This window comes from Nocardia mikamii NBRC 108933 (genome assembly GCF_001613505.1).
Lineage (GTDB): Bacteria > Actinomycetota > Actinomycetes > Mycobacteriales > Mycobacteriaceae > Nocardia > Nocardia mikamii.
In genome coordinates this window covers 57672-104173 of record NZ_BDCM01000027.1, presented here as the reverse complement: position 1 = coordinate 104173, position 46502 = coordinate 57672, and the positions used below count along the sequence as shown (strand labels likewise).

At 63.3% G+C, this 46502-nt stretch carries 47 protein-coding genes and 2 pseudogenes (1 of these 49 only partly in view); 32 read left to right on the top strand and 17 right to left on the bottom strand.

The features are described from left to right. A pseudogene (locus NMI01S_RS32665) lies at positions 1-267 on the bottom strand (divalent metal cation transporter); the annotation flags it as partial. Positions 268-763: 496 nt separating this feature from the next. On the opposite strand from NMI01S_RS32665, the gene NMI01S_RS32660 reads away from it, so the two are divergent. From NMI01S_RS32660 to NMI01S_RS32630, 7 genes are all read left to right on the top strand, one after another. Then, entirely contained in the window at positions 764-2926 is a 2163-nt protein-coding gene (locus tag NMI01S_RS32660; RefSeq protein ID WP_157126488.1) for a sensor histidine kinase, read from the top strand. After that, positions 2926-3312 carry a roadblock/LC7 domain-containing protein gene (locus tag NMI01S_RS32655; protein WP_063002601.1) on the top strand — a complete coding sequence of 129 codons (387 nt, stop codon included), beginning with the start codon at positions 2926-2928 and terminating at the stop codon, positions 3310-3312. Before NMI01S_RS32660 ends, NMI01S_RS32655 begins: the two co-directional genes overlap by 1 nt. A gap of 346 nt (positions 3313-3658) precedes the next feature. After that, a complete protein-coding gene (locus NMI01S_RS32650; protein WP_063002600.1) occupies positions 3659-5962 on the top strand; it encodes an FdhF/YdeP family oxidoreductase in 2304 nt (767 codons plus the stop codon). 1 nt (position 5963) lies between these two features. Further along, complete coding sequence (gene fdhD, locus NMI01S_RS32645; RefSeq protein ID WP_084513456.1) at positions 5964-6857, top strand: formate dehydrogenase accessory sulfurtransferase FdhD; 894 nt, start codon at positions 5964-5966, stop codon at positions 6855-6857. A gap of 654 nt (positions 6858-7511) precedes the next feature. Then, a complete protein-coding gene (locus tag NMI01S_RS32640; RefSeq protein WP_063002599.1) occupies positions 7512-8546 on the top strand; it encodes a porin PorA family protein in 1035 nt (344 codons plus the stop codon). Between the two features lie 116 nt (positions 8547-8662). Continuing rightward, positions 8663-8857 carry a ferredoxin gene (locus NMI01S_RS32635; protein WP_063002598.1) on the top strand — a complete coding sequence of 65 codons (195 nt, stop codon included), beginning with the start codon at positions 8663-8665 and terminating at the stop codon, positions 8855-8857. 71 nt (positions 8858-8928) lie between these two features. Further along, a complete protein-coding gene (locus NMI01S_RS32630; protein ID WP_063002597.1) occupies positions 8929-9339 on the top strand; it encodes an SCP2 sterol-binding domain-containing protein in 411 nt (136 codons plus the stop codon). Positions 9340-9580: 241 nt separating this feature from the next. Here the strand turns inward: NMI01S_RS32630 and NMI01S_RS32625 are convergent, their stop codons facing one another. The 3 genes from NMI01S_RS32625 to NMI01S_RS32615 all read right to left on the bottom strand — a co-directional run bounded on the left by NMI01S_RS32625 (position 9581) and on the right by NMI01S_RS32615 (position 13201). Then, positions 9581-11050 carry an aldehyde dehydrogenase gene (locus tag NMI01S_RS32625; RefSeq protein WP_063002596.1) on the bottom strand — a complete coding sequence of 490 codons (1470 nt, stop codon included), beginning with the start codon at positions 11048-11050 and terminating at the stop codon, positions 9581-9583. Positions 11051-11288: 238 nt separating this feature from the next. Continuing rightward, positions 11289-12326, bottom strand: coding sequence for a 4-hydroxy-2-oxovalerate aldolase (dmpG, locus tag NMI01S_RS32620; RefSeq protein ID WP_063002595.1), 1038 nt, complete (start codon positions 12324-12326; stop codon positions 11289-11291). Then, entirely contained in the window at positions 12323-13201 is an 879-nt protein-coding gene (locus NMI01S_RS32615) for an acetaldehyde dehydrogenase (acetylating) (protein ID WP_063002594.1), read from the bottom strand. Before NMI01S_RS32615 ends, dmpG begins: the two co-directional genes overlap by 4 nt. Before the next feature lie 496 nt (positions 13202-13697). On the opposite strand from NMI01S_RS32615, the gene NMI01S_RS32610 reads away from it, so the two are divergent. The 5 genes from NMI01S_RS32610 to NMI01S_RS32590 all read left to right on the top strand — a co-directional run bounded on the left by NMI01S_RS32610 (position 13698) and on the right by NMI01S_RS32590 (position 18570). Further along, entirely contained in the window at positions 13698-14789 is a 1092-nt protein-coding gene (locus NMI01S_RS32610) for a VOC family protein (protein ID WP_063002593.1), read from the top strand. A gap of 285 nt (positions 14790-15074) precedes the next feature. Beyond that, on the top strand, positions 15075-15893 hold the full coding sequence (locus NMI01S_RS32605; protein ID WP_063002592.1) for an alpha/beta hydrolase: 819 nt from the start codon (positions 15075-15077) through the stop codon (positions 15891-15893). A 42-nt stretch (positions 15894-15935) separates the two neighbouring features. Further along, positions 15936-17159, top strand: a complete 1224-nt coding sequence (locus NMI01S_RS32600) for a cytochrome P450 (RefSeq protein ID WP_063002591.1) — start codon at positions 15936-15938, stop codon at positions 17157-17159. Between the two features lie 49 nt (positions 17160-17208). Then, positions 17209-17403, top strand: a complete 195-nt coding sequence (locus tag NMI01S_RS32595; protein WP_063002590.1) for a ferredoxin — start codon at positions 17209-17211, stop codon at positions 17401-17403. A 3-nt stretch (positions 17404-17406) separates the two neighbouring features. After that, positions 17407-18570, top strand: a complete 1164-nt coding sequence (locus NMI01S_RS32590; RefSeq protein WP_063002589.1) for an NAD(P)/FAD-dependent oxidoreductase — start codon at positions 17407-17409, stop codon at positions 18568-18570. Positions 18571-18634: 64 nt separating this feature from the next. Here the strand turns inward: NMI01S_RS32590 and NMI01S_RS32585 are convergent, their stop codons facing one another. The 5 genes from NMI01S_RS32585 to NMI01S_RS32565 all read right to left on the bottom strand — a co-directional run bounded on the left by NMI01S_RS32585 (position 18635) and on the right by NMI01S_RS32565 (position 23002). Beyond that, complete coding sequence (locus NMI01S_RS32585; RefSeq protein ID WP_063002588.1) at positions 18635-19627, bottom strand: AraC-like ligand-binding domain-containing protein; 993 nt, start codon at positions 19625-19627, stop codon at positions 18635-18637. A gap of 186 nt (positions 19628-19813) precedes the next feature. Further along, positions 19814-21082, bottom strand: coding sequence for an acyl-CoA dehydrogenase family protein (locus NMI01S_RS32580; protein WP_063002587.1), 1269 nt, complete (start codon positions 21080-21082; stop codon positions 19814-19816). A gap of 117 nt (positions 21083-21199) precedes the next feature. Next, entirely contained in the window at positions 21200-21397 is a 198-nt protein-coding gene (locus NMI01S_RS32575) for a tautomerase family protein (RefSeq protein ID WP_063002586.1), read from the bottom strand. Between the two features lie 4 nt (positions 21398-21401). Beyond that, the gene (locus NMI01S_RS32570) at positions 21402-22208 is read right to left on the bottom strand and encodes a 2-keto-4-pentenoate hydratase (protein ID WP_063002585.1); all 807 of its coding nucleotides are present in this window, start codon (positions 22206-22208) and stop codon (positions 21402-21404) included. Beyond that, entirely contained in the window at positions 22205-23002 is a 798-nt protein-coding gene (locus tag NMI01S_RS32565) for a 2-keto-4-pentenoate hydratase (RefSeq protein ID WP_063002584.1), read from the bottom strand. Before NMI01S_RS32565 ends, NMI01S_RS32570 begins: the two co-directional genes overlap by 4 nt. A 102-nt stretch (positions 23003-23104) precedes the next feature. Here NMI01S_RS32565 and NMI01S_RS32560 point away from each other — a divergent pair, with 102 nt between their 5' ends. Continuing rightward, a complete protein-coding gene (locus tag NMI01S_RS32560; RefSeq protein ID WP_084513455.1) occupies positions 23105-23899 on the top strand; it encodes an IclR family transcriptional regulator in 795 nt (264 codons plus the stop codon). Positions 23900-23903: 4 nt separating this feature from the next. On the opposite strand, the gene NMI01S_RS32555 is transcribed toward NMI01S_RS32560, so the two are convergent. Then, a complete protein-coding gene (locus NMI01S_RS32555; RefSeq protein WP_063002582.1) occupies positions 23904-24710 on the bottom strand; it encodes an IclR family transcriptional regulator in 807 nt (268 codons plus the stop codon). 343 nt (positions 24711-25053) lie between these two features. Then, positions 25054-25296 (bottom strand): annotated as a pseudogene (locus NMI01S_RS36135) (transposase); the annotation flags it as partial. 132 nt (positions 25297-25428) lie between these two features. On the opposite strand from NMI01S_RS36135, the gene NMI01S_RS35500 reads away from it, so the two are divergent. The 3 genes from NMI01S_RS35500 (at position 25429) to NMI01S_RS32540 (ending at position 28808) form a co-directional block, all read left to right on the top strand. After that, positions 25429-25695, top strand: a complete 267-nt coding sequence (locus NMI01S_RS35500; protein ID WP_167669978.1) for a hypothetical protein — start codon at positions 25429-25431, stop codon at positions 25693-25695. A gap of 354 nt (positions 25696-26049) precedes the next feature. After that, the gene (locus NMI01S_RS32545) at positions 26050-27360 is read left to right on the top strand and encodes a DUF4365 domain-containing protein (RefSeq protein WP_063002581.1); all 1311 of its coding nucleotides are present in this window, start codon (positions 26050-26052) and stop codon (positions 27358-27360) included. Continuing rightward, positions 27357-28808: an argonaute/piwi family protein gene (locus NMI01S_RS32540; RefSeq protein WP_063002580.1), complete on the top strand. Its 1452-nt coding sequence runs from the start codon at positions 27357-27359 to the stop codon at positions 28806-28808. The genes NMI01S_RS32545 and NMI01S_RS32540 overlap by 4 nt, the downstream gene beginning before the upstream one ends. Before the next feature lie 155 nt (positions 28809-28963). Here the strand turns inward: NMI01S_RS32540 and NMI01S_RS32535 are convergent, their stop codons facing one another. Next, a complete protein-coding gene (locus tag NMI01S_RS32535) occupies positions 28964-29299 on the bottom strand; it encodes a histone-like nucleoid-structuring protein Lsr2 (RefSeq protein WP_063002579.1) in 336 nt (111 codons plus the stop codon). A 268-nt stretch (positions 29300-29567) separates the two neighbouring features. On the opposite strand from NMI01S_RS32535, the gene NMI01S_RS32530 reads away from it, so the two are divergent. Then, complete coding sequence (locus NMI01S_RS32530) at positions 29568-29912, top strand: hypothetical protein (protein ID WP_063002578.1); 345 nt, start codon at positions 29568-29570, stop codon at positions 29910-29912. Between the two features lie 86 nt (positions 29913-29998). Here NMI01S_RS32530 and NMI01S_RS32525 read toward each other — a convergent pair whose 3' ends face one another. Together NMI01S_RS32525 and NMI01S_RS32520 are read right to left on the bottom strand one after the other, a co-directional pair. Continuing rightward, positions 29999-30379: a DUF397 domain-containing protein gene (locus tag NMI01S_RS32525; protein WP_281186787.1), complete on the bottom strand. Its 381-nt coding sequence runs from the start codon at positions 30377-30379 to the stop codon at positions 29999-30001. Positions 30380-30398: 19 nt separating this feature from the next. Then, positions 30399-31379 (bottom strand): helix-turn-helix domain-containing protein, encoded by a 981-nt coding sequence (locus tag NMI01S_RS32520; protein ID WP_218021191.1) that lies wholly within the window; start codon positions 31377-31379, stop codon positions 30399-30401. A gap of 318 nt (positions 31380-31697) precedes the next feature. Here NMI01S_RS32520 and NMI01S_RS32515 point away from each other — a divergent pair, with 318 nt between their 5' ends. The 8 genes from NMI01S_RS32515 (at position 31698) to NMI01S_RS32490 (ending at position 36732) form a co-directional block, all read left to right on the top strand. Next, the gene (locus NMI01S_RS32515; protein WP_063002576.1) at positions 31698-32012 is read left to right on the top strand and encodes a hypothetical protein; all 315 of its coding nucleotides are present in this window, start codon (positions 31698-31700) and stop codon (positions 32010-32012) included. Between the two features lie 157 nt (positions 32013-32169). Next, positions 32170-32997 (top strand): hypothetical protein, encoded by an 828-nt coding sequence (locus NMI01S_RS32510; protein WP_104363979.1) that lies wholly within the window; start codon positions 32170-32172, stop codon positions 32995-32997. A 760-nt stretch (positions 32998-33757) separates the two neighbouring features. Beyond that, the gene (locus NMI01S_RS34535) at positions 33758-34018 is read left to right on the top strand and encodes a cold shock domain-containing protein (RefSeq protein WP_146102208.1); all 261 of its coding nucleotides are present in this window, start codon (positions 33758-33760) and stop codon (positions 34016-34018) included. Continuing rightward, positions 34011-34199: a hypothetical protein gene (locus tag NMI01S_RS35220; RefSeq protein ID WP_063002574.1), complete on the top strand. Its 189-nt coding sequence runs from the start codon at positions 34011-34013 to the stop codon at positions 34197-34199. The genes NMI01S_RS34535 and NMI01S_RS35220 overlap by 8 nt, the downstream gene beginning before the upstream one ends. Then, on the top strand, positions 34192-34704 hold the full coding sequence (locus NMI01S_RS35215) for a hypothetical protein (RefSeq protein WP_146102206.1): 513 nt from the start codon (positions 34192-34194) through the stop codon (positions 34702-34704). The genes NMI01S_RS35220 and NMI01S_RS35215 overlap by 8 nt, the downstream gene beginning before the upstream one ends. A gap of 299 nt (positions 34705-35003) precedes the next feature. Then, positions 35004-35246 carry a hypothetical protein gene (locus NMI01S_RS32500; RefSeq protein WP_146102205.1) on the top strand — a complete coding sequence of 81 codons (243 nt, stop codon included), beginning with the start codon at positions 35004-35006 and terminating at the stop codon, positions 35244-35246. 59 nt (positions 35247-35305) lie between these two features. After that, entirely contained in the window at positions 35306-35497 is a 192-nt protein-coding gene (locus tag NMI01S_RS32495) for a hypothetical protein (RefSeq protein WP_063002572.1), read from the top strand. A gap of 278 nt (positions 35498-35775) precedes the next feature. Beyond that, positions 35776-36732, top strand: a complete 957-nt coding sequence (locus NMI01S_RS32490) for an ATP-dependent DNA ligase (RefSeq protein WP_063002571.1) — start codon at positions 35776-35778, stop codon at positions 36730-36732. Between the two features lie 638 nt (positions 36733-37370). Here the strand turns inward: NMI01S_RS32490 and NMI01S_RS32485 are convergent. The 3 genes from NMI01S_RS32485 to NMI01S_RS32475 all read right to left on the bottom strand — a co-directional run bounded on the left by NMI01S_RS32485 (position 37371) and on the right by NMI01S_RS32475 (position 40395). Continuing rightward, a complete protein-coding gene (locus tag NMI01S_RS32485) occupies positions 37371-38339 on the bottom strand; it encodes a hypothetical protein (RefSeq protein WP_157126485.1) in 969 nt (322 codons plus the stop codon). Between the two features lie 311 nt (positions 38340-38650). Further along, positions 38651-39379, bottom strand: coding sequence for a hypothetical protein (locus NMI01S_RS32480; protein WP_063002569.1), 729 nt, complete (start codon positions 39377-39379; stop codon positions 38651-38653). Positions 39380-39498: 119 nt separating this feature from the next. Next, a complete protein-coding gene (locus NMI01S_RS32475) occupies positions 39499-40395 on the bottom strand; it encodes a hypothetical protein (protein ID WP_104363970.1) in 897 nt (298 codons plus the stop codon). A 282-nt stretch (positions 40396-40677) separates the two neighbouring features. Between NMI01S_RS32475 and NMI01S_RS32470 the strand changes: the two genes are divergently transcribed. The 7 genes in view from NMI01S_RS32470 to NMI01S_RS32440 are tightly spaced (at most 48 nt apart) and all read left to right on the top strand, a layout consistent with a single transcriptional unit that may run on beyond the window. Continuing rightward, the gene (locus tag NMI01S_RS32470; RefSeq protein WP_167669977.1) at positions 40678-41724 is read left to right on the top strand and encodes a radical SAM protein; all 1047 of its coding nucleotides are present in this window, start codon (positions 40678-40680) and stop codon (positions 41722-41724) included. After that, positions 41721-43100, top strand: coding sequence for a B12-binding domain-containing radical SAM protein (locus tag NMI01S_RS32465; RefSeq protein WP_084513450.1), 1380 nt, complete (start codon positions 41721-41723; stop codon positions 43098-43100). Before NMI01S_RS32470 ends, NMI01S_RS32465 begins: the two co-directional genes overlap by 4 nt. A 48-nt stretch (positions 43101-43148) precedes the next feature. Then, a complete protein-coding gene (locus NMI01S_RS32460; RefSeq protein WP_063002565.1) occupies positions 43149-44087 on the top strand; it encodes a S66 peptidase family protein in 939 nt (312 codons plus the stop codon). 28 nt (positions 44088-44115) lie between these two features. Then, positions 44116-45123 (top strand): amino acid--tRNA ligase-related protein, encoded by a 1008-nt coding sequence (locus NMI01S_RS32455; RefSeq protein WP_063002564.1) that lies wholly within the window; start codon positions 44116-44118, stop codon positions 45121-45123. 10 nt (positions 45124-45133) lie between these two features. Continuing rightward, complete coding sequence (locus NMI01S_RS32450; protein WP_063002563.1) at positions 45134-45535, top strand: hypothetical protein; 402 nt, start codon at positions 45134-45136, stop codon at positions 45533-45535. After that, positions 45532-46254, top strand: a complete 723-nt coding sequence (locus NMI01S_RS32445) for an SDR family oxidoreductase (RefSeq protein WP_063002562.1) — start codon at positions 45532-45534, stop codon at positions 46252-46254. The genes NMI01S_RS32450 and NMI01S_RS32445 overlap by 4 nt, the downstream gene beginning before the upstream one ends. A gap of 26 nt (positions 46255-46280) precedes the next feature. Further along, positions 46281-46502: the beginning of a helix-turn-helix transcriptional regulator gene (locus NMI01S_RS32440; protein WP_063002561.1), read on the top strand. It continues 801 nt past the right edge of the window; only the first 222 of its 1023 coding nucleotides appear in the window; its start codon is at positions 46281-46283; its stop codon lies beyond the right edge, outside the window.

Sequence of the window (46502 nt, the reverse complement as noted above, 5' to 3'; positions counted from 1 at the left end):
GTATGCGTGCTTGGACATCTCGACCTCTTCATCGTCGATATGGACGATGAACAGGTCGCCGACGCTGAAGGCGCCCCAGAACTTGCCGAACCGGGAGAAGATGAGCCGGGCGTGCCCGACACCGGCGACCGCGCCGAGGCGCACGACCATCTCCTGGTTGACATACAACACCGGAATCAGCAGCGCGAGAGTCCATACCAGCGCCATGCCGTAGTTCTGCCCGGCCTGGGCGTAGGTCGCGACACCGCCGGCGTCGTTGTCACCGACCGTGGTCCGCCAGAGGTGGGGCGCCGTGCGAGACGAACAAGACGGGCATCCGGTCCAAGTTGTTGATGGCCATCGTTATCCTTCGGTCGAACCACTCCGATCCGGATTCGGAGATGAGTTGCTGCTTGGGTGCGGTAGGTGCTGCGGACTTACGAGCATGATCGGAGGCGCGCCTACTTCGGCGCGCTGTTCAGGATTGCGGAACGAGTGAGTCGAGCCGTCGTATCGTGATCGGCCCGCTGGACACTGTGCATTCAACGCACGGTGCTTCCATGGTCGCGCGTTTTCTGGAAACGGGCTTCGTTGGGCGAGTGTTCTCCCGGATTATCGGACGGGATCCTTAGATGCACCGTCGGTATCCGGGTATTTCGACGGTCGCCGCCGAGTGGAGTGGTGGGGACTACTTTCGAGCGCGACCTGACGGCTAGGCCGTCGTGAACGAAGTAACAGGTTGTGATGTCACATCGAAGGGCAATCGACGCCAGGCGTGGTGGTCATGCGTGCTGACGTTCGGCGCTGGCGTGGACGATCGGTCGTCGGACAGTGGCCGTTGCGCTGGAAGATCGGTGTCGTTCTTGTAGTTCCGATCGCCGTGGCGATAACCCTCGGTGGGTTGCGAATGCAGGAAAGGCTCAATTCCGCATCGGAGTTCGCAGTGACATCAGAGCGCATACGACTGTTGCCGATGCTGGTCGAGCTCGACGGGGATGCCGCGATCGTTATGGGCACACTCGCACAGCGCACACTCTCCCCGGAGTTCCTCGGCCGACTGGATTCCTCGATCGCAGCGCTGGAGGGAACGAAATGGTCGGCCGCGCTCGGCTCGGGTGCGGCGACCGACCTGGCCCGCGCGCTCACCGAAGCGCGGGGCCTAAGTGCCCGGGCCAGATACGGTCCGGTCGCCACCACAACGGAGCTCACGGCCGAGCTGGCGCATATTCGGACGGCGCTTTCGGGAGTGGTTAGCGCCATTGCCGATTCGTCGGCTGATCCGGCGCTTGCCGGCGAAACCGCGCGGCTCGAGGCGCTTTGGGCGGCGCAGAAGATCATCTCCGCCGAGGGATTGAAGGTCGTCGGCGCATCGGATGTGCTCGCCGGTAGATCAACCAGCACGCTCGAGGCCGAGGCCGCCGAATTGCTCGCGTATCTACGGACCGAATCAGCGATGCTCGATCAGGTTGCCGCTCGGTATCCACCGGGGGACTCGATCGTCGAAACCTTGCGGAAAGGGGCGGCCGATCGGACCGTGATGCAACGGAAGATCACGCAGCCGGACACCACTGCTCGTACTCTCGACGACCTCAAGTACTCGTTGTTCGCCAGCATCCGCGATTATGGACAAGCCGTTGCCGCAGCATCGGCAGAACTGGAAGAAGCGATCTCGGCACAAGCCGGTGCGCTGCGTGCGACAGCGTGGCGGGAAGGCGGTCTTGTCGGTGGGATGCTGCTGGCGGCAGTCGTAGTCGCGGCCGCCGTCGCCCAGTCGGTTCTCGCATCGCTGCGCCGTCTCCGAAACGCGGCTGTGCGCGTCGCTCATCACGACCTGCCCGAGGCGGTTGAGCGGATCAAGAGCGGCACGGCGGTCGCGGAGGTGATCATCAAGCCACTCGCCATCGGTACCCGCGAGGAGATCGGCCAGTTGGCCGATGCCGTCGACGATATCCACAGCCAAGCCGTGTTGCTTGCGGGTGAACAGGCGCAGCTTCGTCGGCAGATGAACGACATTTTTGAATCACTGGCCCGCCGGAGCAGGTCACTTCTCGATCTGCAAGTACAGATGATCGAGGAACTCGAATTCGAAGAGCGGGATCCTAAACGTTTGGAGAGCCTTTTCCGGCTGGACCATCTGGCGACCCGGATGCGGAGATATGGGGAGAACCTGCTGATTCTCGCCGATGACAAGGTCCGGCAGGTGCGCTTCAGACCGCCGATGCAGTTGGAGGACGCGGTCCAGGCTGCGATTTCGCAGGTGGAGGAGTACCAACGAGTTCGGATGGTTGGGCCGCTGCCGATCGCGCTGACCGGCACCGCGGCAGCCGATTTGGTACATATCCTCGCCGAATTGCTCGACAACGCCCTACGGTTCTCTTCGCCCGGGACCGTTGTCAGGCTGGATTTCGGCCGCACCGCCGACGGCGGTGCGACAGTCAGCATCGTGGATCAGGGCATCGGCATCAGCGCCGACGATCTCCGCGGCATGAACTCACGGCTTGCGGATACACCTCGGGCGGATGCCGACACCGCCCGAAGAATGGGTCTGTTCGTCGTGGGCAAACTAGCGCACCGCCACGGTATGGCGGTGAATCTCTACCCTACCCTGGACATTTCGCGAAACGCCGGGATTACGGCAACGGTATCGATACCCGGTCATACGCTGACCGATACCGCAGCCGACCGCCCTGTCTCGCGCAGGTGGGAAGAACCACCCCTGCCCACCCGTGTGCCTGCTCGCGATTTCGCGCACTACGAAACCTCGCGCCGATCAACGGAATACGGCCGGGTTGTCCACCGTACCGACGGGGCCGGTCAGTGGCCCATCCGCCGCTCACCGGAGGAGGTTCGCGAACGGCTCGTGCGTCAGCAACGCGCCGTCGCGGCCGCGTTGTCGCATGCGCAAGCGGGCGCCACGACCGACGGTGACCCGAGTAAGGAGTGTTGATGGCTGCAGGTGGCACGCTGGATTGGTTGGTCTCGAACTTCACCCGTGCAGTCCCACATGTCGATCATGCGGCGCTGATTTCGACAGATGGCCTTCCGATGGCCGTCAGCACACCGGTGCCGCCCGAACGACTGACACAGCTCGCGGCTGCAGGCGCGGCAATGGCCGCACTCGCTGCCGGAGCGTCCGGACTGTTCGACGGGGGGCGTGTGCTGCGGTCCACTGTCGAGATGAGCGGCAGCTACTTTCTTCTCATGGGGGTTGGTGACGGTTCGCAACTGATGGCGCTGGCCTCTGCCGAATGCGATATCGGGCAGGTGGTGTACGAGATGACCTTGCTCGTCGAACGAGTGGGATCAGAGGTCCAGGCATTGTCACGGCAGTAGAACGCGGCGTACAGAACGCCTTTTGACGCGCGTTCACGAAATCTGCAGACGGGAGCAAATATGGACAGCCTCGACTCGAGAATTCTCGAGCTGGCGCGTCGCTGGTTGCCGTATGGCGGGCCGCCGACCGAGGAAATCCTGGTCGGTTTCGGTATGACGGAGCTTCGGTTTGATCGGCACCTTGCCCGAATACTCGGTAGCGAGTCTTGCGGACCTCTCTCGCCACAAGACCGGGCGGCCTTGTACAAGCAACTGCTGGAACGGGATGGACGAAGGTCTTCGCACTGCGTCACCCATCCCAGCAGCCCCCCACCATCGCATAAGTAACTCACGAGAAGGCGTAGGCATGGCCAAGGATCTACCCGATATCGACGAGGACGATGTCGTCGTCACCCACGAGAAGACCTACGCCGCGGGTGTGCCCGCAGTGATGGTCTCGTTGCGCCGCGGGATCGAGCAGATGGGCCCACTACGCACAGTCCGGACGTTGTCGAAGCTGAACCAGAGCAACGGTTTCGATTGTCCCGGGTGTGCATGGCCGGAAACTCCCGGCCATCGCAAGCATGCGGAGTTCTGCGAGAACGGTGCGAAGGCGGTCGCGGAAGAGGCAACCAAGCGTGTTGTCGGCCCTGGATTCTTCGCGGCGCATCCGGTGTCGGAATTGCTGGGCAAGACCGATTACTGGCTGGGGCAGCAGGGCCGGTTGACGCATCCGATGGTGCTGTTGCCGGGGGCGACGCATTACGAACCGATCGGCTGGGACGCGGCGTTCGGATTGATCGCGGGCGAATTGCGGCGACTGGCATCGCCGGACGAAGCAGTGTTCTACACCTCCGGCCGCACCTCGAATGAGGCGGCGTTCGTATACCAGCTGATGATCCGCGCGTACGGGACCAACAACCTGCCGGACTGCTCGAACATGTGTCACGAATCCTCCGGCTCGGCTCTATCGGAGACGATCGGGATCGGCAAGGGATCGGTATCGGTCCCAGATATCGAGAACGCAGACTTGCTCCTGATCGTCGGTCAGAATCCGGGCACCAATCATCCCCGGATGCTCTCGACGTTGGAGAAATCGAAGGCCAACGGGGCGAAGGTGATCGCGATCAACCCGTTGCCCGAGGCCGGTCTGTTGCGATTCAAGGATCCGCAAAAGGTACACGGGTTGGTCGGCGACGGGGTACCGATTGCGGATGAGTTCTTGCAGATCAGGATCGGCGGCGATCAGGCCCTGTTCCAGGGCTTGGCGAAACTGGTTCTGGAGGCAGAGGATGCTATGCCCGGCACGATCCTCGATCACGAATTCTTGAACGCCTACTGCGCCGGCCACGAGGAATGGTTCGACCATATTCGCCGGACCGTGGACCTGGGGACCGTCGTTGCCGCGACCGGGTTGACCCGGGCACAGATCGAAGACACGGCGGCCGCGCTGATCGCCTCGGAGCGGACGATCATCTGCTGGGCGATGGGGTTGACGCAGCAGACCCACGGGGTCGCGACCATCCAGGACGCCGTCGCGTTGCTACTGATGCGCGGGATGATGGGCAAACCCGGGGCGGGGGTATGCCCGGTGCGTGGACACTCGAATGTTCAGGGCGACCGGACCATGGGAATCTGGGAGAAGATGCCCGAGGCATTTCTCCGAGCGTTGGACGCGGAGTTCTCGATCGTCTCACCGCGCAAGCACGGCTTGGATGCGGTCGACTCTATCCGGGCGATGCGGGACGGGGCTGCGTCGGTATTCGTGGCACTGGGCGGCAACTTCGTGGCCGCCACCCCGGACACCTCGGTCACCGAGGTCGCGCTGCGGAACTGCGCGTTGACAGTGCAGATATCGACGAAACTGAACCGCTCGCATCTGGTCACCGGGCGGACCGCGCTGATCCTGCCCTCGCTCGGCCGGACCGACAAGGACATCCGCGGCGGTCGGAAACAACAAGTGTCCGTTGAGGATTCGATGTCGATGGTGCACCTGTCGCGTGGCAGTCTGGCGCCAGCCAGTGACCAGTTGCGCAGTGAGGTCGCAATCGTTTGCGGGTTGGCGCAGGAACTGTTCGGGGCCGGTCATACGGTGCCCTGGAGCGAGTTCGCCGCCGATTACGACCGGATCCGAGACTCGATCGCCCGCGTGATCCCGGGGTTCGAGAACTTCAACACCAGGGCTCGTCAGCGGGATGGGTTTGCGTTGCCCCACCCACCGCGTGACGAACGCAGGTTCGATACGCACACGGGGAAAGCGAATTTTGTCGTCAACCCGTTGTCGTGGGTACCTGTCCCAGAGGGGAGGCTGATTCTGCAGACCATGCGATCGCATGATCAGTACAACACCACCGTCTATGGGCTCGACGACCGGTACCGCGGGGTCAAAGGCGGGCGCCGGGTGCTCTTCATCAACGAAGTCGATATCGCTGCCTCGGGGTTCGACAGAGGGGATCGGGTAGATCTGATCTCGGAGTGGACCTTGCCCGACGGCACGCTCGAGGAACGGCGAGCAGCCGATTTCCGATTGGTGCCGTACCCGACACCGCAGGGGAACGTGGCTGCCTACTACCCGGAAACGAATCCGCTTGTCCCACTCGATCATGTGGCGGTGAAATCGAACACGCCGGTATCGAAAGCGATCACTATCCGCCTCGAGAAGCGGTCCTGAGATGGGGCGGGTGACTGCTCGCGTACCGGTGACACGGATCAGCGAGACCTCGTACACCGCTCGCCCGGATACGGTGGTGGTCGAAGAACCCCTTGAGATCAGGGTGGACAGTGTACCGCTGGCGGTGACCATGCGTACCCCGGGATCGGACGTCGAACTGGCGCACGGATTTCTGTTGACCGAGGGGATCGTTTCCGGCCGGGAGGACATTGTGTCGATCCGGTATTGCAACAGTGTCGGCGAAGACGGTCGAAACACTTACAATGTCCTCGATGTCGACCTCGCAGCAGGAGTGTCGCTGCCTGAAACCGGAATCGAACGCAACTTCTACACCACATCCTCGTGTGGGGTGTGCGGCAAGGCATCCCTGGAGGCGATCCGCCAGCGCACGGTGCATTCTCCCGCTTCCGACCGGACGAACGTCGATTCTGCGACGATCGCAGGCTTGCCGAAGGCGTTGCGGTCGGCGCAGAAGGTATTCGACGCCACCGGCGGTCTGCACGCTGCGGGGTTGTTCACCGCGGATGGACAGCTGCTGGTGGTGCGAGAAGACGTCGGCCGGCACAACGCCGTCGACAAGCTGATCGGCTGGGCCGTCGAGCAGGGGCGGGTTCCGTTGCGCGGCACGATCCTGCTCGTCAGTGGGCGGGCCTCGTTCGAGCTCGCGCAGAAGGCGGTCATGGCCGGGATACCAGTGCTTGCTGCGGTCTCCGCGCCGTCGTCGCTCGCGATCGACCTCGCCCGCGAAACAGGGCTGACACTCATCGGGTTTCTTCGGGGAGCCACGATGAATCTCTATGCCAACGCCGACCGCGTGCTCGAGAGTCGGGGGCGCTCGTACCCCTCTACGCAAATCGGCGACGCAATCCGCACCGGTGCAGTCAGACTCGCCTGAACCCGTGTGGCAAGGGCCTGGCCACCGCCGATGCATACGGAGAGGTTGCCGATCGTGAGGTCGCGGCGGATGATGTCATGCGCCACCCGATGCCAGGCTTGGAATACCCAGTGCACGAACGAAACTGCCCTCCCTCCGGGGGCGCGCTAGGTTGACCACCGCGGTCGGGTCGCGGGGTGGATCCATCGGGATGATCTGTTATCTGTGGGCGAGTGCGGGGCGCGATCCGTTGAGGCTGCGCGAGACCATTGTGAGTCGGAACGTGCCGGAAAGTGTGTCGGTGATGGATGCCGGATGGAACCACAGCGCAAACTGAAAATACCCTGGCACTGGAGATTTTGCGAATTGGGCGCATCATGTAAACGCCCGGACGGTACTCGTGTTGTCAGTCACAAAGCATCGTATATGTGTCGGGCATCACGGAGCTGGTGGGCGGCTTGTATGTGATTGATCGGTATACGCGAACGCACCTGGACCGGAGTAGCGGTTTCTCGGCAGGGTTTCGCCGTGACCACGGGTGAGGGGTTCCCGACGAACCGACGGATGGCCAGCCGCACAACGGGTGACCGAAGGGGCGGCCGAAATGACGGTCCATCCCGATCGCGCGACGGAGCACGTACTCACCTACCGCTCGAGTACAAAAAGGACCGGTCGATGCTCGCGAGACGTTCTTCGAAAATTTTGGTGGCCGTGGGAGTGCTGTTAATCGCTCTCGCCGCCGTCGTGCGGTTCATCTTGGTTCCCGCGCTGTCGAAACTGCCCGGTGATCTCGATGTCAATCCCTTGTACGAGGGAAAGGGCACGCTGCTAAACGCTCAGGCTTTGCAGGCAGGCGATGTCGCCCATGTGATCGCGTCCGATGTTCCGGTCACGGTTAATCGGCACGTGTACGTGTCGAGCACCGACGGTGACACCGCGCTCGCTCACGACGACATCACTCTCGTGGCACCGGGCCTCTCCGTACCGTCCAACCACACCTACGCCATCGACCGCAAGACGATGGACGTGGCGACCGGTTACTCGTCCGAGGGGGTCGAACCCCACAGCGGAATGACAATCGCCCTGCCGCTGCATCCGGACTCGTCCGCGAAATACCAGTATTACGACTTCGCGACCAGGACTACTGTCCCGATGAATTATGTTGGCACGGGCACTGTTTCCGGACGTGACGTGCTCAACTACTCGGTGGACGCGAAAGGGGTCCTGCGTGATCCCGCGATCGGTGGGGCGTTGCCGCCGTCGCTTCCCAAATCGCAGGTCGCCGCATTGGCGCCGCTGCTTCCGGCGAACGTCCGTGATGGCCTCGGTGGCGCTCTCGCGCAGCTTCCGGACCCGGTGCCCTTCACTTACACCGCGGTGACTCATATCGATCTGGCCGCCGACCGGACTCTGGGGTCACCGATCGATGCGAAATTGAACCAGCAGGTCATCGCGAATGTGGAAATCGGCGGTCAAACGGTTCCTGTCATGCCGGTCCTGTCCATTGACACCGCGCTCAACAGCAAGTCGATCAGCGATGCGGCGGCCTCGGCCCGATCCCAGAGTATGCAGTTGAACCTGATCAGCGTGATCGCTCCGCTTGTTCTCCTCGTACTCGGTGTGCTGGCACTTCTCGTCGGCATCCTTCGGCGACGCCCACGCGACCTCGATCATCGGCCGGCTCCTCGGGCGAACGTTTCGGTCAGCTAACCGGATTTCGCAGCAAACCGATCCGCCTCGCGCGGAACACGATGGTTGCCCGGTGAACTGGATGCACCCAGCGCGCGCAGCCCATTGAGCCATCCGTACGACAGAAAGAGACGGCCATGAACATCATCGTCGACTATGACCGGTGCGAAGGACACGGCGAGTGCGTGATCGCCGCGCCCGAGGTCTTCGATCTCAACGATGACGGCGACGAGGTGGTCGTTCTGGACGACACTCCCGCCGAGGCCCTTCTCAACAAGGTTGAAACGGCGGCCAAATTGTGCCCGGTCGCGGCGTTGCGAATCGCACGCTGAGCCCGAGTTCGGCCCAACACCCGAAGCCGCACCTGCCTTGGCAGCGACGGCCCTAGAGAAAGCAGAGAGCAATGCCCGCATTCACCGATCCCGCCGACCTCCGCACGTTCGTCGGGGGAATTTTCGAAAAGGCTTACCTGGACCCCAAACTCGGCCCCAAGCTCACCGCCACCGGTGCCGTTCTGCTCGTCGCTTGCCACGATCCCGTCTGCGAAGTCGTCCTCGACATGCCCAACAACAAGGTCTATTCCAGCGTCGAGGAAGGGGGCGTCACGCCGAACGCGACACTGCGTATGAGTTCGGAGAACGCGAACAAGTTCTGGCAGGGCAAGCTCAACATGACAATGGCGTTGACAAAGGGCACCGTCAAGGCTGAGGGACAGATCATGAAGGTGCTGAAGCTGGTCCCCAGCACCAAGTTCCTGTTCCCGATCTACATCCAGGACCTCAAGGATGCCGGCCGCGAGGATCTCATCGCTTAGGCACCGACAGCGGGGTAACGCCCGACGACATCTACTCCACGATGGGCCGGTACAAGTACCGGCCCATCGTGGAGTTCTGCCTTTTGCCGACTGCCCCACCAGACCTGACTCCGACATATGTATCGCAGTCTCGACAGTGCAGCGGATTCGGCTGCCACTGCTGATCTGTGAACGACGCACACACAAGAAATCGTCCGACGCGGCTTTAGCCGCGCCGGACGATTTCTTCTCTATGCAGAGGCTAGCCGCGCAAACGAATAGTCACCGCTCGCGGCTCGGTGAAGAACTCGCGCGAGTACTGGCCACCTTCCCGGCCGAGACCGCTGATACCCTCACCGCCGAACGGCAGCCGGAGATCACGTTCGAAGAAGGTGTTGATCCACACCGTGCCGGCCTTCCATCGGGCGGCCATACGGTGAGCGCGGTTGAGGTTTTCGGTGAACAGCATGCCGGCGAGGCCGTAAGGGGAGTCGTTGGCGATGCGCATCGCCTCCTCCTCGGTATCGAAGCCGAGGATGGTCTCGACCGGCCCGAAGATCTCCTCCCGCGCGGTACGGGACTGGTTGGTCAGTCCGGTGATGACAGTCGGCGGGTAGTAGTAGCCGCGGGCGCGGGCATCGTCGGTGAGCCGGGCCCCGCCGGTAACCACCTTCCCGCCTTCCTCCTGAGCCAGTTCGACATAACTGTGCACCTTCTCGAGGTGCTTCTGCTCAATGAGCGGCCCTAGAAAGTTCGCCGGATCCTTCGGGTCACCGACGGTCAGTGCGCGGGTCTGCTCGGTGAACCGCGCGATGAACTCTTCCATGATCGAGTTCTGCACCAGCAGGCGCGAACCGGATAGACATACCTGCCCGTTGCCGCCGAAGATCGCGCGAATCGACATCGGGACGGCGATGTCGAGATCCGCGTCCTCAAAGACGATATTCGCGGACTTGCCGCCCATCTCCGCCGAGACCGGGGTGTGGTTCACCGCAGCGGCCTGCAAAATCTTCACGCCGGTGGCGCTGGACCCGGTGAAGGTGATTCGGTCCACCCGAGGGTCTGCGGTGAGCGGACCGGCAACAGCCTCACCACCGAATCCATGCACCACGTTCAGGACGCCCTCGGGGAGGCCGGCCTCGAGCGCCAGCTCGGCGAACCGGTTGGCAGTCAGCGGTGTCTGTGGTGCCGGTTTGAGGACGGCGGTGTTGCCGAAAGCCAACGCCGGAGCGATCTTCCACGTAGCGAGCATCAGTGGCGCGTTCCAGGGACTGATCGCCGAGACCACCCCCGCGGGCGGATACAGAACGTAGGAGAGCAGGTCGCCGTCCGGGTAGGACTCGTTGGCGGCCATCGATGCGTAGTCGGCGAAGAAGCGCAGGTTGTGTGCTACACGAGGGATCTCCGCGTGAAGGGACTGATTGATGCTCTTGCCGCCGTCGCGAGTCTCGAGCAGCGCCAGTTCCTCACGGTGATCATCGACCTTGTCGGCGACCGCGTGCAGGATCCGCGCTCGATCCTTCGGTGACATCAGTGGCCAGGGACCTTCGTCGAAGGCGCGCCGGGCAGCTGTGACCGCGGCGGCGCCGTCGTCGGCGGTACCGCGGGGGATCGTCCCTAGTAGCGATCCGTCGTGCGGATCACGGGTTTCGAATGTCGCGCCGTCCGACGCGGGACGCCAGTCGCCACCGATGAGATTTTTGACGTCGGAAATTTTCGGGGTTGCGGTCATGAGGCTCTCCTGTTGGATCAGACTGAGGCGGGAGCCTCTCGATCCTGATGTGAACGCGGCAATGCGCTGTGTGTCGTACACGGTTGCTTGTGACTGACGACGCTACGAGCCGGGGTTTGTTCCAGCCATGGCGTCACACGCATATCCCGTGGTCTCCAGGCGCATGGGATACAGCACGGCAGAAGTCGACGTAGGGGGGTGCTGCGGGCCGAGGCCCGCAGCACCCCCCTACGTTCTGTCAGGATTTCGCCAGGGCCGGAGTCTCGTAGGTACGGCCCGCGAGCTCGGAGGCCACATCGATGATCATGTCTTCCTGCCCACCGATGACGCCGCGACGCCCGAGCTCGAGCAGGATGTCGCGGGCCGGGACATCGAACTTCTTCGAGGCGCGCTTGGTGGGATGGAAGAACGTGGAGTAGACGCCCGCGTAACCCAACACCAAGGCCGTCTCGTCGACGATTTGGGGTTCCTTCATCAGGGGCGCGACGACATATTCGGCGGTGTCGATGAGCGGGAACAGGTCGACGCCGGTATCCCAACCGGCTCGTTCGAACGCGGCGGCGAGGACTTCGGTCTGGGCGTTGCCCGCGCTAGCTCCGAGCCCACGCAGGGACCCGTCGATGAAGGTGGCACCGTTTTCGGCGGCGGCGAGGGCGTTGGCGATCCCGACTCCGAGGTTGTTGTGGGCGTGGAATCCGATACCCGCCGTAATGGCCTGGCGAAGGGCGGCAACTCGGGCACCCGCATGCTGGGGAACCATGGCGCCGGCGGAGTCGACAACGTAGACGACGTCGGCGCCGTAGGAGTCCAGTTTGGCGGCTTGCTCGGCGAGGGGCTCGGGTTCCAATTTGTGGCTCATCATCAAGAACGTCATCACCGTCAGCCCTTGTTGCTTGGCCCATTCCACGGGCTGCTGACCGCAGTCCGCCTCGGTGCAGTGGACGGCGACGCGGACCGTTTTGATACCGGCGTCAATGGCATTCTGCAGTTCGGCAAGCGTCGCGATTCCCGGAACATAAAGCGCGGCAATGTCGGCGTTCTCGACTGCGTCGACGGCGGCGCGGACATAGTCGGGATCGGTCGCGGCGGCGAAACCGTATTGGATGGAGGACGCACCCAGGCCGATACCGTGGGCGACCTCGATGGTGGAGACGCCGGCGCGGTCGAGGCCACGGGCGATGTCGGCAACGTTCTGGGGGGTGAACTGATGCGAGACGGAGGACATGCCGTCACGCAGCGTGGTGTCGACGATCGCTATCTTCTTCGCGCTACTCACTGTGCTGCTCCCTGGATGAGGTTCTGCTGGGCCATGACGTCGGCGACCTGGACGGCGGCGGCCGTGATGATGTCGAGGTTGCCGGCATAGGTGGGCAAAAAGTCACCGGCGCCGATCACTTCGAGCATGACGGTGACCAGGTCGCCGTCGACATCGACGAATCGCAGCGAATAACCGGGGACGTACTCCTGGACCTTGGTGACCATGTCGACCACAGCGCGCTCGATGGCGGCGGGGTCGGTGTTGCGGACCCTGGCATAAACGGTGTCGCGCATATTCATCGGCGGTTCGGCCGGGTTGATCACGGAGATGGCCTTGGCGGTGTCGGCGCCGGCGACCTGGGCCAAGGCTTTTCCGGTCTTCTCACTGAATTCGCTGAGATTCTGCCGGGTACCGGGGCCTGCGCTGTGCGACGCGATGGCGGCGACGATCTCGCCGTAGGAGGCGTCGGCGACCTCGTTGATGGCGTAGAGGATGGGAATGGTGGCCTGGCCGGCGCAGCTGACCATGTTCACATTCGCTGCGTTCAAGTGGGCGTCGAGGTTGACCGCAGGGACGACGTACGGGCCGACTGACGCGGGGGTGAGATCGATCGCGGTGATGCCGGCTTCCACGTAGCGAGGTGCGGCCGCGGCGTGGATCTTCGCGGAGGTGGCTTCGAAGACGATATCGGGCAGTTCGGTCTGGTTGAGTAGCCAGTCGAGTCCGCCAGCGGAGGCTTCGAGGCCTTCCTGCCGTGCGCGGGCGAGCCCCTCACTCGCAGGGTCTATGCCCACCATGAAGCGTGGCTCGATGTGTTCAGACCGCAGCAGCTTGTACATCAGGTCGGTTCCGATATTGCCGGAGCCGATAATCGCGGCGCTTTTGCGACTCATTGTTTGCCTCTCGATCATGGTGGTCGGTGTCGACAGAACCTGGTGCGTCGAACGTGGTGGAGCACCCGCGCATGTGGTCGGCGCTGGAATAGGGCTGCCAACCCATCGTTGTGCGTACGAAAGAAAAGCACTGATTTGCAGCGGTTGGGTCTGTTGGCCGGTATAGCCGAACAGCGATCCTTCGTCCCACCATTTCGATCCGGATTAATCGGAGACCCACCCCAGCGAAGTGTCCTGGTCGTGGTGGTGGCTTCCCACTCGCGGACATCCGGCGTGCGCCTGGTGCGCGTGGAAGCAACACAATGTGCGCCTGACGCCATGGTTTGCCAGCAGGGCTACTCGTAGTGTCGTAGGCCACAGGCAGTGGGAGCCGCGATTGCGGTCACAGCCGGTTGCGAGGGTTCGACTGCATTCCTGCCCGGACCCGTATTCATCACAATCGCCGCCCGGCGAATGCAGCCCGTGTGGTCATGGCGGCGCGAAAAAGGAGAACGACATGAGTGACTCTCGCGTTCGGTTCGAGATTGCCCATCTCGCCCGTGCCGAACTGCTGAGCCCCAAGCCGCAGGAAACGGTGGACTTCTTCACGAAGTTCCTGGGCATGTACATCACCCGCACCGAGGGGCAGTCTGTCTACCTGCGTGGGTATGAAGACCCATACCAGTGGAGCCTGAAGGTCACCGAATCGGAGCAGGCAGGTCTGGGCCACGCCGCACTGCGTACGACTTCCCCGGAAGCTCTCGAACGACGTGCCGCCTCGCTCAAAGACGCCAACGTGGAAGGCTCGTGGCGAGAGAGCGACTTCGGTTACGGCAAGACCTTCACATACCAGTCTCCCGATGGACACAATCTGGAACTGCTGTGGGAGGTCGAGAAGTATCAGGCCCCGCCGGAGCTGCAATCCAAAATCCTTACCCGCCCGTCGAAGAAGCCGCTGCAAGGTATCCCGGTCAAGCGCATCGACCACCTCAACATCCTCGCCAGTGATGTCACCGCAGTGAAGAACTCCTTCGAACGACACCTCGGTTTCACCACTACTGAACGCGTTGTCGACGGCGCCACCGAAATCGGTGCCTGGATGAGTACAAACATCCTCGGTCACGAGATCGCCTGCTTGCGTGACGCTCAAGGCGAACGCGGAAAGATGCACCACCTCGCGTTCTACTACGGCAACGGTCAGCACAACATCGACGCGGTGGAGATGTTCCGCGACTACGACATCCGCATCGAATCCGGTCCCGACAAGCACGGCATCACGCAGGCGCAGTTCCTCTATGTGTTCGAACCGGGCGGCAACCGCATCGAGTTGTTCGGTGAGGTCGGATACCTCCACCTGGATCCCGATGCCGACACCAAGACCTGGCAGATGTCCGATATCGACACCGGACTCGCGATCGGCGGCGCTAAGTTGCCGTGGGAAACCTACTTTACCTATGGGACCCCGAGCCCTCTGTCGCTCGACCAGCACATCGAAAAATATTCCCACTTCGGCCCCGGGGGCCTTAGTCCTGACGCGGTCCTCGCCGACCAGGCGATCCCCAACGAGATCGACCGGTCCACAGCAGTCGCCGGCGCTCCCACGGCGTAGGGAAATAGGGCCGGACCATCTCACAGAAGACGCGACGGACCACACAGTCCGTCGCGTTTTCTCGTGTGGAGCAGGAATCGAGCCCATCCGGCGACCGCGTGCGTTCCACTGCAGCGCCGTGCGTCTCAATGCCAAAGGATGTGCGCCTGACACCATGGCGCACCTACAACACCGCTCGTAGTGTTGTGAATCACAAGAACAACCGCGAATGATCTTCGCCACAGGCATCGGTTCCGGAAGGGCCGAGATCGCCGTTTCTCATCTCTGACATCTGGAAGGCCCTTCATGAATGACGTCCAAGTGCAGTCCGACCTGCACGTCGCGGAGGTCGACGGTTTCGAAATCACCGTCGATGTGTACCGTCCCGACATCGACAACCCACCAGCTGTGATCTATCTCCATGGGGGAGGCTGGCAGCTCGGAGACAAGAAGGACGGTGCCGACGAACGTCTTGCACGGCTGGCCTCATACGGAATCGCGGTGGTGTCCGCGAACTATAGGCTCGCGCCACAAGCGTTGTATCCGAACCCGATTCACGACGTAAAGGCAGTCGTTCGGTGGCTGCGCGCGCACGGGAAGCAGTTCGGCGTCGCTACCGACCGGATCGGAGTGTGGGGTGCTTCTGCGGGCGCGTACCTGGCCACCATGGTCGGACTGACAGCCGGAGACGAGGAACTGGAAGGAACCGTCGGCGACGACCTCGATCAGTCGAGCCGGGTCGACGCCGTGGTCCACTGGTTCGGACCGTCGGACCTCGCTGCCAATTTCGGTCGGAGCTGGATCGAAAGCCACCTTCTACCAACGCCTTTCGAGACCGCCCTGCTCGGCGAAGACGAGGTGGCGGCGCCCTCGGATAACTCGTGGAAGGCCAGCCCGCTCAGCCGAGTGACATCGATGGCGCCACCGTTCCTGATCGCGCACGGCGACCACGACAGGATCACACTGTCCACCCAGAGCGAGGCCCTTCACTCAGCCCTGACCAGCACCGGTGCTCGCTCTACGCTCCTGTTCCTCGGCGGTGCAGGCCACGAAGGCCCGCAGTTCGACCAGCCGGATCATCTCGGAATCACCGCGGCCTTCTTGTTGGCGCACCTTCGCGGCTGACATCCAAACCCACTTTCGACAATTGATAAGGAGAAAGAACCAATGACGCAGGATGCAGTGGCCGAACAGCAGCTCCGGACGCCGCCGGCCGGTATTCCGAGTTTCGACGACAATCTCCACGACGACGCTGTGCTCATCGACCCATTTCCCACCTACGCGAAGCTGCGCGCGGCTGGGCCGGTGGTCTGGCTCGAGAAGTACGGATACTACGCGTGTGCTCGCTACGACGAGGTCTCCGCGGTGCTATCGGACTGGGAGACCTTCACTTCCCGGGAGGGTGTGGGGTTCAACCAGTTCTTCAACGGAATCACCGAGACGAGCTTGCAGACCGAGGGCGACCACCACGACGAGATCCGTCAGGTGGAGGGATGTCCGATCAAAAAGGGGCCGCTCGAAGAGCTCAAGCCGCGGCTGCAGGCCTTTGCCGAGAACCTGGTCGAAACCCTGAAGGGCAAAGACACTCTCGACGGCGTCACCGACGTGGCGATGGCGATGCCCATCGAAATCGTCACCGACCTGGTTGGCGTCGAGGGCGTTACGCAGGAACAGATGTTCAAATGGGGAGTGGCAGGCTTCGACAGCATCGGCCCACTGCACGCCCCACGGACTCAGCCGGCACTGGAAACCATGATGGGGTACATGGAGTTCGCCGACGAGAACTTCCCCAGCAATGTGCGTGAGGGCGGCTGGGCCGACCAGCTGTTCAAAAACGGAGCTGCGGCCGGCTGGCCGGAGGACTTCGCCCGCGGCGTGATGAACGACTACATCTACCCCAGTGTCGACAGCACCATCAGCGCGATCGGGATCGGCCTGCTGCTGTTCGCGCAGAACCCGGACCAATGGGACCGATTGCGCGCCGACCGGTCGCTGCTGACCAGCGCGATTCCCGAGATCGTGCGGTTGGCCTCGCCACTGCAGTTCTTCACCCGCGTCGCCACCAAGGACACCGAAATCGCCGGGGTCCCAATCCCCGAGGGATCGCGCGTCGTGGTGATGTACGGGTCCGCCAATCGCGACGAGCGCAAGTTCGAAAACCCGGACTCGTTCGACATCACTCGCGACCCGGCCGGTCATCTCGGATGGGGGCGTGGCAAGCATGCGTGCCTAGGCAAGCCGCTGGCACGCCTGGAAATGATCACGTTGTTCAACACGCTCGCCGATAACGTCGAACGCTTTCACGCCGGGAAATACCGGTATCAGCCGAACAACATCATCCGCAGCCTCGGTGAGCTGGAACTGGCCATCACCTGGGCAAAAAAAGACTAGACACCGACGTCGAGACGTCGTCCCTATCGGATAGGGAAGGAAAGAGAAGATGAAGATCCATATCGAGTACGGGATGTGCGACGGGCACGGTGAGTGCGTCATCGCCGCCCCCGAGGTGTTCGACCTGAACGACGACGGGGATGAAGCAGTCCTCCTGGACGCCTCGCCCGCAGAGGAGCTCCGCGGCAAGGTCAACGCCGCGATCAAGCTCTGCCCTGTCGCTGCCATCCGGGTCGAGGGTTGAGCCGTGACGAATACAGTGATCGTCGGCGCCGGGCTGGCCGGGCTCCGCGCAGCACAGCGACTGCGCGAGACCGGCACGTCCGAGCTGATCACCATTGTCGGGGACGAAAAACACCGACCGTACAATCGTCCGCCCTTGTCGAAGCAGTTACTCGCCGGAACGATGACGGCGACGGAATGCGAATTCGACACTGCGACAGACGAGTTCGAATGGATCTTGGGCAACGCGGCAACCGGGCTGGACGTCGAGAAGCGGCGGCTGCGTATGGCCGACGGCGAGATCGGATACGACAAACTGATCATCGCCACCGGCCGCGGAGCACGGGCGCTGCCCGGATTGCCGGAAATGGAGGGTTTCTACGTACTCCGCGGTCTCGACGACGCGATAGCCCTCCATACGGCGGCTCAGCACGCACGTCGGGTCGTCATCATCGGCGGTGGCTTCATCGGCTGTGAAGTAGCTTCCAGCCTGCGCGTCAACGGGGTGGACTCGGTCACCATCGTGGAACGAGCCGGCACATTGATGCCGCTGCTCGGACCGGACATCGGTCGGTTCGCCGAAAATCTGCACCGAGATCACGGTGTCCACATCGAGTGCAACACCTCGGTGACCGAATTTCGCGGTGGGAGCCGAGTCGAGCGCGTTGTTCTCGACAACGGACAGGTACTCGATACCGACCTGGTATTGCTCTCGCTCGGCTCGGTACCCAATACCGACTGGCTGGCCGAATCCGGTCTCGAGCTGGACCAGGGCAGTGTCGTATGCGACGAGTTCTGTCACGCGTCCGGACACCCGGATATCGTGGCAGTCGGTGATGTCGCTACCTGGACGCACCGGGGTCTCGGCAAACGAGTACGGATCGAACATTGGTCGAACGCTGCCGACATGGGATCGGCCGCGGCCGATAATTTGTTCGCGGCGGCCGAGGGAAAGAGTCCCTACAGCCCGATTCCCACGTTCTGGACCGATCAGTACGACGTGCATTTCAAAGCCGCGGGATTCGTCGCGATGGCCGAAACCTTCGTTCCCGTGGACACCGCAGCCGAAGGCAAGTGGAACTGGGACGGGATGGCGAAGACTGGACTGGTGGCGGGAGTCACCGCGAACGACAACAAGGGGTTTTTGAAGTATCGGCGTACGCTCGCAGGGGTCGGTACGAGGGCCTGACGACACACATGGCGGCGCCGGAGTCCGACCGAACGGGCGGGCTCCGGCGCAGTCGTGATGCAGGTCAGCGCAGGCGGTACTGCCCCGGGCTGATGCCGTATTGATTGCGGAACGAGCGGCTGAAATGGGAGATATCTTTGAAGCCGACCCGCGTCGCGACTTCTCTGATCGTGGTGTCAGTACTCAGCAAAATCATTCGAGCGCGTTCGAGGCGGGCCCGAAGGAGCCACTCGCTCGGGGTATGACCTGTATTCTGAAATATTTTCTGCATGTAGCGAAGCGAAATTCCGAGTTCGGCGGCGGCGTCGGTGATGGACAGGTTCTCATCGTGGAGCCGGGCCTTGAAAAGACATTGCGCGCGATGCAGGTCCGCAATGTGAGCCTGCTGAGTGGGGTTGAACGAGCCACCCGCATCGGCAAGCGAAGTGACGATCATATCCAGAGCGGAAGCCGACAGTGCGGCGGCCGTTGCGTCGGGTACAGCGGCATCGATGGCAGCGAGTTGCTGTAAGAACCTGCTGACGACAATGCCCGCACCGGAAGCCGCGGAAACCGGTTGTACCGTCACGCGGTCGATGTCTCGTTCGGGTATCCGTCCAAGCAGAAGGCGTCGGGGAACGCGGACGACAATCTGCTCGAACCGTTGGGGAAAGTCGAATCTAAACGGCCGGCCGGCGTCGATGACCGCGAACGAACCCTTGTCGAGCCATATCGAACGGTCCTGCTGTTCGATCCGTCCAGGGCCGCCGGTCACCGCGCAAAGGAAGTAATCTTCGGAATCGGTATCGGCGATCATCGCGGGCGTCCGCAGAACGGAATGCGCGTGGGCACGGACTGTGCTCAGGGATAGGTCGCCGAACTGCTGAGTGGTCAGTTTTGCCTCGAAGCGACTCTTTGGCGATTGCCACTGCGGGTCCATCTCGCAGTAGGTCGAAGCGAGGGCATCCGTCCACCATTCACAGCCTCCGGACATTTCCCGGCGGGCCGGTGTAGTTCGCGAGAGCGGCGGGGCGGCCTTTTCAAGGGTATCGGCGGCCTGTTCGTCACACGTTGACATCGCGGATCACCTCCTCGGATGAACGCAGTGTTACACGGTCAAGGCTACCGTTCGTCGCTGAAGGAGTTATCCGACACAAGACGTGTCCGCAGGGGCGGCATTGTCCGGATATCCAGAACACAAGCGGGTGTGGCCGGGGCCGACATGGCCGTGCGCACGAGGCATCGCGGCCATGTCGGCAACCGGTCAGCCGGTGATCTCGCGCCCGAAGATCTGCCGGGCGAGCACCCACTTCTGAACCTCGTTCGCACCTTCGTAGATCTCACCGATCTTGCTGTCGCGATAGAACGCCTCTACCGGGCCCTCGGTATCGTCCGCGCCGAGTGACTGAGTGAAGCCGAGCCCGCCGAACGCTTGGACGGCGTCGCGGGCCATGTCCACCGAGATCTCAGTGCCGCGTAGTTTCGCCATCGCGGCCTCAGGCTCAGGGAACGCAATACCGGAGTCCAGGCGCAGCGCCGCCTTGAGGTAGAGATCGCGCGCGCATTCGATGGCCGTGGCCCGCTCCGCCATCAAAAACTGCCAGTGCTGCTTTCCGGCGAGGGGGCCGCCGAAGGCATACCTGCGCGAGAGGTGAGCGGCGGTGTGGTCGAACGCGGCTTGCGCCATCCCTACTCCGGCTGCTGCAATACCGATCCGCCCATAGGTGAGGGTTTGCAGGGCGATTTTGAGACCGCCTCCCTCCACTCCGAGCAACGCATCGGCCTCCAGATGCACGTCGTCGAGGATGACGTCGGCGGTGATCTGTCCCTTGTTGCCCAGTTTGCGGTCGGGTGTGCCGATGGTGACGCCCGGGGTGTCGGTCGGCACAATGAATGTGCTCAGCCGGTTGCCGGTGCGTGCCAAAACGACGACGAATGTTGCGACCGCAGAATTGGTGATCCATCGCTTGCGGCCGTTGAGTATCCAGCCGGTGGCCGTTGCGGTGGCCTCGGTGGTGACCGCACTGGGAGACAGGTCGCTCGAGGCGCCCGGCTCGCTGGTGGCGAAGGAGCCGACTATTTCACCCGCGACGGCGGGTGCGAGCCACCGTCGCCGCTGCTTAGGGGTGCCCTGGTTGACCGCGTTGCCAGCGAGAATACAGTGCACATCGAAGATCGCTGCGACGCTGTTGGAGTAGTACGCGAGCTCTTCGACTGCGACGGCGGTCGCGGTGGCGCGGTGGGTCAGATCCTCGCCGCCGACGTCGCCGGCGAAGGGGATACGAAATATTCCTGCCGAGGCGAGCGAGTCGAAGGCGTCGCGAGGAAAGCCGTCGATACGTTCGTCGCCGCGGGCGATGCGGCCGGCAATCGGTGCGATCGCGTCCACGGCGACCTGTCGTACCCGGTGGCGGACCTGCTGGATCTCAGGTGGTGAGAGCAGGTCGTGGTAGAGCCGGTCTGCGACACGTGGAGGGTCGAAGGTGCTGATCGCAGTGTCGACGGCATGAACTGTGGTCACGGGAGCTCCCATAAGAAGGACGGACTGTTGTCCCCTCTTGGTCTACGGTTCCCGGCCACCGTGAACAACGCGGTGTCGGCAATGCTGGTCGCCGCACGACTGCCATTCGATATTGTCCGGCCACGCCGATCAATTCTTCGCGCGGCGCTCTGCGATGGTGACATCGCCGGCCGCCCAGTGCGTCTCCGGCACTTCCCGGACGACGACGCGGATGTTGTCCTTCGGTGCGTCGATCGCTCGGTGGGCTGCATCGGTGAGCTCGTGGATCAAAGTGCGGATCTGTTCCGGAGAGCGGCCCAGGCTGATGGTGACGTCGATGAACGGCATGCTTTTATCCTCCTGCGATGGTGATGGAGCCGAGCGAGGTGAAGTGGGCGGCAACCCGGGCACCGGGGGTGACTGCGATGGCGTCGGTCATACCGCCGGTCAATACGGTCCATCCGGCTTCGATGACGTGTCCACGTTCGGCCAAGGTATTCGCCGCGAACGCCAGTGCCTCGGCAGGATGGCCCTGCACGGCCGCGCCGGTCGCGGTGTCGAGGACCTGCCCATCGACCTCGAGCAGGCACGCCTCGAGTGCGAGATCGAGATCCTCGGGACGCCGCAGTACGGGCCCCGTGACATACACACCCGACGAATTGTTATCTGCGACAGCATCTTCGAGAGTAAATTTGAATCCGGCGTAGCGGCTGTCGATGATCTCGATCGCGCCGACCACTCGGTCGACTGCCGTCAGCGCCTCTGCAGCGGTGATCCCGGGGCCGGCCAGCCTGCGGCCCATCACGAACGCGATCTCCGGTTCCGCCCGCGGTTGGATGAGCCGGGTCCGGGGGATCGGATCCCCGGCGGGCAACACCATCGCGTCTGTCAGCCAGGCCACCGAGGGAGCGTCGACGCCCATTTGCCGCTGCTTTGCGCGGGAGGTGAGCCCCAACTTGATGCCGGTGACTCTCTCACCACGGGCCTTGCGTGCGCCGAGAGCGATGTCTTGTGCCTCATAGGCGACGGATAAGGTCAGCCCGGGCCACTCGGCGGACAGCGAGGTGCGGGAGGTGGCGGTGCCCTCGGCGGTGAGAAGGGTATCGGCGACGCGACCGGCGCTCCATCGCTGTTCGGACTTTTGCTGTTCGTCGATCATTGTTCTGCTCGCTCTCCGAGAATGGCGGATACGGTGCCGAGCCCGTTCATCGTCGCCACGATGGAATCGCCCGGCGAAATCGGGAAAGCCTGGGTCATCGACCCGGGTAGCACGACGTGGCCGGGTTCGAGAGTCACGCCGAGGGGACCGACGGTGTTGGCCAGCCACACCAGCGAATTGAGCGGAGAACCCAGCACGGCGCCCCCGGCTCCGGTAGCCATCAACTCGCCGTTGATGTGCAACGTGCAGCCGCACAAGCGCAGGTCGATGTCGCGTAGCAGCACTGGTCGGCTGCCGAGTACGACCCCACCGGAAGATGCGTTGTCGGCGATGGTATCGAAGATGCCGATCTTCCAGTCGGTGATCCGCGAGTCGACGATCTCGAGTGCCGGAAGCACGAATTCGACGGCACGAACCGCGTCGGCGATGGTGACGCCCGGACCCGTCAGCGAACGGCCGAGGATGAATGCGATCTCCGGCTCGATTCGTGGCTGGATATAGGTCGAAGCCGGAATCGGATGGTGCTCCAGATGGAACATGCTCGCCGTCAGGTGACCGAAGTCGGGCTGGTCGACACCCATCTGGCGTTGAATGGCCGCGGATGCGAGACCGACCTTGTGGCCCTTGACGGTGTCACCGTCCTTTTCCCACTGCTCGACCTGTGCCTGCGCGATGCGGTATGCGGTCGACAATTCCGCTCCCGGGAACTCGGGAGTCAAAGGGCCGATCGGTGTGCTGCTGCGATACGCCGCCAGCAGCCGTTGCGCGGCTGCGTGGACCTCGTCGGTGGACATGTGACCTCGGGCTTTCTGCGAACGTCCCTGCACCGCTGTCGCGGCCCTGCAGAGATGTGACCTGTTGCACTGACCTCTCACCCTCGGGCAGGATGGGGCGATATGCAAGACGATCGTGCCGATGAGCGGCACAGGATGTCGCGGTCGGCTGTAACCGGTGAGGCCGGCTCCGTCGCCCGCGCGGTCGCGGTGCTGGATGTCCTTGGTGCCGCCGACACCGCACTCGGAGTCTCAGAGATCGCTCGCCGGTGTGGACTGCCGAAGTCGAGCGTGCAGCGGATGCTCAAGGCATTGCATGCCGCGAAACTCCTTGAGCGGGAGGGCGGCTGTTACCGGCTCGGCCTCAAGTTGTTCGAACTCGGGCAGCACGTGCCCCGCCAACGCGACCTGCGTGAGGCTGCTCGTCCGTTTATGGCGGACCTGCAGGAGGCAACTGGGCATTCCGTGCACTTCGCCGTCCTGGACGGTGACAGCGTGGTGTACCTAGAAGTTCTGCACAGCCCGAACGCTCCGGCCCTACCGACTCGTATGGGCGGTCGGTGGCCGGCTCACGGCACCGGCATAGGCAAGGCGATCCTCGCGTTCTCAGAACAGAGTGTCGTCGAGCAGATCCTCACCGCTGGACTCCCTCGCCTGAGCGAGCGGACTATCGTGATACCAGGGCTGTTCGCCGCGGAACTTGCCCGGATTCGCGAGCGCGGAGTGGCGTACGACCTGGAGGAGTCGCGTGCCGGTGTGGCGTGTGTAGCCAGCCCTGTGTTCGGCCTTCATGGGCAAGTCGTTGCAGGGATCTCAGTCTCCGGGTGGCACACCCGCGTCAACCTCGACCATTCGGCGGCCGCTGTACGGACTGCAGCCCTGAGTCTGTCGCGATACTTGTCGATGCAGTCGAGCTGAGTCGTCAGCTCGCGGCCGCGACTGTCGGGTCGTCTCGCTCCGTCTGGAGTAGCGGGTCTGCAGAGTTCGCGATCGCCCGCGAGATCTCGGCACCGGCCGCGATGACGGCTTTTTTGAATTCCGCCTGAGCTGGCACAAACCGGCTGGCTGGCACACTCATGCTCACCGCCGCGACCACCAACCCCATTTCGTCGCGGACGGGTGCCGCCACGCAGTAGACCTCGGGCACCGCCTCGCCTGTGTCGAAGGCGCAGCCGGAACGCAGCACGGACCGCAACTCCTGCGCGAGGGCGGCCGGATTGGTGATCGTGGACGGCGTCAATCTCCGCAGCGGTTTGTTGGTGATGTTGCGTTCGATCTCGCCGGGATCGCATTGCGCGAGCAGCAGTTTTCCGACAGCACTGCAATGTGGCTCGAGGTGTGCGCCGACTCGCGCTCCGGCCACGTTTATGACGTGATTGCCCAGCACTTTGTCGATGTAGAGCACGCGGTACCGCTCCATGACAGCCAGGTGGGTGGTCTCGCCGTACTTGTGCGCGAGATCCTGCAAGACAGGAGAGGCGCACGACCTGACGTCCACGGTTCCTTTGAGTGTCTGGTTCAGCTCCACGACCCGCCATCCGATGCGATACCGTCCACGGTTGCGGCACTGCAGTAATCCGGTATCGACCAGGGAAGACAGCAGGGCATGTGCACTCGAACGGGGTACATCGATGGCGGCCGCAACTTCGGATGCCCCCCACTCCGGCCGGGACACGGTAAACAAGTCCAGAACAGGACCGATCTTCTGAACCGTTTGGAGAGGGGCCACGACACTTCCTTTCACTTCGAGACGACCGATTGCGCCGCCACACTCCGAGTATGTGCGTCAGCTCACATTGTCGTCCAACTTGCTGTGCCGCTGAACGGCACGGTTGAGATTAGCGTTGATCGGCTTCTGCAGATAGGAAACCGCGATGTCGCTTTCTGCGTCGGCACCCGGCCCCGGAGGTTCTAGCTGATTGCGCATGCCAAGAGGTGCCGAGAGCGGCTGAAACTCCGATTGTCTGCGCGGGCGGGAGGCTTTCTGCACTGACGCCCAAGCGTGCGACGGCCGAATTAGATGCGAGTGGTGTCGGTTGCCAGGAGGAAGGGTTCTGGCGTACAAACCGTGATCATTTCGCCGAGGTCTGCTGATCGACGGTGGCGTGGGTGAGCAGCAGGCGCTTGCGTAGAAGATCGAGCTTGGCGCGGCCGAAGCATTGGCGTTTCTGGTGCTTGAGCTTATTGACGGTGCCCTCCGTGGGCCCGTTGCTCCAGGGCAGGGTGAGCCCGGCGGCGAGGGCGGCGAAGTCGTGTTCGAGGCCGGTGACGAACGAGTGCAGTGCTGGCAGGTCATCGGCACGGACCTGTGGAATCCCCCGAGACGTGGAGCCGATCACGACGTGAGCGACGAACAGATGGGTTTGGATTTCGGCGATCTCGAGCTGACGCCGATCGAGCGGCGGGTGCCACCCGGGCCGGCTAAGTAGCGGCAGTGGTTTCATCAGATGTCGGCGCAACTGCAGAAATTCGGGTCCGCCACGATTCTCGGTTTGCCGCAGCCGGTCTGGTCTGCCGAGGCCGTCGATCGCGTGGGACCGGTGTTCGACGTTCTGTTCCCTGATATCGACTCGGTCCGCACGCCAGCCGATCCCGACCTGGTCGACCAGTTCCTGCGAAGGTTCGGCGAGTGCTCTATCCACAACCACGTTCCCGAATGGCATCCCGGGCTTGCCGTATCGCGGCGTCGCTGGTCAGAGAGCATGCGGTTGTAGACCAGGTTCGACAAGCGGCGTTTGGCTGCCCGCATCGATTCCGTAGATGTCTTCCCGGCGGCTCGTTTGCCGTTGTAGTAGACCCGGCCTGAAACGACCTGGGGTGTCTATCGGAGTCATATCGGTCAGGCGGGTGTTGCATGCGTCCCGTCTCAATGCCGCCCGGTGTGGTGTCGGAATTGACCAGCCGGGAGTTGTCGGTGCGCTCACCTACGCTGGAAGGCATCGTGCCCGCTTCACCGTGAAGGGATCAGAGGATGGCGTGGGATAGCGGCGGCGCTCGACGGGATCGACTCAACGAATGCAGAGTGGAAGCGGCGCGGTCGTCTGCTCTCGTCAGGATGCGGTGATCGGATGCCGAAACGCAGCGTGCAGCAACGCGCCGGATACCGGGGCGAGGCGTTCGTCGCCAAGGCGGTGTCCGACGCTGGGCACATATGGAACGACACCAAGCGTGACTTTGCCATCGACGGGCAGATCGAGTTCGTGGACGCCGATCGGGAGGTCACCGGTGTTGCCGTCCTCGCCCAGGTGAAGGCCACCGAGGTCGGGTTCTCCGGCGACTCGGCGGCCGGGTTCAACTTCCGTTGCGATGCCGACCACATCGCCTACTGGACACGGCTGGGCAGGCCGGTCGTGCTGATCTGCGTCGACCTGCGTGTCGACCGGGCGTGGTGGAAGCGCGTTGATACCTGGTTCGCCGACCCTGAACATCGCGCACGCAGGGTCGTACGGTTCGACAAAGCCACCGACTGTTTCGACCTCGATGCGTTCAGCACACTTTCGGCCCTCGGCGTACCGATCGGGGAACCGCTGCCGCGACTGGAGGGTAGCGAACGCCTCGTGTCCAACCTGCTCGTGGTCGACGGCTTCGCGCCGATGATCTACGAGGCTTCCACACCATGCCGCGACCGTGGAGATGCCTGGGAGCGGATGCGTGCCAACAACGAGTTCGAGGCAGGCTTCCTGCTCTCGGGTGGGAAGATCTACTCGATGTGCCCCCTTGATCGGGGCCCGCTGGCCGTGCTGTGTGACGGACCGGCGACCCCCATCGTGACCGAGACCTGGTCCAATTCCGACGATTTGGCGCTGCGGCGCCGCTTCGTTTCTCTGCTCAACTTCACCCTGCGGTCGGCCCACCATCCTGACCTGGTCTGGCACCCCGGGAAGAAGGTCGTCTACATGCAGGCACCGCGGGACGGCTCCAATCGCAAGATCAAGGGCCGCTACCAGGGTGCGAAGGGGCGCAATTTCTTCGCACCGTACAAGAGCAAGGACGACGATACGAAGACGAAGTATTGTCGCCATTACGCGGCGGACCTCCGCTTTCGGTGCTGGGGTGGCCAATGGTATCTGGAGATCAACCCGACCTATCACTTCACTATCGATGGGCGCCGCGACTCGTTGTACGACGCCGAATACGTCAAGAAGATCAAGCGCATGGAGCGCAATAACGCTGTTTACCAACTGGTGCGTGCCTGGGCTGACTATCTGCAAGGCGAGGACACTCTGCTCGCGACTAGGGACGAGCGCATCCGGTTCGGCCAGTTATTGGAGCTGGACTGCGACGCGGCGATCGACGAGAACGTATGGGTCCCACAGCAACTGGCTGCGCGGACCAACGCGGCCGGACTCATCGAGGGATTGTGGGAGTTGCCGGCGTGAAAGCCTGCGTGTTGCACGAACCGGAGCTGGAGTTCCGTGCCGGAAACCGCCACATTGATCCTCGTTATGGCATCAGCGTGTACGGACCCGCCGACGCCGACTCTCCGTCTGCGCCGCATCGGATTCCGATCGCCCTGATCGGCCCTGCCCAGGCGATTGACGGCATCCGCACTTGGCTGCAGCGCTGTCGAGACCGGATCGAGGCTAGAGACACCAAACCTGGCCAGGAGAATCTGCACCAGCCCTTTCCAGGATTCAACCTCGAAGGCGAGTTTGGAGCCGAACTCGTGTTCGACGAAGCGCTGGTTCGGGAGATCCCCGAACGTCAGCTTCGCCGGCTCGCGCGCGCTGGCATCACATCCGCTACGACCGAAGCGGTCGAGATCTACGCTGATGCCGCGCGGTCGCTCGCCGAGACCGGGCGCTGCCGGGTTATCGTCTGTGCCCGGCCCGAAGAACTGTTGGACCGCGAGACACGGCCGCCGGCAACCGAGGACGATGGTGCCGAGTACGACGAGGAGGCCGCAGAACGCAAGAGCGGCGGAGACTTTCATGACCTGTTGAAAGCTTCGGGCCTCACGCTGGGAGCGCCGCTGCAGTTGATGCGCAAGGAAACCTGGACCGGGATTCCGGCCAAGAACGGTCAGCTAGTCCGGCCGCTGCAAGACGAGGCCACCAGGGCGTGGAACTTGCACATCGCCTTGTACTACAAAGCCGGTGGTACTCCCTGGCGTATGCGCCGTCACAGCTCAGATCTGGCGACCTGCTACGTCGGCATCAGCTTCTACCGCGCTTCTGATGGCCAGGATCTGCACACCGCCGTCGCACAGGTCTTCAACGAACGCGGCGACGGCGTCGTTGTGCGGGGCGGTACGGCCCAGATTTCCAAGACCGACCGCCAGCCCCACCTCGCTCATGACGCCGCGAGGCGCCTGCTTATCGAAGCGCTGGCCGAGTACCGCAGTACTCACAGCCATCAGCCCGCGCGCATTGTCATCCACAAGACCTCCAGCTTCACAGACGATGAGGCGGAGGGATTTCGCGCCACAGCCGACGAGCGCGAGATCGATCATCTGGAGATGGTGTGGATACAACGGCGCGGCGCCCCGCACCTTTTCCGTACAGGGCAGCTCCCACCATTGCGCGGTACCTCAGTCCAGTTGGATGAACGCTCGCTCCTTCTCTACACCCGCGGATCAGTGCCGTACTTCCACACTTACCCCGGCATGTACGTCCCGCAGCCTCTGCTGATCCAGACCATGTCGCCGAGCACCGACCTGCTCGAGGCAGGCACCGACATACTCGCGTTATCGAAGATGAATTGGAACAACGCGCAGCTCGATGAACGTGACCCGCTCACACTACGAACCGCCTACCGCGTCGGCGCCATCCTCAAGCATGTGCCAGAGGGCACACGCGCCGCCACCAGGTACGCCTACTACATGTAGACCGCCCATCGGCCACAGCTCGGCCCTCCTACGGTTCAGGGCTGGGTCCTTGACAGATCGAGGGCTACTAGCGCTCTAGCGGCGCTGTACGACGAGGTCGTTACGGAATTTTGGCAACGAATCTTTGCCGCAGGAGCAGGAGTCGATCAGCGGCGCTATCTCGCGTCGTTGTATGCCTCGATTATGTCCGCTTGGATTCGTCCGCGGCTGGACACGGTGTAGCCGTTGTTCCTGGCCCACGTGCGAATCGCGCCAGTCTGCTTCTTATCGGCCACCGTCCGGGCATCGCCCCTGTTCTTGCTGCGGGAGATGCGTCCCACTTTGCGACCAGGCTCGGTCCACTGCTCGAAGATGTTACGCAGCTTGCCTGCGTTCTTCGCCGATAAGTCGATCTCGTAGTCGACGCCGTCGAGGCTGAAGAGCACCGTCTCGTCAGCCTTGGATTTGCCGTCGTAGTCGTCGACCAGTTCGACGATGACCTTCCTTGCCATGGGATTCCTTTCACAGACTGTTGAAGCGTTCGAGCAGCGAGCTTTAAGTTGATCATGCTGGCGACGCGCCGCTCGAGCTAAGTTTTCGCCTGGCACACTGGGTTCGTGTGGTGGTCGGCCACAGAGACTAGGAAGTGGGGGAGGTGTGGCTGGGGTGGCGGTGCCAGTGCGGGAGCAGCGCAAGCTTTTTCAGCGTTCTGGCAACTTGTGCGCCTTTCCGAGCTGTCGGCGGCTTCTCACTGCCGCTGCTACACCTGATGATCCGTTGGTGGCACTCGGCGAAATTGCCCACATTGTTGCCGATAGTCCGAACGGGCCGCGCGGCGACTCGCCGCTGACGGCCGCCGCACGCAATGACTACCAGAACTTGATCTTGCTGTGCAATCAGCACCACAGGGTCGGCAACTTCGGCGCCATGTTTTCGCTCGGCCGGCTGCTCGATCACCTCGGCCGCTCCGACGAGGCGCTTGCGTGGTACATGCAAGCGAGTCCGCAGCATCCCCAGGCTGCACAAGCGTTCAAAACCAGGTGGTTCGCCGCCCTGAATCCCCGCAGCCTGCCGCACGAGATCGGGATACCCCCATCCGCTGAGCACGGCCAGGGTGCGCATTAGCTCGGACTCGCGGGTTCGGCCGATCGGTTCCAGTTCCGGCGACTCACCCCGACCCGCCTCGCCGAACCGGGCCACTCCGTATCGGCTTACGTGGTGGCAAAAGCGACATCAGCGGCGAACTCGTTGTCGAGCACGCCTTTACGGAAGGCTCTCCACTCGGTCTGGTTGAACAGGAAGGTGGCGGTTCCGTCAACTGCATCGACCCGCCACGTCCCGTCGGCTGCGGTGACGTTGACACATCCGTTGGTATTGGTGAGTTCGTTCGATGCGACTTCGTCTTGCCACGCCGACCACTGGGCCGGTGTGAACAGGATGGCTGGGCTGTCGGCGAGTTTGGTGTCAGTGACTTCGATCAGGGCCGTGTGGGAGCCGGTCGAGTCGCTGAGGAAGTCGACTGCCACGCATCCGTTGCCGTGGTCGCTGTAGGTACTGGTCCTGCGGCCTGCACGTCGTGGGCCGGTAAACATCATCTCTCCCGGTGGTGCGTTACGCGTTGATGCGCTCTTTGATGGCTTCCGCTGTTGCTGCAGCGGAGAGTGCAACGTCGCGCAGTTGTTCGACAGTTTTAGCGTACCCGTCGACGACCCGCGACTCTTGCAGGTAGACGGCACCATGGCGCATCTCGACGTACGCGATCGAGCTCGCTTCGGCGAAGTCCAGCAGGACGAAACGTCCAGCGATGGCGTCATGGCGGCCGATGCTGATCGGCAGCAGACGGAGTGAGACATTCGGCAGATCCCCGAGGTCGAGCAAGTGTTGGTACTGCTCGGTCATCACCTCGGGCGGCCCCATGGGGCGGTCGAGTGCGGCTTCCTCGATGAAGACTTCGAGTTCGAGCGGGTCCTCGCCTTCGGTAACTCTGCGTTGTCGCTCCTGACGTAACGCGACGACGCGGTCGTTGTGATCGGCGCGCACCCGCATGTCGCCCTCGGTCGCTGCCAGGCTGTAGCCCGAAGTTTGCACCAGAGCTGGGAGTACTTGGGGTGCGTAGATGTGGGCGTGCGTTGCCAGCCCTTCCAATCCGACGAAGGTCTTCAGCCAATCGGGTACGACGTCCGACCAGGGCGCCCACCACGCCGCGCGGTCGTCAGCCGAGGCTGCAAGGGCGCACAACCTGTCGATATCGACCTGGCTCGAACCGTAGAACCGCACCAACGTCTCGACCTCGTCGGGTCGCTGTTGATTGCGTCCGGACTCCATGTTGTGGATCTTGGCGTTCGAGCAGCCGAGAGCTTTCGCCGCGTCGGCGATCGTTTTGTGGGCCTGGGCCCGCCTGGCCGAGAGTTCGGCGCCGACCAAGTACGCCACAGCCGCGGAGTCGCCCCGAATCGCCATGTGCCCTCCTAGTTTTTGGTCGTCGCGAGCCTGCTCAGTCTGCCCGATCGCGGATTCGGGCACGACGACCAGGTGATTCTCAACATGATACGACACGTGAAAATATCGGTATTGATTCACGTGAATTTTCATGTGACTATTCGATGTGTCAGGGATCGCCACGCCGCGCAGGAAACGGCAGCCGCCGGGCCCGCTCACAACGCGTAGGTCACTGACTCCCGGCCATGAGCGCCATGCCTGTGACCGGCGGGATGTCAGGCGGTCACAGCACGCAACCGGCGTGCCGGCCTGATGAAGCAAGCGAGACATGGAGGTGGGACCGATGTTTGCTCAGCGAATAAGTTCCCCAACGTCACACCAGCCGCTAACGCCCCGTTGCCGCGACATGCGCCTTCCCGTCGCGCAAGCAGCGGTCGAAACGACCGTCGATGCCGTGCCGGGAGGTCGTTGATGACCAAACTGTTGCCCCTGGCATACGGGTATTTGCGGATGGATCTCGTCGATGACGGTGATCGCGCCGAGCAGCAGATCACCCAGGCGGCTCAGCATTTGGGTTTCCAGATGGCTGCCGTCTTCCGAGAGCATTCACCCGAAACGATCGTGCCGACCGCCTATCTGGACCTGGTGTGCGAGTGTTGCCGCGCGGACGCGCACACCGTGATCGCCGCCCCGGGCCACCTGTCCGGAATGACGGTCCCGCAGGCCGTGCTTCTCGACATGCTGGCGACACGAGCCCGCGCGCATGTCCGCGAGGTGACGCTGTGACACGCATACAGCTCACGAGACGGCGGCGTCGACCCAGCCGACAAACCCATCGAGGAATTGTCCACCTGCGGAGCGGATTTCACGCCGGGAATCTCCACGCACTCCGTTTCGAATCCGGAGGCCGAACCTGATGACGGCTGTACCGACATATGGATACATGCAGCTGGCGTTGCTGCCGCGCCCGTCGAGCGAAGTCGAGGAGCGAATCGGCCGGGTAGCAGCGGAATCCGGCGGTCGTCTCCGGCGGGTGTTCGCAGAACCGGTTCCCCCGGCTGATGCGTTGTGGTCGTTGATCATCGACGCAGACCGCTCAATGAGCGGACAGCTGATACCCACGGTCTCCGCCACCGCTGAGCAGCGGGGAATGGATGTGGGCCGTCTGCTCGAGTCAGGACGGCGCCGCACGCGCGCAGTGGCGTGGCAGGCACTGCTGTCCGAACTACGCACCCATGGCGGCACCGTCATCATCCCGGGACCCGAGCACCTGGACGGGCTCGCCACGTCCAGAACGACTGCGTTGAAGCAACTTTCACGGATACACGCGCAGACGCGCCTGCTGTGTCTGCCCGAACCGGTGGCCAGGATTTCGCAGACCGATGCCGCTCCAGTCCTGGTCGGGGAATTCCCGGTGAAAGCGTTCGCGGCGGCGCTGGAAGTTACATCCCTGAAGGCGTGGTGGCATTTGTCGCAGGCCGGATTGAGCTACCTCCGCACCGACGTCGAGGCCGTACTGTGCGCACTCATCGAAGCTCGGATGCCGACCGAACCGGTCGAGGTACTGGACGAGATCAGAGTACGGCTCCAGCGAACAACGCACGCCCTCCTTATCGAGGTGCACGAATCCGAGAACCACTCCCACGAGCCTATCCCTGATCTAGTCCGCCAACGGTGCACACGTGTTTCACGCTGCACCGCGCCCACCGGCGGCACGATCACCCATGCTGAAATCCCACTCGCGGACACGGCGCCGAGCCCGGCTCGCTGAGGCGGCAGCGGGACGGTACCAGATCCGCTGCGCGACCGGCTCCAACGCTGGACACACCCCAGAGGTCTCTCGCAGAGACCCGACACCAGCGCATTCCGGCGACCGGGCGTGTTGACCGTTCCGTAGTCGAGTCCTGTGTGAAGCACGGGAGCCTGGCGCGAGATAGCCGACGCACGGTGCGGAAACGGCAGCCGTGCGTCCTGTCGAAATTCCACGACTTTGAAAGGAACAAAAAGTGACCGTTGTGGCCGTTCCACAGGTTGGATGTCAAAATAAGCGCGAGAGCGAGGATAGATGCAGAGTCTACCGCTCAGAATTCGGGCTCGATGCACACATTGATCCGCGAACAGGTGCCATTCATCTCACGGCGATATCCGTGTCTCAGTGTTGATTTCCCCTGCGCTGGGCCGTGCAGTGGTCGCACTTCTCGACACAGTTCCAGCATTCTCGATCGATCGGCGCGGACATCGTTTGTGGGCGCTGCTGGGCGATGCGCCTGTCTCGCCGGACGATGCCGAACGCACGACGCGTCTGTTGTTCAAAGTAGGTGCGATACCAGTGCTTTGGAACGCCACGGTCGTGCCCCCTACCGCCGGCAACCCCCATCGAGTCTGACTGCACTCGCTGCGGGTCTGGCCCGGCCCCGCGCTGGCCGCGATCGGCGAGGCGATCACCGCAGCCGTCTCTCGGGACGCCAGCTTGAACCCGTAGGAGAGTGCCTCTTCATGGCGCGCCGAGATATGAAAGGACCCCCTGCTCGGTGAAGAAAGGAATTATGGAGTGCTACGACAGGAATCGTGGATACGGGTTCATCGCCGGTGGTTCACGAGAGGAGAACATCTTTGTGCATTTCTCCGGTCTGTACGACAAAGGCGCCAACCCTCCTGCTGCCGGTGACACCGTCACCTACGACGTCGTCCCCAGCCGCAACGGCCGGAAAGCGGTCAACGTTCGCATCGTGCATCAACCAACTCCAGCATCCCATCAAGACCACAACACGGGCGGTTACCGGAATGACTGAACCATTGGACCCGCACATTTCCCCGGCCGGAGAGACCCAGCCGCCGACCATCGTCTGCTCCCTCGCCTCGGCGACACCAGAGCCTGAGATTCTTCAGCAGCTCGATAACCTTATCTACACCCTGTGGTATCGCTACGAGGCGAGTCGCAGCAACATCCCACAGGCACGCACCGATGACTGACACGGTACTGCCGACCAGCTGTCGGCTGATAGCCGCGATGGAGGGGGATGTGCCCTTCGAGCACCCTGCAGCCGTGATCCTGCGAGCTGCGTTTCTCTTGGCGACGGCGGATTATTGGATCGATCCCGACACTGCCGCTACGAGCACCTGCGAAACCGGGACAGTGCTGTTGTGGGAGATGGGCATTGACGATGTCAGCGCACTCGTGCGAGCACGGCTGATCGATGACATCAACCACGCCGTCTCATCCCGGGAGATCGGCGCCGCTGTCGATGCTGTTGCCCGCGCATGGTTCGAATACCGCCGTTGTGCCCGCTACCGTGGAGACTCCCGCTTCGACGATGTGCTGTACCACCGAGCAGTTGTCACGCTAACAAGAGCTCGCGCTCGCTATACCCGCCTCCGTCGCAGTATCAAGGGACGGGAAACGAGGCCGACTCACGCTGTCCAGCATGTAATTTCCCGTAGTCCGTCTGATTTTGTGGATCGCCGACCCAACTTTTGAATGTATGAAGATTGTTTTACTTCCCATGTCCAGTATTTTCCCGGCCACCGGACCACCACTCAATCCGTCCCGCCGGTGGGCGGAGTCTTCGACCACACCTGAACGAGTTCGCCGGAGGCGTGGTCGAAGTCGGTGCGGACTACCGCGCGGCGTGCCCGGGAGGGACGACATAGCCGATCCGGTCGCCGCCGGACAGGTCGGCGCGCGATTTCAACCGGGATCCGGGTTCGCGGCGCGACGGGCATCGGTCGAGCTGGTCACCCGCGCCCGTGGCGAGGATGGGGTGGGATAGTCGCGGTATGGGCGAGGTGTTCGCGGTCGGTGATCGCATCGAGTGGTGGAGCGACATCGACGGCGGCCCGGCTGAGCCCGGCGATCCGGGCGCGAAGAAGCACACCGGCACTGTCGCCAGCGTCCACCGCAACCCCAACGACGACAGACAGGTCGTCGCGTACCTCGTGACGTCCCGCAGCGGCGTCGCCGGCACGTACACCACGACCGTGCGCCCAGATCTCCACCGGCCCACCGCGGCGACGTCCTAGACGCGCCGCCTCGGCTCACTGTTGTCAGACCGCCCGGTCGGGTCTCGTATTGTTGACGTGTGCTGGAGGTAGGTTCCCTGGTCAAGAAGTCGGCGGACAGCGACAACGTCTTCGAGATCGTCGAGATCGAAGACGACGCACGGGCACTCATCGCGCCGACTGGAGAAACTGCCCAGGCATCAGGTTCGTATCCGTACTGGTGGCCACTGCGGCTGCTCATCCCCGCCGGGGGCACCGCACCCGGGCGCTGAGCCCTGGCATCGCCGCTCGCGCAGCCGGTTTCGGCGCGCGATCTGCGGTCGCCCGAAGGTGCGGGCCAGCAGGTTGCGCATCCGGGCCTGAGTCCAGCGTTCGGCGACCTCGGGGTGTGGTTGCGGGATAGTCATGTCCGGAACGACGTCACGCGGCCGGAACTGGTTGCCTGATGCGGCAGACGCACCCCCTGCTGGACAATCAGTGCTGGTCAGCCGCGTGTGGTGGGGTGGTGCCGCTCCGTCGCTGGGTGATTGCCGAAAGTACGCTACTGGGTATGGGACGCGTGCCGGCGCCGATGCTGGCGACCGCTGGGCGGCCGCCTGAGGACCCGGATCTGTGGGCGACCGAGATGAAGTGGGACGGCATGCGCGCTATCACCGCCCTCGACAACGGGGAGCCCAGGCTCTATTCCCGCAACGGGCGAGAGGCCACGGCATCGTTTCCGGAGCTGACCGCCGCGCTTGCCGACACCGCGACCGGTCGGCGGTTCGTGATCGATGGTGAGGTTGTCGCCCCGGAATTGCCGACCGGGATTCCTTCGTTCCGGCGGTTGCAGCATCGAATGCATACCGCGCGGCCGCCGGCGGGGTTGATCGCCTCGATTCCGGTGCAGCTGTTCGTCTTCGACATCCTCGCCCTAGACGACACCGACACCACACCGCTTACCTACGTCCAACGCCGCGACCTGCTCGCCGACTTGGATCTGGCCGGCACCCTGATACGGGTTCCGCCGTACTGGACCGATATCGCGCCCGCGCAGATGCTCGACACCGCCGCCGAGCACGGCCTCGAGGGCATCGTGTCCAAGCGCCTGGACTCGATCTACCGGCCCGGCCAGCGGTCACGCTCGTGGATCAAGACCCCGCTTCGGCGGTCGGCGGATGTGGTTGTCGCGGGCTGGATCTCGGGCAGCCGCCCCCGCATCGGCGTGTTCGGGTCGCTGATCCTGGGCGCCCACACCCCGGCCGGGGAGCTGGTCTACGTCGGCAACGTCGGCACTGGGTTCTCGATGGCGCAGCGGCGGGTCCTGCAGGCGCGCCTGGACGAGATCGCCCACCCGGCGAGCCCGTTCGCGGCGCCGCCGCGGTTCGGGTCGGTGCCGGCGTACTGGGTCGAGCCCGGCTTGGTGGCGACGGTGTACTACCGGGAATTCACAACCACACTGCGCCATCCCAGCTGGGCCGGGCTCCGCACCGATCAGGATGCCCGCGATGTGGGCCTGCCGGATTGAGGCGATGCCCGGTCCGGGGAGCAATTTTGTAGGTGAGGTTCGACGACCGCCGCACTGGCGGACTGGTCTGGACCGACGCGATGCATTCCTCCGGAGGCATCTTTATCGGCGGTGACGAACCATGCTCCCGGCGGCCCACAACTGGCGCGGCATTCAGGAGTGGGTGAGGTCGTGGGTAACTCCATGTACTCGCACGGAGTTAGCGTGCGACCCGCGCCGTTGTCAAGCGTTGACGGCATCGGGTGTCGTTGGGTACGTGAGCGCTTGAACTGCAAATACGACGAAATGCTGCCAATCGGCGGCTGTGATATCGCTTACTAACGTTGGTGAGCGCGGGTGTTGTTGGTTGACGTCGGTCATTAAATGGTGGGTTTGATGACAAACCGGGACGGCTGGCCAGCAACCATGCCGTACGCAACCGACCCGGGGCGGAGCGCTGTTCGCTGTCGCGTAGGCGTCGCCGTCGTCCGGTTGGCCGGAGATTTCACCCGGGGCTGAGTTAGAGCTGTTACCTATGAGTCGGGGACGGTGTCGACCCGAGAGCGCCTGGCGGTCTTCGCCGAGCGGGCCGCGCGGGGAGTTGCCTCGGGCGCGCGCCAGTCGGGCGGGCTGGAACTTCGACTATTTGTTGAGGGTGCCTAGAGCGAAGGACTGTTGTTTGAGTCGTGAGGGATTCGCAGGAATCCGATCCCGTCATGGACGCACCAGTTCAGCACATCCGGGTCCATGTGGTCGGGGCCGTTCAGCAAGCCGGCGCGCAGTTCCTCGGCCGTGATCGGCAGCACTCGGGGTGTGCGGGCTCGCTCGACCATTCTGGGATACCTGTAGGCGTCGTCTTCGTTGTAGTCATGCAAAGGCCGCGTTCCCGAAAATGGCTTGTCGACAAACGCGTTCACGAGGTGTGGCCACTCGGGCATCCCGAACCAGTGTCGGTGCACACTGCCGAAGCACGACTTCACCGAGATGAACCAAGCCATGTCGTGATCGTCGGCCTCGGTCAATTCGGCGTAGTACATCAACGTGCTGCCAGCGTGTTTTGCCCACTGGTCGTAGTACTCGCCGAGGAGATCCGCGATGGTCCTCGATCCTGCCGCGAGGCGATCCGGGCGGATCACTTCGTGAGCCAGTCGCTGCCATGCGGCGTGTGTTCGGTCGGCGGCTTCCAGGAAGTCACGCATCATCCGGAAGGTGGCCACGTTGGCAGCGAACATCTCGCCATCGCTGATGCGGTTCACCCCGCCGCTCGCATGCGCGTCCTCGACGATTGTGTTGCGCCACACGCCCAGCATCATCGAATACGCCGCGACCGCACATTGGTCGGTACCGGTCTGATCGGCCCGCTCGCGGGCATAGAACTCCAGTCCCTGCTCCAGTGTCCAGTTCGCCATGTCGTAGTCACTGTTCACCGGGCGGTAGATGTTTCCGTACTCGAGGGTCCGCTCGATCGTGACGAACCCCTTCGATTCCAGCCTCGCCAGCTTGTCACGAACGGCCTTGATCTGGCGGGCATCAAGGTCGTAGTCCTTGATCTCCCAGGACCGCGGCTGCGTCATCTTCGCGATCCGTCTCGCCTGGACGCCACGCGGAAACAGGTCGACGATGTCCACGATTGCGCGGTACTCGGGTTTCAGAGACTCGTATGCGGCGGACTCCGATTCGCTTCTCATGCGGTCCTTCCCTGCCGCTTCCACGGCCAACCCGCTGACAATCTGTGTACGAGTCTAATGTGCTTGGAAGAACGTGGAGGTCACAGCGTTTCGCCGCGATCGCGATCAGTTCAAGGTAACTGTTTCGTGCGGTTCGTGGGCTCGGTCGAGCCGGTGACTCGGAACTGGGAAACCGGCATTTGCGTATTCACCGGCTCCGCGCTGAGGCGGCGGTCGTGGCTCGGCCGACTCGACGAGCGTTCTGTAATGCCTTATCGGTCATTGAGGGACTCGAAGAAGCTTGCGGTCGCCGACCATAAGGCGCTTCCGGCGCTACTGGCCACGGACCCGGCAATCTTGTCGCGCAGCCAAGACAAGATCTCCCGGGAGCGGTCCGGTTCGGGGCCCGTTGTGCCCGCGTCGGTGATGTCGTTGATGATCTGTTCGGTGGCGGCGCGGTCATAGCTCGACAGGCCTGGTTGATCGTGGCGGATGGCTTCGACCAACGCAGGCCAGTTGATCTGCTGGGGGGCCGAGTTCGCTTGCGGATCGCGTATCTGCATCACGACGCTCTGGTCGCGTCCCGACTGTGCGATGGTCGGGTTGCCGACGACGGGCCCGGCGAAGTTGATCGACGGGCCGGGTTCGTGCCGATGATTCATGTCGTATCCCTGTTGCGTGAGTTGGACTGCTGGGGAGGGAATTCCGGCCGCCACATCGAGAAAGTTCCGGCGGGGGAGCCATATCCATCCCCGCCGCTGTGCGTACCTCTGTACCTGTATGACCTGAGCGAGCGTGAGGCCAGCGTCTTTGTGCCAGTCCTTGATGATCATCCACGCCCATGGGCCGGGCGCGGTCCGCGCAGCCCAGACGAAATCTCGTGCCATGGCATCGAGATCGTCTTCGGATAGATTGCCCAGCCGGATCGTTTTGAAATGGCCGTACGCCACCGCGGATGCCACGCCTGCGACGAGAACCACCAACAACACCAGATTCCCCACCGGACTGCCTCTCATTCTGGCCCCCTGCCCTCGCACAGATGAACGTGTGTAGCGCATCCCTGGTTCCGGCCCTTATGGCCGACGCCTGCGCTGGTGTTGCAGCTGTGTCGAGCCGGGACTCAGAGCAGGCCGAGCTGTGGTCCGGGGTGGCGGGATGCGGCAGCGGCGAGTTCGGCGGTTAATGCGTTCGGCATCCGGAGCCCGTTGGTGTGATGCGTCATGAGCCACTTTTGTGTGACTTTCCGGCGTCCTTCGGCCGTTCTGGCCGTACGGAACTCATCGGTTGATGCGAGTGATTCCGCCAGCTTGTCGAGTCGGCTCTCGAGGTCATCAACCAGTGCATAGCTCTGCTGTTGGAGCAGGTTCTGAGCGCGCTGGATAATGCTTATGGTCTTCCAGGGACTGTCGGTATCTTGCAGCGCCGCTACGGCGGGAAGCGCATGAGCAGCAGCTTCGTGTTCCTGTCTAGTGCGACCGCGCCGGAATGCTGGATCCGACGCAAGGGTCTCGGCGAGTGCGCTGTCTGCTTCGTCGTCGTTGGGACGGGCCGGAGGGGCTGTCGTCATGGTTGCGACGGTGTCGGCGATTTCTTCGAAGTCATCGATCCAGGAGGCTCCACAAGCCCAGGTATGAGCGATGCCGGCGTGTGCGAATCCGAGTTCGATCCGGCAGGTGAATCCGTTGATCTTCCGGAGGGCCGCCAGAAGCGAGTTCCACGCCTGGTTGTCTTCAGGTGCAACGTCATGGTCTCGAATGCTGGCGATGATCGGTGCGGTGTCCGCAAGTTCGCGATCCAGGTACATCATCCTGGCGTTGACGGAGGCAGCGAGGTCAACGACGCCACTGGCGTTCATCATCGGATCGAGAACGATCCCGCTGGACTCGATCCTCGCCGGCACAACCGTTAAACCACAACTGCGCGAAGCGCGTTCGATCTCGTCCACCGAGTTTCGGAGTGCGTCCTCGGTTGTCGCAGCCAACTCGACTGCGATATCAGCAAGATGGTCCAGGGACATGCCGGGCACAGTAGACGGCACCACCGACAAGGAACATCAACCATTTAGGGAGGCCCGCAGCGCAAGACGGGTAAGTGACCTCTTCGGAAGAATTTGGTCTGTGTCTTCGTGTCACCACTTGGTCTCCAGCCGCTCGTGGTCGCAGCGGTCCCCAACCCGCCAGACTCACGGCGGGCGTGTCAGTAATGTCAGCATCTCGCGGGGTGGGCAAGATTATCTATGACAGTGCGAAGACGGGTATTTCGTTGACGCTGAGCGTTTTTCGGGCAGACCATGACAGCTATGGATGTCAGCAATAGCCGCGCTGAAGCGCCTCGTCTGCCGCAGTTCCGGGTCACGCTGAACGCGCGCTGCGGCCGTGCTTGTTTCTTTTGCCGTCCGTCCGGCGAAGCGGTTGCGACTGCTCCGGGTAGCGAGCTCGCAGTCGATGATCTGATTGCTGTCGCTGCCCAAGTGCGTGCTGTCGGGATCGACAGCATCAAGCTGACCGGCGGCGATCCGGCGTTGTACGAGCCGCTGGAGGTCGCGGTGCGCCGCCTGCACCGGGAGGTCGGCTTTTCCGAGATCGAGATCATTTCGCGGCACCCGCGTATCGGTGAGCGCGCTGAACGCCTGGCGTCTCTGGGGGTCACGCAGTTCAACATGAGTATCGACACCCTGGACCCGCACCTGCACAGCGAGCTGTGCGGTGTGGACGATTTGCCGCAGGTGATCGGTGCGTTGCAGCGCTGCGTGCAGACTGGTGTGCCGGTGAAGGTGAACACCGTCGTGATGGGTGGTATCAACGATGAGGAGGTGGCTTCGCTGGCGGATTTCTGCTCCCGCAACGGGATTCGGACGTTGAAGCTGCTCGATGTCATCAAGGATCTGGATGAAGGAGCGGAGAGCTTCGCTCGCCGTTTGGCGATCCGACGTGGCAAGACGCTCCGCGACCTGTACACGCCTTTGGAGGTGTTCGCCGAGCGCTTTGCCGCAGTGGCGGTGAAGCAGGAGGTCATCACCCAGGGCGGCCTCGGACACCCCATGACTGCCATTACGTTGCCGACTGGCCTCCGGCTGATGCTCAAGGACAGCAAGGCCGGCGCCTGGTACGGCCCAGTGTGCAACGGCTGCCCGTTCTATCCCTGCCACGACGCTCTGATGGCGTTGCGTCTCACCGCGGATCTGCGGTTGCAGTACTGCCTGTTGCGCCAGGACAACACGGTGGACCTCGCCGGGCTGGTCACAGACGAGGACCGGTTGCGCGACTGTGTTCACGGCGCTATAGCGCCGTACACCCAGGCAGAATTCCGGACGTCGGCACGGCTGTCGCTGGAGGTGGGGGCATGATGAGTCTTCTCGGGCTACCCGCCGCACGACCGTTGGTGATCCTGTTGTATCCCAAGGTTGACCACGAGAAGGATTACGTCTACTTCTGGATGCCGTTCTCACTGCTTACGATCGCCAAGCCGCTGATGGACGAGGGCCTGGCAGACGTGGTGCTGTTCGACGGCAACCAGCAGGACATGGCTGGCTGGGAGCGCTTCCTTGATGAATACCTCGACCGGGCGCTGTGTATCGGGGTGAGCATCATGACCGGTGGCGGGCAGATCGGCCACGCTCTCGAATTGGTGCGCGCGGCAAAGCAACGAGCCCACTGCCCTCCAGTGGTATTCGGCGGTCCCCATGTCAACGTGCTGCCCGACCAGACGGCGCGACACGAGATGGTCGACGCCGTGCTGGTCGGGCCGGGCCAGAACGCGCTACCCGCCTTCGTGACAGCGCTTCGAGCCAACACTGCCTGGGAAGATGTGCCCGGTCTAGTTGCCTGTCGTGGCCGTGACTTGGTCCGGGGGCCGGTCAATCCGCCTCGCACCGGTCTGATGGGGCACTACCCGTGGCACCTGTTGGATGTCGAGAACTACGTTCGTGACGATCCAACCGTGGCCCCACGGACGCTGAACTACATCAGCTCGCAAGGGTGTGTCTACAAGTGCCAGTTTTGCTATGAGCTGACCTACCAACGCAAATACCGTGCGATGGCTGCTGATGGGCTGGTCGCCGACATCGACGACCTGCGCCGCCGTTTCTCCTTGAGCGGAATCAAGTTCTACGACGCCGACTGGTTCGTCAACCTGCGTCGTGCCGCCGCATTCTGTGAGGGCGTCATCGACGGCGAGCTGGACATCCGGTGGGCGGCATCGATCAATCCGAACGACATCTTGAAGGCGCGCCGGGCGCGTATTCCGCTGCTGCGACTGGTCGCTGACAGTGGAGGCTCGCGCCTGCTGATGGGCATCGAATCCGGCAACGACCGCGTGCTCCGCGAGGTGGTGCGAAAGGAAGTCACCCGCGACCAAATCCTCGATGTCACTGCGGATATCGCCGCGCATGGGCTGCTCGGGTCCTACACGTTCATCGTGGGCTTTCCCGGCGAACGTGAAGATGAGGTAGACGACACCTACGCCCTGATAGACCAGTTGCGGCAGCTCGATCCGACGCCGGAAACCCGCGTGCACCTGTTCGCGCCATACCCAGGCACACCACTCTACGAGGATGCCGTGCGAGCCGGTTTCGAACCACCCAGCAGCCTGGAGGGCTGGTCGCACTTCGACTACTACGATTCGCAAACGCCGTGGACATCGGCGGCTACAGTGGCGCGAGCGCGTGCCGCCACACAAATGCGCCTCACCCCCACAGCCTCGATCACTGTTGACCGCCTGTAGGGCCCTAGTTCGCTGTCCTATCGACCATCATCCTGGAGGAAACCACCTATGGCTGAGGCCATCCGTCCCCCCGCGCTCAAGCCCGGTGACCGCATCGGCGTCGTCACCTCGTCGGCGCCGGAGCCCTTCACCGACGCCGACTGGTTCGAACGCGGCCTGACCGCACTCAAAGCCGCGGGCTTCGACGTGGTGGTCTCCGAGACGGCCAGGCAGGAATTCGGGTACCGGGCCGCGCCCGAACAGCCGATCCTCGCCGATCTCCACGCCTTCATCCGAGACTCGACCATCAAAGGCATCGTCTTTGCCGGCGGAGGCAAGAACTCGAACCGGCTACTCGGCGGCTTGGACTACACCACACTGGGTCGGCATCCGAAAGTTATTGTCGGCGTGAGCGATCCGACAGCGATTCTGAACGCCATCACCGCCCAGACCGGCCTGGTCACCTTCCACGGCCCCTCGGTGGTCTGGGACTGGGGCAGTCCCGAACCGGACCAGCTGACCGTGCAGCATTTCGTGCGGATGGTCGGCGGCGAGGCGGCGGCCGGTCTCCTCAAGGATGCACCGGTCACTGTATTGCGGCCGGGCACCGCAGAGGGCCCGCTCGTTGCCGGATGCTTGTCGGCGGTGCGCAACCTTCTCGGCACACCGTACGAACCGAGTTGGGACGGAGCGGTTTTCGCGTGGGAAGACGTGGGCAAGCCGATCGAGCAGCTTGATGCCACGCTGACGCATTTCCGGGATCTGGGTGTGCTGGACCGGATTTCCGGCATGGTGGTCGGTGAGTTGGTGAACTGTGAGAACTCCCGAGGCTGGGGTGCCACGGCGATGTTGCACGACCTGGCTGACAGCTACGACTTCCCGATCCTGACCGGCCTGCCGTTCGGTCACACCAGCACCAAATACACCCTGCCCATCGGCGCGCGGGTACAGATCGACACCAACAGCCGGGCACCGCTACAGGTGGTCGGGCCATGGGCCAGCGAATAACCAGGCAGCACACACGGGGGTATTAGTCGTGACCGTTCTCACCAGCAGCGACCGACGTCGGTATGGCCAGTTCCTGCACCAGCACGAGCAAGAGCGCGAGCTGGCCACTCGACGCTTGCTCTTCATCCAGGCCCTGCGGGACTACCTGCGCTCCGCCGGCTACCACGAGACACCCGTGCCGGTCCTGACCCGGTATCCGGAATCGGCACCGATCGGGCAGTTCGAAACCCACGATCCGGTCACCGGCGAGGGTTACTACTTGCGCCACTCGCCCGAGGAATTCCTGCGCCGCCTGATGGTGGCCTTCGACCGGGTCTTCGACCTCGGCCCTGTAATGCGCGCCGAGACACCGGACTCCATGCACGCCACCGAGTTCGTGATGCTCCAAACCGCAGCCAACAACCTCGACCTCCCAGGCGGTGTGCGTCTGGCGATCGGGCTGGTGCAGAGCGCAATTCAGTCCGCGTTCGGCACGCAACACGCCGGACACGCCGATCTGAGCCACGTCACCATCCAGCGCTTCAACGAGGCCGTCGCCGAGCAGCTCGGACTGGATACCGAGCTGCCCGACGTCGAGCTATTGCCTACCGCCCGCAAGTGGCTGGCCGCCCACGGGCACAGCAGTGACGGCGCGGACTGGGAAGTGGCCGAAGCGTTCATGAAGCACGCTATCGAGCTACGGCTCCGCACACCAACGGTGCTGACCGACTTCCCCGCTGTGCTCAAGCACAACAGCCAGCTCGATCCTGAAACCGGCCGTGCACAACGGTTCTCCCTGATCGTCAACGGCATCGAATGCGCCGACGGCGGGCTAAAGCTGCGCACCGCTGCGGACTATCGGCCAATGGTCGACACCAACGCCCAGCTGCGTGCCGAGCTGTTCGGCACCACGATTGACGACGGCCCCTCGGACTTCTATGCCGACGTCGACACCGCCCCGTGCGACGTGGTCACCTTCGGCCTCGGCATCGACCGGGTGCTGGCGGTGTTCACCGGCCGCTCGATCCACGACTTGCAACTGTTCCCCTTCCACTAGGAGACCTGAAATGGACCAGTACCGCGCAGTGGTCATCCGTGAGAGCCTCGCCGGTGGCGAACTGCCAGCCGGCCTGGTGACGTCCGAGGGCCGGGAGTACCCGCACCTGCTGGACGAGGCCACACCGATCCACATCATCGAATTCACAGTCGCCGCCGTCACGGCCCTCCAGGTCGCTGTACAGCTGTCCGAGTCGCTGTTGCCGCAGAAGTACTACGCCCATCTGGTGCGCGATGGTGACATGCTGATCGCCTTCCCGAACACCGTTGTCCGCCTGCACCGCAACGACGCAGCGGGCGAGCGCAACGCCCAGGCCATCGGGCGGGTGTTCGCGATCCCGGACGAGCAGATGCGCTTCCTCGAGATGTTTGCCGTCGACCATCCTGACGCACCGGCACTCGCGGCCGAGTGACCGACGACCGCCTCGCCGTTGTCGCCGGAGCCAGCGGGGCTATCGGGCGCACGGTCGCCGAACAGTTGGCCGCCGCGGGCTGGTCGGTGCTTGCTACCTACCGCACGCGAACGCCGAAGCCGATCATGGGCGTCACCTGGATTCGCTTCGACGGTGCCAGCGACGAGGGCACCGAGCAGCTCCGCTCGGCGGTACAGGCGGACCCACGGATGCTGTCGGCCGTTCTCTGCTGTATCGGCGCACCGTCGTCCAAGCGCCGCGTCGGCGAGACCGATCCCGGTGAGTTCGATGCGGTGTTCGCGCACAACGTCACTGCGGTGGTGCGGCTCTGGCAGACGGTCGGTGAGGCGGCGCGGGCGGGAAGCGCTGGGGTGGTGGTGCTGGGCTCCAGTACCACCGACACTCTGCGCCCTGGCAACGGCGCGTACAGCGCCGCCAAAGCTGCGGCCGAGGCCCTGGTCGCCACGCTCGCGCGTGAAGAGGCCGAGCACGGGGTTCGGGTAAGCCTCGTCGCGCCGTCGCTGGTGGAATCGTCGCTGGCCGAATCCATCCTGGCGCTCAAGGGTGTCACCGATCCGCAAGAGTACTACCGGTCGCTTCCCTGGGGCCGGGCGCTGTCGCCGAGCGAAGTGGCGGCAGTTGCCATCGAGATCGCGACCCAGCCACACTGGCGCTATGCAAGTGGTCAGGTGGTGCGGCTCGCGGTGCGTGGTGAATGACCACGACTAAACGCCACGCTCGCCACGTGGGCATCGTCCACCTGTTGCGCTCCCGCGAATGGGTCTCGGCCGCCGCCCTGGCGCAACGCTTCGAAGTGGCCCAGCGCACCATCTACCGCGATATCGAGGAACTCACCGCCGCCGGTATCCCCATCGAATCCGTACCCGGCCCTGATGGCGGCTACCGGCTGGCCTCGGATCAGCCGCTGGCCTCGCTAACCCTGGATGCCGACGAAGCTCTCAAGCTG

Coding starts and splice junctions, on each gene's coding strand:
- NMI01S_RS32520 (WP_218021191.1), bottom strand. CDS start 31,379: ATGAAAATTCACGTGAATCAATACCGATATTTTCACGTGTCGTATCAT.
- NMI01S_RS32650 (WP_063002600.1), top strand. CDS start 3,659: ATGGCCAAGGATCTACCCGATATCGACGAGGACGATGTCGTCGTCACC.
- NMI01S_RS32560 (WP_084513455.1), top strand. CDS start 23,105: ATGCAAGACGATCGTGCCGATGAGCGGCACAGGATGTCGCGGTCGGCT.
- NMI01S_RS32580 (WP_063002587.1), bottom strand. CDS start 21,082: ATGGGAGCTCCCGTGACCACAGTTCATGCCGTCGACACTGCGATCAGC.
- NMI01S_RS32635 (WP_063002598.1), top strand. CDS start 8,663: ATGAACATCATCGTCGACTATGACCGGTGCGAAGGACACGGCGAGTGC.
- NMI01S_RS32625 (WP_063002596.1), bottom strand. CDS start 11,050: ATGACCGCAACCCCGAAAATTTCCGACGTCAAAAATCTCATCGGTGGC.
- NMI01S_RS32615 (WP_063002594.1), bottom strand. CDS start 13,201: ATGAGTCGCAAAAGCGCCGCGATTATCGGCTCCGGCAATATCGGAACC.
- NMI01S_RS32605 (WP_063002592.1), top strand. CDS start 15,075: ATGAATGACGTCCAAGTGCAGTCCGACCTGCACGTCGCGGAGGTCGAC.
- NMI01S_RS32510 (WP_104363979.1), top strand. CDS start 32,170: ATGCAGCTGGCGTTGCTGCCGCGCCCGTCGAGCGAAGTCGAGGAGCGA.
- NMI01S_RS35215 (WP_146102206.1), top strand. CDS start 34,192: ATGACTGACACGGTACTGCCGACCAGCTGTCGGCTGATAGCCGCGATG.
- NMI01S_RS32465 (WP_084513450.1), top strand. CDS start 41,721: ATGATGAGTCTTCTCGGGCTACCCGCCGCACGACCGTTGGTGATCCTG.
- NMI01S_RS32610 (WP_063002593.1), top strand. CDS start 13,698: ATGAGTGACTCTCGCGTTCGGTTCGAGATTGCCCATCTCGCCCGTGCC.
- NMI01S_RS32630 (WP_063002597.1), top strand. CDS start 8,929: ATGCCCGCATTCACCGATCCCGCCGACCTCCGCACGTTCGTCGGGGGA.
- NMI01S_RS32450 (WP_063002563.1), top strand. CDS start 45,134: ATGGACCAGTACCGCGCAGTGGTCATCCGTGAGAGCCTCGCCGGTGGC.
- NMI01S_RS35500 (WP_167669978.1), top strand. CDS start 25,429: ATGTCGGCGCAACTGCAGAAATTCGGGTCCGCCACGATTCTCGGTTTG.
- NMI01S_RS32490 (WP_063002571.1), top strand. CDS start 35,776: ATGGGACGCGTGCCGGCGCCGATGCTGGCGACCGCTGGGCGGCCGCCT.
- NMI01S_RS32565 (WP_063002584.1), bottom strand. CDS start 23,002: ATGTCCACCGACGAGGTCCACGCAGCCGCGCAACGGCTGCTGGCGGCG.
- NMI01S_RS35220 (WP_063002574.1), top strand. CDS start 34,011: ATGACTGAACCATTGGACCCGCACATTTCCCCGGCCGGAGAGACCCAG.
- NMI01S_RS32575 (WP_063002586.1), bottom strand. CDS start 21,397: ATGCCGTTCATCGACGTCACCATCAGCCTGGGCCGCTCTCCGGAACAG.
- NMI01S_RS32470 (WP_167669977.1), top strand. CDS start 40,678: ATGGATGTCAGCAATAGCCGCGCTGAAGCGCCTCGTCTGCCGCAGTTC.
- NMI01S_RS32585 (WP_063002588.1), bottom strand. CDS start 19,627: ATGTCAACGTGTGACGAACAGGCCGCCGATACCCTTGAAAAGGCCGCC.
- fdhD (WP_084513456.1), top strand. CDS start 5,964: ATGGGGCGGGTGACTGCTCGCGTACCGGTGACACGGATCAGCGAGACC.
- NMI01S_RS32500 (WP_146102205.1), top strand. CDS start 35,004: ATGGGCGAGGTGTTCGCGGTCGGTGATCGCATCGAGTGGTGGAGCGAC.
- NMI01S_RS32535 (WP_063002579.1), bottom strand. CDS start 29,299: ATGGCAAGGAAGGTCATCGTCGAACTGGTCGACGACTACGACGGCAAA.
- NMI01S_RS32570 (WP_063002585.1), bottom strand. CDS start 22,208: ATGATCGACGAACAGCAAAAGTCCGAACAGCGATGGAGCGCCGGTCGC.
- NMI01S_RS32545 (WP_063002581.1), top strand. CDS start 26,050: ATGCCGAAACGCAGCGTGCAGCAACGCGCCGGATACCGGGGCGAGGCG.
- NMI01S_RS32600 (WP_063002591.1), top strand. CDS start 15,936: ATGACGCAGGATGCAGTGGCCGAACAGCAGCTCCGGACGCCGCCGGCC.
- NMI01S_RS32655 (WP_063002601.1), top strand. CDS start 2,926: ATGGCTGCAGGTGGCACGCTGGATTGGTTGGTCTCGAACTTCACCCGT.
- NMI01S_RS32475 (WP_104363970.1), bottom strand. CDS start 40,395: ATGTCCCTGGACCATCTTGCTGATATCGCAGTCGAGTTGGCTGCGACA.
- NMI01S_RS32595 (WP_063002590.1), top strand. CDS start 17,209: ATGAAGATCCATATCGAGTACGGGATGTGCGACGGGCACGGTGAGTGC.
- NMI01S_RS32525 (WP_281186787.1), bottom strand. CDS start 30,379: ATGTTTACCGGCCCACGACGTGCAGGCCGCAGGACCAGTACCTACAGC.
- NMI01S_RS32515 (WP_063002576.1), top strand. CDS start 31,698: ATGACCAAACTGTTGCCCCTGGCATACGGGTATTTGCGGATGGATCTC.
- NMI01S_RS32640 (WP_063002599.1), top strand. CDS start 7,512: ATGCTCGCGAGACGTTCTTCGAAAATTTTGGTGGCCGTGGGAGTGCTG.
- NMI01S_RS32460 (WP_063002565.1), top strand. CDS start 43,149: ATGGCTGAGGCCATCCGTCCCCCCGCGCTCAAGCCCGGTGACCGCATC.
- NMI01S_RS32660 (WP_157126488.1), top strand. CDS start 764: ATGCGTGCTGACGTTCGGCGCTGGCGTGGACGATCGGTCGTCGGACAG.